Annotated in this window: 51 protein-coding genes, 1 pseudogene and 1 other annotated feature (1 of these 53 running past the window's edge); of the genes and pseudogenes, 26 read left to right on the forward strand and 26 right to left on the reverse strand. The window is 67.0% G+C overall.

What is annotated here, in order from left to right; translation table 11 throughout:
* A pseudogene (locus JAO74_RS18845) lies at nt 1-210 on the reverse strand (IS630 family transposase); the annotation flags it as partial.
* 261 nt (nt 211-471) lie between these two features.
* On the opposite strand from JAO74_RS18845, the gene JAO74_RS15845 reads away from it, so the two are divergent.
* Together JAO74_RS15845 and JAO74_RS15850 are read left to right on the forward strand one after the other, a co-directional pair.
* A complete protein-coding gene (locus JAO74_RS15845) occupies nt 472-7,599 on the forward strand; it encodes an autotransporter outer membrane beta-barrel domain-containing protein (protein WP_199040351.1) in 7,128 nt (2,375 codons plus the stop codon).
* A 291-nt stretch (nt 7,600-7,890) separates the two neighbouring features.
* Nucleotides 7,891-8,121, forward strand: a complete 231-nt coding sequence (locus tag JAO74_RS15850; protein WP_199040355.1) for a hypothetical protein — start codon at nt 7,891-7,893, stop codon at nt 8,119-8,121.
* Nucleotides 8,122-8,261: 140 nt separating this feature from the next.
* Here JAO74_RS15850 and JAO74_RS18850 read toward each other — a convergent pair whose 3' ends face one another.
* On the reverse strand, nt 8,262-8,513 hold the full coding sequence (locus tag JAO74_RS18850) for a hypothetical protein (protein WP_233151093.1): 252 nt from the start codon (nt 8,511-8,513) through the stop codon (nt 8,262-8,264).
* On the opposite strand from JAO74_RS18850, the gene JAO74_RS15855 reads away from it, so the two are divergent.
* On the forward strand, nt 8,514-9,362 hold the full coding sequence (locus JAO74_RS15855) for a hypothetical protein (protein ID WP_233151094.1): 849 nt from the start codon (nt 8,514-8,516) through the stop codon (nt 9,360-9,362). It abuts the gene before it with no gap.
* 72 nt (nt 9,363-9,434) lie between these two features.
* Here JAO74_RS15855 and JAO74_RS15860 read toward each other — a convergent pair whose 3' ends face one another.
* Entirely contained in the window at nt 9,435-9,731 is a 297-nt protein-coding gene (locus tag JAO74_RS15860; protein ID WP_199040360.1) for a hypothetical protein, read from the reverse strand.
* A gap of 286 nt (nt 9,732-10,017) precedes the next feature.
* Between JAO74_RS15860 and JAO74_RS15865 the strand changes: the two genes are divergently transcribed.
* Together JAO74_RS15865 and JAO74_RS15870 are read left to right on the forward strand one after the other, a co-directional pair.
* Nucleotides 10,018-10,449, forward strand: a complete 432-nt coding sequence (locus JAO74_RS15865; RefSeq protein ID WP_199040363.1) for a glycine zipper 2TM domain-containing protein — start codon at nt 10,018-10,020, stop codon at nt 10,447-10,449.
* A 79-nt stretch (nt 10,450-10,528) separates the two neighbouring features.
* Nucleotides 10,529-11,521, forward strand: coding sequence for an SDR family oxidoreductase (locus JAO74_RS15870; RefSeq protein ID WP_199040365.1), 993 nt, complete (start codon nt 10,529-10,531; stop codon nt 11,519-11,521).
* 48 nt (nt 11,522-11,569) lie between these two features.
* On the opposite strand, the gene JAO74_RS19295 is transcribed toward JAO74_RS15870, so the two are convergent.
* Complete coding sequence (locus JAO74_RS19295) at nt 11,570-12,388, reverse strand: PEPxxWA-CTERM sorting domain-containing protein (protein WP_233151095.1); 819 nt, start codon at nt 12,386-12,388, stop codon at nt 11,570-11,572.
* Between the two features lie 211 nt (nt 12,389-12,599).
* On the opposite strand from JAO74_RS19295, the gene JAO74_RS15880 reads away from it, so the two are divergent.
* Entirely contained in the window at nt 12,600-13,076 is a 477-nt protein-coding gene (locus JAO74_RS15880; protein WP_199040368.1) for a hypothetical protein, read from the forward strand.
* 1,032 nt (nt 13,077-14,108) lie between these two features.
* On the opposite strand, the gene JAO74_RS15885 is transcribed toward JAO74_RS15880, so the two are convergent.
* A complete protein-coding gene (locus JAO74_RS15885) occupies nt 14,109-14,330 on the reverse strand; it encodes a hypothetical protein (protein WP_199040371.1) in 222 nt (73 codons plus the stop codon).
* A 114-nt stretch (nt 14,331-14,444) separates the two neighbouring features.
* Between JAO74_RS15885 and JAO74_RS15890 the strand changes: the two genes are divergently transcribed.
* The gene (locus JAO74_RS15890) at nt 14,445-14,588 is read left to right on the forward strand and encodes a hypothetical protein (RefSeq protein WP_199040607.1); all 144 of its coding nucleotides are present in this window, start codon (nt 14,445-14,447) and stop codon (nt 14,586-14,588) included.
* 98 nt (nt 14,589-14,686) lie between these two features.
* Complete coding sequence (locus JAO74_RS15895; protein ID WP_199040373.1) at nt 14,687-14,881, forward strand: hypothetical protein; 195 nt, start codon at nt 14,687-14,689, stop codon at nt 14,879-14,881.
* A 23-nt stretch (nt 14,882-14,904) separates the two neighbouring features.
* Here the strand turns inward: JAO74_RS15895 and JAO74_RS15900 are convergent, their stop codons facing one another.
* The gene (locus tag JAO74_RS15900) at nt 14,905-16,305 is read right to left on the reverse strand and encodes a sensor histidine kinase (RefSeq protein WP_199040376.1); all 1,401 of its coding nucleotides are present in this window, start codon (nt 16,303-16,305) and stop codon (nt 14,905-14,907) included.
* 324 nt (nt 16,306-16,629) lie between these two features.
* On the reverse strand, nt 16,630-17,295 hold the full coding sequence (locus JAO74_RS15905) for a response regulator transcription factor (protein ID WP_199040379.1): 666 nt from the start codon (nt 17,293-17,295) through the stop codon (nt 16,630-16,632).
* A gap of 140 nt (nt 17,296-17,435) precedes the next feature.
* Between JAO74_RS15905 and JAO74_RS15910 the strand changes: the two genes are divergently transcribed.
* From JAO74_RS15910 to JAO74_RS15950, 9 genes are all read left to right on the forward strand, one after another.
* Nucleotides 17,436-18,488, forward strand: coding sequence for an ABC transporter substrate-binding protein (locus JAO74_RS15910; protein WP_416194320.1), 1,053 nt, complete (start codon nt 17,436-17,438; stop codon nt 18,486-18,488).
* Entirely contained in the window at nt 18,485-20,008 is a 1,524-nt protein-coding gene (locus tag JAO74_RS15915) for an OprO/OprP family phosphate-selective porin (protein ID WP_199040382.1), read from the forward strand. The genes JAO74_RS15910 and JAO74_RS15915 overlap by 4 nt, the downstream gene beginning before the upstream one ends.
* Before the next feature lie 182 nt (nt 20,009-20,190).
* Nucleotides 20,191-21,492: a CitMHS family transporter gene (locus JAO74_RS15920; RefSeq protein WP_199040385.1), complete on the forward strand. Its 1,302-nt coding sequence runs from the start codon at nt 20,191-20,193 to the stop codon at nt 21,490-21,492.
* A 116-nt stretch (nt 21,493-21,608) separates the two neighbouring features.
* Nucleotides 21,609-22,673: an AbrB family transcriptional regulator gene (locus tag JAO74_RS15925; protein WP_199040388.1), complete on the forward strand. Its 1,065-nt coding sequence runs from the start codon at nt 21,609-21,611 to the stop codon at nt 22,671-22,673.
* Between the two features lie 15 nt (nt 22,674-22,688).
* Nucleotides 22,689-23,348 carry an alpha/beta fold hydrolase gene (locus JAO74_RS15930; protein ID WP_199040391.1) on the forward strand — a complete coding sequence of 220 codons (660 nt, stop codon included), beginning with the start codon at nt 22,689-22,691 and terminating at the stop codon, nt 23,346-23,348.
* Nucleotides 23,349-23,459: 111 nt separating this feature from the next.
* A complete protein-coding gene (locus JAO74_RS15935; protein WP_199040394.1) occupies nt 23,460-23,771 on the forward strand; it encodes a hypothetical protein in 312 nt (103 codons plus the stop codon).
* 177 nt (nt 23,772-23,948) lie between these two features.
* A complete protein-coding gene (locus JAO74_RS15940) occupies nt 23,949-24,932 on the forward strand; it encodes an aldo/keto reductase (RefSeq protein ID WP_199040397.1) in 984 nt (327 codons plus the stop codon).
* 46 nt (nt 24,933-24,978) lie between these two features.
* Nucleotides 24,979-25,245, forward strand: a complete 267-nt coding sequence (locus JAO74_RS15945; protein WP_199040400.1) for a hypothetical protein — start codon at nt 24,979-24,981, stop codon at nt 25,243-25,245.
* A 48-nt stretch (nt 25,246-25,293) separates the two neighbouring features.
* Complete coding sequence (locus JAO74_RS15950; protein WP_199040403.1) at nt 25,294-25,524, forward strand: hypothetical protein; 231 nt, start codon at nt 25,294-25,296, stop codon at nt 25,522-25,524.
* Nucleotides 25,525-25,533: 9 nt separating this feature from the next.
* Here JAO74_RS15950 and JAO74_RS15955 read toward each other — a convergent pair whose 3' ends face one another.
* Together JAO74_RS15955 and JAO74_RS15960 are read right to left on the reverse strand one after the other, a co-directional pair.
* Nucleotides 25,534-25,701, reverse strand: coding sequence for a hypothetical protein (locus tag JAO74_RS15955; protein WP_199040406.1), 168 nt, complete (start codon nt 25,699-25,701; stop codon nt 25,534-25,536).
* 153 nt (nt 25,702-25,854) lie between these two features.
* A complete protein-coding gene (locus JAO74_RS15960) occupies nt 25,855-27,336 on the reverse strand; it encodes a SulP family inorganic anion transporter (RefSeq protein WP_199040409.1) in 1,482 nt (493 codons plus the stop codon).
* Between the two features lie 76 nt (nt 27,337-27,412).
* Nucleotides 27,413-27,468 (reverse strand) — a sequence feature (sul1 is cis-regulatory element that is thought to sense ions involved in sulfur or methionine metabolism; They are found in Alphaproteobacteria).
* Between the two features lie 291 nt (nt 27,469-27,759).
* Between JAO74_RS15960 and JAO74_RS15965 the strand changes: the two genes are divergently transcribed.
* The 5 genes from JAO74_RS15965 (at nt 27,760) to JAO74_RS15985 (ending at nt 35,059) form a co-directional block, all read left to right on the forward strand.
* On the forward strand, nt 27,760-30,903 hold the full coding sequence (locus JAO74_RS15965) for a helicase-related protein (RefSeq protein WP_199040412.1): 3,144 nt from the start codon (nt 27,760-27,762) through the stop codon (nt 30,901-30,903).
* 526 nt (nt 30,904-31,429) lie between these two features.
* Complete coding sequence (locus tag JAO74_RS15970; protein WP_199040415.1) at nt 31,430-31,879, forward strand: hypothetical protein; 450 nt, start codon at nt 31,430-31,432, stop codon at nt 31,877-31,879.
* Nucleotides 31,880-32,088: 209 nt separating this feature from the next.
* The gene (locus tag JAO74_RS15975) at nt 32,089-33,336 is read left to right on the forward strand and encodes a cation:proton antiporter (protein ID WP_199040417.1); all 1,248 of its coding nucleotides are present in this window, start codon (nt 32,089-32,091) and stop codon (nt 33,334-33,336) included.
* Between the two features lie 88 nt (nt 33,337-33,424).
* A complete protein-coding gene (locus tag JAO74_RS15980; RefSeq protein WP_199040419.1) occupies nt 33,425-34,726 on the forward strand; it encodes a glycoside hydrolase family 130 protein in 1,302 nt (433 codons plus the stop codon).
* Nucleotides 34,727-34,807: 81 nt separating this feature from the next.
* Complete coding sequence (locus tag JAO74_RS15985; RefSeq protein ID WP_199040421.1) at nt 34,808-35,059, forward strand: hypothetical protein; 252 nt, start codon at nt 34,808-34,810, stop codon at nt 35,057-35,059.
* Between the two features lie 56 nt (nt 35,060-35,115).
* Here the strand turns inward: JAO74_RS15985 and JAO74_RS15990 are convergent, their stop codons facing one another.
* The 7 genes from JAO74_RS15990 to JAO74_RS16020 all read right to left on the reverse strand — a co-directional run bounded on the left by JAO74_RS15990 (nt 35,116) and on the right by JAO74_RS16020 (nt 45,886).
* Entirely contained in the window at nt 35,116-37,335 is a 2,220-nt protein-coding gene (locus tag JAO74_RS15990; protein WP_199040423.1) for a glycosyltransferase family 4 protein, read from the reverse strand.
* A 267-nt stretch (nt 37,336-37,602) separates the two neighbouring features.
* Nucleotides 37,603-38,703 carry a zinc-dependent alcohol dehydrogenase gene (locus tag JAO74_RS15995; protein WP_199040425.1) on the reverse strand — a complete coding sequence of 367 codons (1,101 nt, stop codon included), beginning with the start codon at nt 38,701-38,703 and terminating at the stop codon, nt 37,603-37,605.
* Nucleotides 38,700-40,772: a glycosyltransferase gene (locus tag JAO74_RS16000; RefSeq protein WP_199040427.1), complete on the reverse strand. Its 2,073-nt coding sequence runs from the start codon at nt 40,770-40,772 to the stop codon at nt 38,700-38,702. The genes JAO74_RS15995 and JAO74_RS16000 overlap by 4 nt, the downstream gene beginning before the upstream one ends.
* On the reverse strand, nt 40,769-42,976 hold the full coding sequence (gene glf, locus JAO74_RS16005; protein ID WP_199040591.1) for a UDP-galactopyranose mutase: 2,208 nt from the start codon (nt 42,974-42,976) through the stop codon (nt 40,769-40,771). Before glf ends, JAO74_RS16000 begins: the two co-directional genes overlap by 4 nt.
* Nucleotides 42,977-43,146: 170 nt before the next feature.
* Nucleotides 43,147-44,295 carry a glycosyltransferase family 4 protein gene (locus JAO74_RS16010; RefSeq protein WP_233151097.1) on the reverse strand — a complete coding sequence of 383 codons (1,149 nt, stop codon included), beginning with the start codon at nt 44,293-44,295 and terminating at the stop codon, nt 43,147-43,149.
* Nucleotides 44,292-44,786, reverse strand: a complete 495-nt coding sequence (locus tag JAO74_RS16015; protein WP_199040429.1) for a metallophosphoesterase family protein — start codon at nt 44,784-44,786, stop codon at nt 44,292-44,294. The genes JAO74_RS16010 and JAO74_RS16015 overlap by 4 nt, the downstream gene beginning before the upstream one ends.
* Nucleotides 44,783-45,886, reverse strand: coding sequence for an SPL family radical SAM protein (locus tag JAO74_RS16020; RefSeq protein ID WP_199040432.1), 1,104 nt, complete (start codon nt 45,884-45,886; stop codon nt 44,783-44,785). The genes JAO74_RS16015 and JAO74_RS16020 overlap by 4 nt, the downstream gene beginning before the upstream one ends.
* A 311-nt stretch (nt 45,887-46,197) precedes the next feature.
* Here JAO74_RS16020 and JAO74_RS16025 point away from each other — a divergent pair, with 311 nt between their 5' ends.
* Nucleotides 46,198-46,458: a hypothetical protein gene (locus tag JAO74_RS16025; protein ID WP_199040435.1), complete on the forward strand. Its 261-nt coding sequence runs from the start codon at nt 46,198-46,200 to the stop codon at nt 46,456-46,458.
* A gap of 37 nt (nt 46,459-46,495) precedes the next feature.
* Here the strand turns inward: JAO74_RS16025 and JAO74_RS16030 are convergent, their stop codons facing one another.
* Nucleotides 46,496-46,834: an Mpo1-like protein gene (locus JAO74_RS16030; protein WP_199040438.1), complete on the reverse strand. Its 339-nt coding sequence runs from the start codon at nt 46,832-46,834 to the stop codon at nt 46,496-46,498.
* Between the two features lie 174 nt (nt 46,835-47,008).
* Here JAO74_RS16030 and JAO74_RS16035 point away from each other — a divergent pair, with 174 nt between their 5' ends.
* Both JAO74_RS16035 and JAO74_RS16040 read left to right on the forward strand, forming a co-directional pair.
* On the forward strand, nt 47,009-47,305 hold the full coding sequence (locus JAO74_RS16035) for a hypothetical protein (protein WP_199040441.1): 297 nt from the start codon (nt 47,009-47,011) through the stop codon (nt 47,303-47,305).
* A gap of 112 nt (nt 47,306-47,417) precedes the next feature.
* Entirely contained in the window at nt 47,418-49,118 is a 1,701-nt protein-coding gene (locus JAO74_RS16040) for a hypothetical protein (RefSeq protein ID WP_199040444.1), read from the forward strand.
* Nucleotides 49,119-49,358: 240 nt separating this feature from the next.
* On the opposite strand, the gene JAO74_RS16045 is transcribed toward JAO74_RS16040, so the two are convergent.
* A complete protein-coding gene (locus JAO74_RS16045; RefSeq protein WP_199040446.1) occupies nt 49,359-50,975 on the reverse strand; it encodes an alpha-N-arabinofuranosidase in 1,617 nt (538 codons plus the stop codon).
* On the reverse strand, nt 50,972-52,090 hold the full coding sequence (locus JAO74_RS16050) for a glycoside hydrolase family 43 protein (RefSeq protein ID WP_233151098.1): 1,119 nt from the start codon (nt 52,088-52,090) through the stop codon (nt 50,972-50,974). The genes JAO74_RS16045 and JAO74_RS16050 overlap by 4 nt, the downstream gene beginning before the upstream one ends.
* A 210-nt stretch (nt 52,091-52,300) precedes the next feature.
* On the opposite strand from JAO74_RS16050, the gene JAO74_RS16055 reads away from it, so the two are divergent.
* Entirely contained in the window at nt 52,301-52,681 is a 381-nt protein-coding gene (locus JAO74_RS16055) for a hypothetical protein (protein ID WP_233151099.1), read from the forward strand.
* A 95-nt stretch (nt 52,682-52,776) separates the two neighbouring features.
* Here the strand turns inward: JAO74_RS16055 and JAO74_RS16060 are convergent, their stop codons facing one another.
* From JAO74_RS16060 to JAO74_RS16090, 7 genes are all read right to left on the reverse strand, one after another.
* On the reverse strand, nt 52,777-53,145 hold the full coding sequence (locus JAO74_RS16060) for a helix-turn-helix domain-containing protein (RefSeq protein WP_199040449.1): 369 nt from the start codon (nt 53,143-53,145) through the stop codon (nt 52,777-52,779).
* Nucleotides 53,146-53,168: 23 nt separating this feature from the next.
* Nucleotides 53,169-53,471, reverse strand: a complete 303-nt coding sequence (locus JAO74_RS16065; RefSeq protein WP_199040452.1) for a type II toxin-antitoxin system HigB family toxin — start codon at nt 53,469-53,471, stop codon at nt 53,169-53,171.
* A 48-nt stretch (nt 53,472-53,519) separates the two neighbouring features.
* Complete coding sequence (locus JAO74_RS16070; RefSeq protein ID WP_199040455.1) at nt 53,520-53,786, reverse strand: hypothetical protein; 267 nt, start codon at nt 53,784-53,786, stop codon at nt 53,520-53,522.
* Nucleotides 53,787-53,842: 56 nt separating this feature from the next.
* On the reverse strand, nt 53,843-54,358 hold the full coding sequence (locus JAO74_RS16075; RefSeq protein WP_199040457.1) for a YciE/YciF ferroxidase family protein: 516 nt from the start codon (nt 54,356-54,358) through the stop codon (nt 53,843-53,845).
* Between the two features lie 245 nt (nt 54,359-54,603).
* Nucleotides 54,604-55,668, reverse strand: coding sequence for an AI-2E family transporter (locus JAO74_RS16080; protein WP_199040460.1), 1,065 nt, complete (start codon nt 55,666-55,668; stop codon nt 54,604-54,606).
* A 686-nt stretch (nt 55,669-56,354) separates the two neighbouring features.
* Nucleotides 56,355-56,642, reverse strand: a complete 288-nt coding sequence (locus JAO74_RS16085; RefSeq protein WP_199040463.1) for a DUF3325 domain-containing protein — start codon at nt 56,640-56,642, stop codon at nt 56,355-56,357.
* Nucleotides 56,639-57,170, reverse strand: the 3' end of a protein-coding gene (locus JAO74_RS16090; protein ID WP_199040466.1) for a PepSY-associated TM helix domain-containing protein. 1,061 nt of this gene lie beyond the right edge of the window; 532 of the gene's 1,593 nt are visible here — the last part of the coding sequence; the start codon falls outside the window, past its right edge — the gene reads right to left on this strand; its stop codon occupies nt 56,639-56,641. The genes JAO74_RS16085 and JAO74_RS16090 overlap by 4 nt, the downstream gene beginning before the upstream one ends.

The following is a 57,170-nucleotide window of genomic DNA, read 5'->3' on the forward strand; positions in this document are numbered from 1 at the left end:
CAAGGTGATGTCGGGCGTCGCCTTGTAAGCCTCCAGGATCAATCCGGCATGCGCCTCGATCCTCATCGATCGTCGATTTCCGCCCTGCGGCAGCGGTGCTGGCGTCCCGTGCTGGCTCGCAAGCTGCTGCCACCGGACGGCGCTCGCGGCACTGACACCGAACTGTACCGCGGCCTGCCGACGTGACAGACCACCCGCGATCGCCGCCACAACCCTGTCCCGAAGATCTGCCGACAATGACCGCGCCATCCATGCCAGCTTCCTCCACCGGCATGAATCCTGAATCAGAAAATCGCGGCGACGGGAATCCCTTTATGATTCAGCCCGGTGAGAAACCGCTCTAGCCGGGATACATACCGGAGGCCGGCGCTGCGGTTAAATTGCCGGTTCCATGAACATTTCATTGCGTTGGATACTGGACAGTAACCACCCCCGTGGTTAGCCAACAGGCTGAAATCGGGGGGATACGGAATGCTGAAGGGGATGCTGCTGGCGCGGCCGGTTCGGGCGCGGGCGTTGCAGACGAGTGCGATCACGCTGGCGATCATGGCGGCCGGACCCGCCTTCGGCCAATGCTCCCCCGATCCGGCGCCGGTGAACGGCACCACCATCTGCAGCGGCACCGACAGCAACGGCCTGAACGTCACGACATCCGGCACGACGGTGAACGTGCTGGCCGGCGCCACGGTATCGGGCAGTGGCGCACCCGCGATCGCGGTGCAGATCGCGCCGACCGCCAATTTCTATTACGCCTATACGACGCTGTCGGTGGCGGGGCGGGTCGATGGCGGCGCCGGTGCCGGCGCACGATTGCTGTGGCAGCCCGCAGCAAGCGGGTTCGCTTCCTTCGAAAGCCGTCTCACGATGACCGTGACGGCGGGCGGGGTCGTCACCGGCAATAACGGCATCGTCGTGGGCCAGTCGGCGTCGGGCTTCGGCAACGCGTATGTCACGCTGGACAATGCCGGCACGATCACTGGTACGGGCGGTATCGCACTGTTGTCGACCACCCCAGCCTATGCCGGCTTTTCGTCGATCATCAACCGGGCGGGCGGCGTCATCGGCGCGATCAGCGCGCCGATCGGTACAGTCAACAACGCCGGCACGATCGATGGCGGCAGCCGCAGCGCGATCGACTGGGGAACGGTATCCGGCCCGGTCTATGGCGATGTCACCAACAGCGGTACGATCACGGCTGCGAGCAGCGCGGCGACGCTGGTCAACGTGCCGGGCGGCCGGACGATCACCAATAGCGGCAGCATCGCCAACACCGGCACCGGCGCGGCGATCACCGGTGACAACCTGACGCTGACGAATGCGGCGGGCGGCAGTGTCGCCAGCACGGGTACGACGGCGATCCGTGCCAATACATTCATCAACCTGACCAATCGCGGTACGATCGACGGCGATGTCGTTACCGCAGCCGCACCCACCTACACCACCGGCAGCCGGATCGATTCAAGCGCCGGCACGATCAACGGTGGCGTGCTGTTCGGGGCAGGCGACGATACGCTGGTCGCCGATTATGCCGATGGACAGATCGTCACCGGCATCACCGGGACGATCGATGGCGGCGCAGGCACCGACATGCTGCGCATCGGCCTTACCCGCAATGCGACGATCGCGGCCGCGATAGCGCTGCCGACGAATTTCGAACGGTTGACGCTGGCCCCGAACAGCGGCGTGACCGCGACGCTGGCGGACGGGTTCGGCGGACCGATCCGGATCGCGGGCAGCGGCACGATCACCAACCGTACGACGCTGTCGGACGCGACGCAGGTCGTGACCTCCGATTTCGGTTCGAACGGATCGCCGACCTTCATCAATGCCGGGACGTTGCGCACCATCACGGCGGGCATCGCCGGCACCTATGCGCTGAACCTGTCGTCGATCACCCGTTTCGAGAATAGCGGCTCCGTGGACGCGGCCGGCAACGGCGTATCGTTCGGTTCGCAAGGGGCATTCGTCAACAGCGGCACGATCACTGCGGCGGGCACGGCGGTTTCGGTCTTCAGTTCCAGTTTCGCCAATAGCGGGACGATCCTGTCGACCGGCGGGGTCGGGGCCACATTGTCCGGATCATATGGATCGAACTGGACCAACAGCGGCCGGATAGAGGGAGCCGTGGGCGGTGTCCGCCTGTCGAGCGACTTCGCCAACACCGGCACCATCACCTCGGCCGGCACCGGCGTGATCCTCGACGCCTATGGCATCATCAACAACCGCGCGGGCGGCACCATCAGCGGCGGGACGCGGGCGATCGGGCCGCAGTCGTCGAACAGCTATGTCTTCGGTGCCACCGTCGCCAATGCCGGGACGATCAGTGGCGACGTCGCCCTGACGGGGCAATCGTTCGGTTCCACATCCAGCTACAATCGCTATTTCGCGCTGCCGGGCGGGGTATTGAACGGCAACCTGACGCTCGCCAGTAGCGACATGCTGGTGACCGAACTGGTCAACACCGGCACCGGCGCCTTTGCGGGGATCACCGGCACGGTATCCGCGACGAACGCCGCGCTGCTGTACCGCGTCCGCAGCGATGCCAGCGCCACGAACGCCGTACCGGCCGGCTTCAGCAGCATCGGTTACGACCTGTTCGATAAGGCGACACTGACGCTGACCGGGCCGGCATCCACGCGCCCGTTGACCCTGGCCGGACAAGGCACCGTCGACCTGACCGCCGATATCGCCACGACGACCCAGCCGGCGATCGGCACCACCTCCACGCAGGTCGCACCGGGCGAAAGCTATCTGCAGAACGCCCTGACCATCACCAGCCGTGGCACATTGACGCTGACGCGGGCCGACAGGTCGTCCTATCCCTATGCAGTGGTGGCACTGGGCAGCGGCGACAGCTTCGTCAACGCCGGTACGATCGTCGCTCGCGATCAGGCTGCCACGACCTTCAGCCCAATCACCGCGATCGGTGGGGGCGGGGCCGTCACCAACAGCGGGACGATCACGCTGGACGGCACGATCGGCGTGCAGGGGGCGCAGAGCATCACCAATACCGGTACGATCACACAGGTGGTCGGCGGACGGGCGGCGACGGGTATTCGCGCCGGCTACGGCACGACCAGTTTGACCAACAGCGGCACGATCGACGTCGCGGGCAACGCTGTCTTCGGCGACTATTACGGGCTGACGATCACCAATTCGGGCCGTATCTCCAGTTCGACTACGACCGCGATCGCATTGGCCTCCTATGGATCGGGAACGATCAGCAATCTGACGGGCGGCACCATAACGGGCGGCGCCGGGCAAGCGATCCGGATGGCAGGCGGCACGGTGACGAACGCCGGTACGATCACCGGATCGGTGGATCTCGGCTATAGCGACTATGGTCGCTCCTATGCTCAAGCGGTCTATACCGCCAATGGCGGCACGATCGCGGGCGACCTGCGCTTCGGCGACGGCGACGACATCTTCGTCGCGATGGATGACATCGCCGGCGTCAGCGGCACGATCGACGGCGGTGCCGGCAACGACACCTATGTCCATGCCCGCTCCACCACCGGCACGGTCACGCTCGGCGCCCTGACCGCGACCGGGTTCGAACGCGAGGGCGTACGCGCCCTGGGATCGACCACCGTCGCCACGATCAACGCCGCGGCACCGGTCGCGGGCGATCTGTTCGTCTCGGGCGATGGCTCAATCGTCAATGGCGCGACGCTGAACGGCGCGGTGCGTACCGGCTCGGTCTATAACGATCCGACGGTCGGTACGGCGACGCTGGCCGCCTTCACCAACAATGCGACGATCGCGGGCGGCTTCTCCGGCACGGTCGGCAGCTTCACCAACAGCGGCACGATCGGGTCCGCGACGCTGACGGCACCGGCGGTAACACTCTACGACAGCGCATCGTTCACCAACAGCGGCACGATCACCACCACCACGCAGAACGACGCGCTGTACGTGTCGGGACAGCGATCGACCACGATCGCCAATAGCGGAACGATCAAGGGCGGCGGGGTGAGTGCTTTCCTATATGCCTATGCGCCGAACGACGGCGCGGCGCCCGATCCGCTCGTGCTCACGACGACGAACAGCGGTACGATCACGGGTAGCCGTCGGGGGATGTCGCTTCGCGCCAGCACCTTTACGGCCGGCGGGGCGGCAACGGTGACCGTCGCCAACACCGGCACGATCGAGGCGACCGGGCAGGACGGTGTCGGTATCAGCCTGTCGGCCAGCGGGATCGTCGGCAGCACCAGCGGCCAGACGGCGATCACGGTGAACAATGCGGGGACGATCCGCGCCAATGCGGGTGGTTCGCCGATCCCCGCCGATCCCTATGCCGGCGCGTCGGTCATCTTCGGCAGCACCCCGGCCATCGCCGTTTCCTATGGCGCGCGCGCGATCGACAATACGCAGATCGGCAACGCCAGCGGGGGCGTAATCGAGGCGAGCGGCACCCTGTCGGCAGCGATCATGGGTTATGGCGCGCTCGATCTCACCAACGCCGGCACGATCCGGGGCGGGGCCGGCACCACGCTTAGCCGTACCGACTCGCTGGCGACCTATATCGGCTCGACCTACCTTGCCGGCGCCGTCCAGACCATCGGCGCGGCCGACGATCGTATCGTCAACACCGGCACGATCACCGGATCGATCGCGCTGGGTGCGGGCAACGACCGCATCGAGAATTACGGGCGGATCGAGGGCGACGTGTTCCTGGGTCTGGGCGACGACACCTTCCTCCAGCGCGCGGGCGCGACGCTGGTCGGGACGGTCGATGGCGGCGCGGGCACCGATAGCCTCATCGTCGATGCGACGGGCGGCGGGACGGTGAACGGCAGCCAGTTCGTCAATTTCGAACGCTTCAGCCAGATCGGGCAGGGCGTCGTCACCTATGCCGGCAGCTTCGCCTTCGACACGATCGGGGTGAGCGGCGGGACGGTGACGGTCGCGGCGGGCCAGACGCTGGCCAGCACCGGCGAGACCACCGTCACCGGCAGCGATGCGGCCGAGACGCTGGTCAACAACGGTACGATCCTGGGCGCGGTGGCGCTGGGCGGGGGTGACGACAGCTTCGTCGAGGGCGCGGGCAGCCGCGTCGCGGGCGGCGTCGATGGCGGGGCAGGCAGCGACCTGTATACCGTGGCGCTCGTCGGCAACCGCAGCGGCATCGGCCAGCGCAGCGGATTCGAGCGGCTGGCGGTGACGGGTAGCGGCACGTTGTCGCTGACGCTCGACCAGCGGTTCGACACGGTATCGCTGACGAACACCGGCCTGAACCTGGCACTGGCCGGGCAGACGGTGGGGTCGGTGACGGGCTCCGACGGCAACGAGATGCTGGCGGTGGATGGCGACATCGCGGTCGTGTCGCTGGGCGCGGGCGACGACACGCTGGCGCTGGGGACGACACGCGCGACCGGCCGGTATCTGGGCGGCGCGGGCAACGACACGCTGCGCTTCACCGCGACCGGGCCGGTCGTGCTGGGCGGCAGCGCGACGGGGTTCGAGCAGGTCGCGCTGGCGGGCAATGTCCTTGCCGTGACCGGCACGTTGGGCAGCGCGGGGGCGGCCTTGTCGTTCGGCGCGGGCGACCAGCAGCTGACGGTCGCCGATGGCGGGACGCTGGCGGGGGCGATCGATCTGGGCGCGGGTAACGACAGCTTCCGCCTGACCGCGAACGCAACGCTGAACGGCACCGTATCGGGCGGAGCGGGCACTGATATCGCGACGGTCGAGCTGACGGGCAACCGCACGCTGGCCGCCACCACGTTGCGCGATTTCGAGACGCTGGCGACCGAGGGTAGCGGCACCCTGTCGCTCGCCGGCACGCAAAGCTATGGCCAGATCGTCGCCAGCGGCGATCTGGCAGTCGCGGCCGGCAACAGCCTGACGGCCACGCAGGTCCGGTTCGGGGCGGGCAACAACCGGTTCACGGTCGCCGGCCAGTTCGCGGGCGCGGTCGATGGCGGCGCGGGCAGCGACACGATCGCCGTATCGGGCGGCAGCGCAACGGCGCCGGTGGCGTTCTCCACCATCGCCAATGTCGAGGCGTTCGGCATGACCGGCGGGTATGCGACGATCGCCAACAGCGGCACGCTGGGCGCCATCGACCTGACGGGCGGGCGACTGGTCGGGCTGGCCGGATCGACCATCACCGCGCCGCGGATCGCGGTGGGGCAGCGGGCGACCTTCGGTTCGGCCGGCACCGTGATCGGCAACATCGCCGTCGCGGGAACGCTGAGCCCCGGTGCGTCGCCGGGTACGATGACGGTGACGGGCAATGTCGCGCTCGCCGGCACGTCGCTGTCGCTGTTCGAGCTGACCCCGACCGTGTCGGACAAGCTGGTCGTGGCCGGCACCCTGTCGATCGCCACGGGTGCGACGTTGCAGATCGTGTCGACCGGCACGCTGCGCCCCGGCACGTCGTACGACCTGATCACCGCCAGCGGCGGGATCAGCGGCAGCTTCACCACCGTCCAGAAGCCCGACAACGTGTTCGGTTTCATCGTCCAGCGCGCCGATCGCCTGCAACTGATCGGCCAGTTCCTGGGCGATGCGGGCTTCTCGCCACAGGTCGGCCGCAGCATCGCCTATGCCAATGCGACGCTGGCCGTGCAGCCGGCGACGAGCACGCTGTTTGCCGCCCTGCCGGCGCTGCTGACCAGTTCGGGCGCATCGAACGCACAGGCGTTCGCGCGGTTGACGCCCGAGGCCTATGCCTCCGCAAGCCAGCTCGGCATCGACAATGCGCTGACGCTGGCGCAGACCGCGCGCGGGCCGGCGATCGCCACGGATCGCGAGGATGTCGGCCTGTTCACCTTCGCGCAGACGCTGGGCCAATGGCATACGCTGGGCGGCGATCCGGCGACGGGCACCGCGACGGCGCGCAGCCAGGGGTACGGCATGCTCGGCGGGCTGGGCATCGGCGATCGTAGCTGGGCGGTCGGCGCGTTCGCCGGCTATCTCAACAGCCGCCAGCAGATCGCGGCGCTGGGCACGCGGACGCGGACGAACGGCTTCGTCGCCGGCGTGCATGGCCGCTATGCTGCGGACAACGGCTTCGGCTTCAGCGCGTCGATCCTGTACGATGGCGGCGATGCGCGGACCGAGCGGGCGCTACCCGGCACGGCCAGCGCGACCGGCGCGACCGGCCGGTACGACCTGCACAGCTGGGTCAGCGACGTGTCGGTCAGCTATGCGACGGACATGGCCGGCGACTGGACGCTGGAGCCGAAGCTGGGCGTCACCTATGTCCGCACCACCCGTGACGGGCTGGGCGAGGCGGGCGGCAGCCCCTTCGCACTGACGGTCGCGCGCGACCGGCATGCCGCGGGCTTTGCCGATGCGGGCGTGTCGCTGGGGCGCAGCGACGCCTTGGACGCGCCGTTCCGGCCGTTCGTGGCGCTGGGCGCGCGGTACCAGATCGAGGGACGCCGCACCGACGCGTCGGGCGGCTATGCCGGTGGTGGCCTCGGCCTGTCGGCACTGGGCGCCGGTCGCGCGGAACTGGTCGGCACCGCGGCGGGCGGTGTCGCCTATCGCTTCGCCAACGGGATCGACCTGTTCACCGCCGCCTCGGCCCAGACCGGGCGTGACGATCATCAGGAGACGATCACGACCGGCGTGCGGCTGCGGTTCTGATAAAGAAAGGTATAGGTGTAGACATGCCTACATCTTACCTTTTTATAACATCTGGCGTCCATAAAAATTAATTTATTGATGCACTGATATACTACAGTGACACACAAATATGGTTGAGATAGATGGTGATTGGCGGCGTCCGGGGCCTCTGGGCGTGCCGATCCTTTAATGGACTCCTTCGGTTGCGTCCGGCCAGCGCAACCGACTTTTTACTCGCAGTCAGCCATTACACTTTGTCTACGTTTCGCCGGAAGCGGTCCGGCACGCAGTGGAAACCAAGGATGACGGGCAATGATATATTACAGGCTGAATCCACGAGTCCGTCTCTTCATCGAACAGGTCGTCTGGGTTGGTGGTGCCTATCTCGCCGTCACCGGTCTGCTGGCGATCGTACAGGGGCGCGCAACCGGTCCGGATTGGTGGATCATCCCGATCTTTCTTGTCGCTGCGGCAGTCGGCGCCTGTATCCGCGAGATTCCCTACAATATCAGGGCAACGGACCTTTCCAGCGCGGACAAATAGCCGAACGCTGGTTTCAGAACGACCATCATGCGGGCACTCTTTTCTGACCATTGACAGTTGGCGGGAACCGCAAGATCTTCGGATATGATCGGTTTGACGCTCCTGCTGCTGGCCCAAGCCGCATCCACCCCCCCCCGGTTTCACGGGAAGAGATCATCGTTGTCGGTCGCCGTGCCGAACAGGCGTTGGCGGCGTGCCTCGCCCGTCATTGCCCGCCCGCCGAAGAAGTCGAGATGTCGCTTCAGGCTTCGGTCGAACAGTTCGCAGGTGGCCGTTACGTCGATGCGCGGCGCACCTTGCAGAATGCCATCGGGCGTAACCGCGATCATGCGGCCGATCTGCCTGGTCCGGTATCCAGCCTGTACGCCACGCTGGCGACGGTCGCCGAGCATATGGGCGACACCAACCTGTGGCGATGGTCGGCCCTGAACAACGTGCAGGTGTTGCGCCGTTATGCGGGCGAAAACAACATCGCGACGCTGGGACAGGAGCTTTCTCTCGGCGACAATATGGTCGTTTTGGGTGACACGAGCGTAGCGGACAAGACGTACCTCACCGTCCAGCGAAAAGCGGTGGAGGGCGGATTTTCCGAACTGGCGGCGGGCGCGGCATTCCGGCGTGCCTGGTTAGCGCTGTTTCTCGAGCATAATCGGGAAGCGGAGCAATTCGCCGACGAGGCCGTCACACTGGCCGGCGCGAATAATCGACAGATGGTGGAACTGCGTGACATCCTCCGCACGCGGATCGCGATCCGTCGTGGTGACGCCGGAGCGGTGGACACGCTGGCGACACGATTGCGTCAGTCCGCGACCGACGCGCCAACCCTGATATTCGCTCCGCCGGTCGAGGACATCAACCGGATCGATATCAACTTCGTGGCAGATGCTTGGCATGATTCCAAAATCAGGTACGCCGATGTCGGCTACTGGATCCGCCCGGACGGCCGAACGTCGGGTGCCGAGGTGCTGCGCACTTCCGGCCTCGGCCAGTGGGCACCCGGTATTCTTCGTCAGGTCACAGAACGGCGCTACGCTCCGTTCGATGGCGAACCGGGAAGTCCGGGTAACTACCGGATCGATCGGTTCACGGTCCGAAGCACTCTGGGTACGCCAACGGGCACCCGGATTGCCCAGCGGATGGGCAAGCTGACCGTCCATATCGTCGACCTGACAGAAACCGACGCTATGACCGCAGAGCATCGCCAGCAATCGTCGAAGGTACTGGCGAATCCGAACAGTTGAGGCCGCCTAGAAATCGAACGGCCAGTCACGATGGGACCGACCGACATATTTCGGCCGGCCCCACACCTCATATCACTGGCCGTTGACCAGTGCCGCCTTCTGCTCGTTCGACAGGGCGTGGGCGTTCACGTCGGCGTCGTCGATCGCTTCCTCGCGGGCGTCGCCGGCTGCGCGGGTCACGTCGGCGCGGGCCTTCATCGCGTCGCGGTCGGTGCCGGTCAGGTTGCCGGCTGCGGCGTCCATCGCGTCGGCGCGGTTGTCGGCGACCTGTTCGGCCTGATCGCCCAGCTTGTCGTCGCCCTTGCCACCGCAGGCGGTGAGCGAGAGGAGGGCGGCCGCGACCGCAGCGATCTTTGTCGAATGCTTCATGATAGTCCCTTGTATTGAAATCGGTCGTGACGAGACGATCGGGGCGGGCATATGGTTGCGCTGCCGAAACATCGCGGATGCGCGATTACTCGATACCCCGGGCGCGCGACCGGTCCCGGTCAGGTGCCGGCATGGCAATCCGACGATCACCATCCACCACGTCCGATGCCCGTCGATCAACGATCGTTGCTGAACGGCGGGTAACAAGCCCATTCAGCGTCGCAACATGACGGCCGTCTCATAACGTCTTCATGGCAGCGATGGTCTGCCGGGATGGAGATCGATCATGCGCAAGTTTGTTCTGGGTGCGGCGCTGCTGGCTTCTGCTGCTGCGGGCATGATGCCGTCGGTCGCCGGGGCGCAGCGGTATCAGGATCGCTACGAGCAGAGCTATCGGGATGATGACGGCCGCTATGATCGGGCGCCGCGCTACATCGCCCATCGGGGCGATCGGCGGTACGACGATCGCCGGGATTACGACGATCGCCGTCGTTATGACGACCGGCGCGGCTATGACGACCGGGATTACGACCGTCGTCCCCAGCGGTGCAGCAAGGGCACGACCGGGGCGCTGGTCGGCGCGATCGCCGGCGGTCTGCTCGGGCGGACGATCGACAGCCGGGGCGACCGGGCGCTCGGCACGATCCTGGGCGGGGGCGCCGGGGCGCTGGCGGGTCATGCGGTCGAGAAGTCCAACAATCCAGGTTATTGCCGCTAAGGGTTGTCGGGGCAGCGGGGAACGGATCGCCGTCGTCGATGCTTCTGGTGAAAGACATATCGCCGGGAGTTTCAACGACATGACCGATACCGATCGACGTACCTTCGTGACCGGCGCCGCCCTGGCGGCGGGGGCGGCCGTAACCTCCGGCGCGGCAGTGGCCGCGCAGGGTGGCGGGGGCGCGAAAGCGGCGACCACGCCGGCCGCGGCCGCCTATCCCAAGCCACCCTTCGCGGTGCAGCGCCAGCCCTGGCCGGGGCTGGCGTCGAAGATGACGCCGCGGCCGGATCATGGCGAAACCAGCTACAAGGGATCGGGCCGGCTCGCGGGCAAAAAGGCGCTCATCACGGGTGGCGACAGCGGCATCGGCCGGGCCGCGGCGATCGCCTATGCGCGCGAGGGCGCGGATGTCGCGATCAATTATCTGCCCGCCGAGGAGCCGGACGCGCGCGAGGTCGTGGCGCTGATCCGGGCGGAGGGTCGGCGTGCGGTCGCGATCCCCGGCGACCTGCGCGACGAGCGGTTCTGCCGGAAGCTGGTGCAGCAGGCGGCCGAGCAGCTCGGCGGGCTCGACATTCTGGTGAACAACGCGGCGCGGCAGCAGACGCGGCCGGGCATCGCCGATATCTCGTCGCAGGACTTCGACGATACGATGAAGACCAACGTCTATGCGCCGTTCTGGCTGACCAAGGCAGCGGTGGAGCGGATGGGGCCGGGGGCGGTGATCGTGAACACCTCGTCCGAACAGGCGGGCGATCCGTCACCCGACATCGTCGATTACGCGCTGACGCGGGCGGCGGTGCTGAACTTCACCAAGGGCATGGCCAAGCAGCTGGCACCGCGCGGCATCCGCGTGAACGCGGTGGCGCCGGGGCCGTTCTGGACGCCGTTGCAGGTCAGCGGCGGGGCGACACCGGACAAGCAGCGCAGCTTCGGCGAAAGCTCGCCGATGGGTCGCCCCGGCCAGCCGGCGGAGATCGCCGGGCTGTACGTGGCGGCAGCCGATCCGTCGCTCAGCTATTCGACCGGGCAGATCTTCGGGTCGACTGGCGGGAATGGCCAGCCGGCGTGAGGTGAGGGAAAGCCGCCAGCCGGTTGGCCGGCGGCTGTTCTTGTCACGTCAGGCGAAGGTGGCGCGTACCCCGCGACGGCGATAGCGCATCGCGGCGCCGGTCATGCCGAAGCCCACCAGCATCATCGCCCAGGTGGCGGGTTCCGGCACGGCCGCGGCCGCGACCTCGAAATTGAAGGTCGTGATGCCGCTGGTGGTGCGCAACGACACGTTGTCGGCGAAGGCATGATAGCCGGTCCCCGCGGTCGAACCGCTGCCGACGCTGATCGCCGACACGAAGGCGTTCGTACTGTAATTCTGTGCGATCCAGCTCGACAGGCTCTTGTTGACCTGACTGCCGTTCACGAGCGTGACGCCGGGGCCGGTGACAAACTGGTAGAAATTGTCGTCGAAGGTCGACGAGTACCAGGTGTCGCGGGCGGTGTTGCCATAGGTGCCGTTATAGACGCCCTCCCAGATCAGCTCGCTGCGCTGGGTGCCGTCCTGCACCAGCAGGCGAAGGGCGGGGGTGTAATCGGCGTTCCGGATGCTGACGCTGTCGGCCGCGATGCGCCAGTCGAAGGCGAGGCCGGATACGCTGGAAAGCGGCATCAGGTTCGTCGTGAACGGCGCATACTGGATGCCCTCCTGAAAGCGGGTGCGGTCGCCCTTCAGCTCGATCGATCCGTTGCCGGACCGCGGGGCGGTGGAGGTGATGACCGCCGAGGCGCCAGCGCTGTTTTCACTAGGGATCACACCCCAACTGGTGGCGCTCGGGACGCCGGTTCCTCCGGTGACGACGACGGTGGACATGGTAACCGACGCCTGTGCGGTGCCCGCGACGAGAAGCGCCGCGGCCGACACGGCTGCGCGCGATAGAATGTGCATGCTTCAGTATCCCCTCTTGTTTTCGCGTGAAGTCTGTCGCCCCGGAACGGGAAGGGCAAGGACAACATTAGTGTCTTTTTCGCCGATAACGCCCTGTTTAGGGACGGATTATTCGGAACGCTTCATCGATCCGCCCTGGCAAACGATTGTTATGCTCACGTGCATTTTCTGCTTTCGTTCCGGCGCCGAATGAATCAGAATCGTCGGTACGATGCCGATCCGCGCCGATCATCTCTGGCTGTACCCGATCGACTGGACACAGCTGTCGCGGGCGATCCGGTTCGACCGGGCCGGCGGGCGGTGCGAGCATTGCCGGCGACCGCATGGCGAACGCGTGTTCCATCTGGGCGACGGCGTGTGGTGGGACCGCCGCGACGTCCGCTGGCGCGATGGGCGCGGGCGGCGGGTACGGTTGCCGCGCCGCGATCTGCTTAACGACGGGCGCTGGACGCGGGTGGTGCTGGCATGCGCGCATCTGAACCATGATCCGACCGACAGCATGGGGCAGAATCTGGCGGCATTGTGCCAGCGCTGCCACATGCTGCACGACGGCCCCGAACACCGCCGTCGCCGCTGGCTGAACCGCCATTACGCGCGGGCGCTGGGCGACCTGTTCAACGGCCCGTATCCGAAGCTGGGGGCGGAATGGATCGTCCCGATCGGGGGGTTGTCGTTGCTGGCGGCTTGAGGGGGTTTCTGTTCGGCCGAGGGCCGTCATTATCCAGCAATGGAGATCATCAAATGGGTTGGCAGACAGCTGCCACATAGTAGCTTCGTAAGCCTTGCAAAACACCGCGCTCGCGCCGTTCATAGACCGTCGTCTTACCGCAACGGATCGAGAAATCGACATACCAGATCGACAGCGGAACGGTGATGCACGAGGCTATCACAAGGGAGCTGATCAGCCCTTTACGACCTTGCACCAGACGAGGATAATCTCGGGTACGTAGGGCACGTATTGATATAGGTATGGCGCACGCAGTTGTCAGGCAGGCGCAGGTTGTCGCGGTGTATGCGACCACGAAGACACCGAGCCACATGTAGACGGGCATCTTGATGCCCTGCAGCCACATGAGGACCTGGGTGTTGAGTAGCTGGCTGCCACGGGTGAAGTTGCCGAATTGCGAGGCGCATCACCCCGCGCGGAATGATGCTCCTGCGGGATCGGCCGCTTATCGTTGCGAATGTCCTTACGCGGCTTCTTGACCGGCATTTTGGGGTCATCACGCGCCATGATGGAGCTTCATGCGACGGTCGGTTTCGAGGACCAGCGTCTCGCGCATATCCGGGTAATCTTTCCGGATGATCGCGTCGAGCGCGACCTGCATATACTCGGTCACGCGCAGGTGCCGGCGCTTGCTGCCATGTAGCAGCTTCAGTCCATCGAGACGTTGTTCGATAGCTTGCCGAATGAGGTCCGACGGCGTTCAACCTAAAGAGGCCGCTTCAGCATCAAGACGATTACACAGGTCACGGGGTAACCGGACCGTACGGTGAAGAAAGGATTTCAACTTCCAGCTCCCTAGCAGGGGGGCTGGTAGAGGCTTCGGCGAGCCCCTTTGTATAACCTGGGGCTTGTGGCGGAGCAAGGTCCAGAATTGGGTATCCGGGAAAAACGTGCCACAGCGTGCCACACAGAAACGGCGGAAAACCGTGGTTCTGTCAGCGTGGCACAGCGTGCCACGTTTCGTGGCACGCTGTGCCACGCATCATAAATCCTCTAGGCCATTGTAAAATCATGGGAAAAAGCAAGCGCAGCTTGCAAGGGTGTGCTTCTTTGTTGTCCCGATTCCCATGTGTTGCTCTGATCCTTCTGGTTCTTCTGGTTGATGGGAAGGGCCTCCGGTTTTCCGTGGGGCAGGGGTCCGCCATCAGTGCGGAATGATGGATTGATCCTACGCTTCGCGCGGGTGTCTTGGTCCGGTTCGACGATGATCGTCATGGGGGTTTCCTTGGGTGAGTTCGGATCGATTGGCCGTGGTCTTTTCGACCGGTCGATCGCTGGCTATATTGGTCCCGTTCAGAGCCCGATCAGCCTGACCAAAAGGCAAGAACTATGGCGAAGTCACTGGACGCTGAAATGGCTGCGATCGAGGCCGAGGAACGCAAGCTGGCAGAGCATAGAAAGGCGCATCTGAAGACGCTGCGGGAGACGGCGATCGGAACGGTCAATGATCACCGAGACAGCTATATATTCTGACCGAAACGATGAGCTGCGACGTGCAGGATCATATCGATAACGGGAACTGAGCCAGAACCAGTAATAGTGGCTGCAACTTTATCCGACAGGACCAGAAAATGATCGAGGACGAGGAACGCCGTTGGCGGGAATTGGACGCCTCAATCGGCGAAACGCTGGTCGAGATGAACGCAGGCGGCGGGATAGATTTTGGTGAGGCGTACGAAGCGCTTTTGGCTGATCTCGCGACGGTAGATGACCATGCTCGACCCTATGTTCATCCATCGCATCATCGGCTCGTGTCGGGATCGTGACCGCGCCGGGATTGGGATGAACTTTATCCCGTCCCGACCCCCGCAAAGCGCAGGATGATCGTCGTCCCCACTTCCGCGTCGCCGAACGATACGGTGGCGTTCAGGCGGGTGGCGGCGGAGCGGACGATGGCGAGGCCGAGGCCGCTGCCCTCGGGTCCGCCTCCGACCCCCAGCCGCACGAAGCGGTCGAAGGCGGTGTCGCGGTGGGCGAGGGGGATGCCGGGGCCGTCGTCGGCGACGGCGACCGTGGTGGCCGCTGGCGTGGCCGCGATCGTGACCGATACGGTGCCGCCCGGCCGGTTATAGCGGATGCCGTTGTCGATCAGGTTGGACAGGATCTCGAAGATCAGGGTGCGGTGGCCGGGGACAATGGCGGCGACGGTTTCGTCGCCCTCCAGCACCAGATCGATGCCGGCGTCGATCGCCTGACCGAACTGGCGGGTGATGACCGCGGCCGCGACCTCGCGCAGGTCGACCGCCTCCAGCGGCGCGGAGACACCGGCTTCCTCGGCGCGGGCCAGCGCCAGCAACTGCGTCACCAGTCGTTCCAGGCGGGTGGCGGCGTCGGCGATCTCGTCCAGCGCCTCGGTACGCTCGGGGCCGGAGCCGCGCCGCGCCAGCGCGAGTTGCACCTTCAGCACCGACAGCGGCGTGCGCATCTGGTGCGAGGCATCGGCGGTGAAGCGGCGCACGCCGCTGGTCGCGGTGTCGAGCTGGGCCAGCAACCGGTCGAACGCGCGGGCGAGCGGGCGAAGCTCGCTGGGCAGGGGGCCGGCATCGAGCGGGGAGAAATCGGGGCGCGCCTGTTCGTCGCGCGCCTCCACCGCGCCGCGCAGCCGGGCAAGCGGGCGCAGACTCCAGCCGAGCGCGGGGCGGAGCAGCAGCGCCGCGGCGCCGACCAGCACGCATTCGCCAACCAGCAACGCCAGCATCAACCGCCGGTTGAGCGCGCCGCGATTGTCGAGCGTCTCGGCGATCTGGACGATCACAGGGCGGTCGATACGGGGGAGCGCCCGGCGGACCTCGGCGATGCGGACGTCCTGATCGCGGTAGCGGGCGAAGCGATATCGCGGCACGTCGATCGCCAGCGTCGCGGGGTCGGGCGCAGGCAGGTCGGCATAGCCGGTCAGCAGCTCTTCGCCGACCGCGATCCGGTAATAGACATTGTCGCGCTCGCCATTCTCCAGCATCCCGAACGCCGCGGCGGGCAGGTCGAGCGTCACCTCGCCGCGCTCCACCTGCACGGTCTCGGCGATCGCGCCCAGTGCGCCGCCCAGCACGCGGTCGCTCGTCCTGCGCACGACGTCGGCGATCAGCGTGGCGCCTAGCACGCCGATGACGACGGCCGCGAGCAGCAGCGGGCCGACCATCGCGACGAGCAAGCGGGTGCGGAGGGCGGGGGTTTTCGCTTCGGTCGTCAGCATGGTGGGGTGAAGGTTTGAAGAGGGTTCGCGCGGAGGCGCGGAGGCGCGGAGAAGAAGGGGTGACGGGGGTCGTCCGCGATGCGCCGGATCGCGGTTCGGCGATGGTCATGGTGATTGACAGGGCCTGTGGCCGGCACGGGCCGCGCGCAGCGCCTTGATCTCCCTTCTTCTCCGCGTCTCCGCGTCTCCGCGCGAACCCCCTGCTTCTTCGTTTCTCTTCGCCAAAGCAGCGCCTGCGAACTGATACCCTCCCCCTCCGTCATCCCGGCGTTCGCCGGGATGACGGAAGGGGGCGGGCGTTTTGTCTTTTCCCTCAGGAGCAGCTCACCCGCCATCGAGCATGTACCCCACGCCGCGCACGGTGCGGATTTCGGGGCCGTCGGGGGCCAGCTTGCCGCGCAGACGGGTGACGTAGACCTCGATCGCGTTGCTGCCGACCGGTTCGTCGAAGCCGAACACCTCGCCGATCAGCAGGTCGCGCGATACGACGCGGCCGGCGCGGGTGGCGAGCGCCTCCAGCACCGCGCGCTCGCGGCGACGCAGGTCGAGCGGACGGCCGGCGATGTCGGCCCCGCCGGTCGAGCGGTCGAGCGTCAGCGGCCCGACGCACAGCACCGGGTGCGGATCGCCGCCCCGCCGGCGACCCAGCGCCCGGACGCGCGCCTCCAGCTCCTCCGGCTCGAACGGTTTGCGCAGGTAATCGTCGGCACCGAGATCCAGCCCGCGCACCCGGTCGTCGAGGCCGTCGCGCGCGGTCAGCATCAGCACCGGCACCCGGTCACCGCGCGCGCGCAGGCGGGCCAGCACGGTGAAGCCGTCGATATCGGGCAGACCGACATCGAGGATGACCAGCGCATAGGGCTCGCCCGCCACCACCGCCAGCGCGTCCGCGCCGGTCGCGACATGATCGACCGCGTTGCCGCTGGCGCGCAGCAACGCGGCGATGCTGCGCGCCAGCGCCGCATCGTCCTCGATCATCAGGATGCGCATGCACGCGCCCTCACGGCGTGAAAGGCTGCTGACAGGTTGGCGTCGTACTCCACCCGTGCAGTCTATCCGAACAACGAGGCGGAAGGCGAGGAGAGGTGATGATGGCCCCGTTCGTTTCCAGATTGCTGCATCTGACCGCGATGGCGACAGTAACGGTCACGACACCGGCTCTGGCCCAACGCCCCGCCGGCTATCCGCGATCGTACGACCAGTTGATCGCCGATGCGCGCGCCGAGCGTCAGGTGCGCATCTATGCCAATGCCGACCGGGCCGAGATGCTGCCGGTCGTCGCCGCGTTCCGGCGCCGGTATCCGGGGATCACCGTCCTCTATGCCGATCTCGGCTCCACCGAACTCTATCGCCGCTTCGTCACCGAGACGCGCGCGCGCCGCCTGTCGGCCGACCTCATCTGGTCGTCGGCGATGGATCTGCAGGTCAAGCTCATCAACGACGGCTTTGCGCAAAGCTATGCCAGCCCGGAGAAACCCGCGCTGCCGGCGGTATCGGTGTGGAAGAACATGGGTTTCGGCGTGACGGCCGAGCCGATCGGCATCGTGTACAACAAGCGGCTGGTGCCGGCGCAGCGCGTGCCCCGCACCCATGCCGCGCTGGAGACGTTGTTGCGGGAACAGCGCGCCGCCTTTACCGGCCGGGTGACGACGTTCGATCCGGCGCGCTCCAATGTCGGGTATCTGTACCTGTCGGAGGATTTCGCGACGACGCGCGACACCCGCTCGCTGCTGGCGGCGATCGCGGCGACGCGGCCGGTGCTGTCGCTGACCACCGAACCGATGCTGCGTGCGGTGGCCGAGGGGCGGCAGGCGATCGCGTACAACGTCATCGGATCGTACGCGCTGGAACGCGCGCGGACCGATCCGCGCATCGGCGTGGCGTTCCTGCAGGATTACACCATCGTCACCTCGCGCATCGCCTTCGTCGCGCGCGACGCGGCGCATCCCGCCGCAGCCAAGCTGTTCCTCGATTTCCTGCTGTCGCGCGAAGGGCAGACGCTGCTCGCGCAACGCAGCCTGTGGCCGGTCCGCACCGATGTCCGCGCGCGCCGGCTGCCCGCCGGTCAGGCGCGGCCGATCCGCGTCGGCCCCCAGCTTCTCGTCAACCTAGATCGCGTCAAACGCCAGCGTTTCCTGCGCGAATGGAACGCGACCCTCGCCACCGGAGCCTCAATTCGATGACCTTTTTCCGTACCGGTTGCGCCGCGCTGGCGCTGATCGTCGCCACGCCGGCGCTGGCCCAAAGTCCGACTGATGCCGACCTCGCTACGCTGGTCCGCGCGCAGGCAGCGGAGATCGCCGCGCTGAAGGCGCGGCTCGACCGGCTGGAGGGCGCCGCGACGGTCGCGCGCACCGAACCCTATGCGCCGCAGATCGTGCCGCCCGGCCCGGCCGACCGCGACGTCGCGCGTGCCACGCCGACCACCCCCGCACCGCAGGTCGCGCAGAACGAGCCGCGCCGCACGATCCCGTTCGCGCCGCAGCTGGCACCCCCCGGTCCCGCCGATCGCGACGTGACGCAGGCGATCGCCGCGCGCGACAATCCGTCCGGGCTGACCACCGAATGGGGCGCCGGCCTGCCCGTGTTCCACTCGGCGGACGGCGTGTACACGTTCAAGCCGCGCGGCCGCATCCTGACCGATGTCAGCTCCAGCTTCGGGTCGAAGTACGACGGCCGCAACATCACCACGACGGGGATGCGCGCGCTGCGCCTGGGTCTGGAAGGCGGCGTCGGCACGCATTTCTTCTATCAGTTCGAAAGCGACTTTTCGGAGAACGAGGTCGATGTCGTCACCGCCTTTGTCGGCTGGCGCGACCGGATCAAACCCGGCCTCGACTGGGACGTGCGCGCCGGCCATCTGTTCAACGATCGCGGGTTCGAGGGATCGACGGGGTCGGACTCGACGCCGTTCCTCGAACGCACGACCGTCGCCACCGCGATCATCCCGCAGCGGGGTTTCTATGGCATCGGCGTGATGCCGCGCGTGTTCTGGAAGACGGGTCACGCCTCGATCACGCTGACCGGCGACCGGATCGACGGCACGCAGACGGTCGGCGACAGCCGCACATTGCTGGCGCGCGCGCACTGGAACCCGATCAAGACCGATACCGGCGTGCTGCATCTGGGCGCGTGGGGCTTCGATGAATCGCTGTCGTCGGTCGCGGGATCGCTGACCCGCAACACGGTGATCGGCGGGCGCTTCAACGGTGCGCTGCGGGTGTCGAGCGGTACGCTGACGGGCGGCACCGGCACCACCGGCTATGGGCTGGAGGCGGGCGGTTATCGCGGGCCGTTATGGGTGATGGGCGAGGCCGGGCGACGCAACGCGCGACTGGATGCCGGCCGCCCCGATTTCGTCAGCAAGGCGTGGAGCGTATCGGGCGGGCTGTTCCTGACCGGCGACCTGCCGCCCTATAACCCCCGCCTCGGCAGCTTCGGCCAGCCCAAGGTGCTGAAGCCCACCTTCGACGGCGGGATCGGCGCGATCGAGCTGACCGCGCGGTACGAAAGCCTCGATTACACCAGCCTGCTGACCGGGGGCGAGGGCTGGGCCGCGACGCTGGGCGTCAACTGGTATCTGAACAGCTTCACCCGGTTCCAGGTGAATGCGATCCAGTGGGACACCGACAACCGCGCCGGCGCCTTCACCGGTGGCGACAGCGGCCAGACGCTCAGCGCGCGCGTCGGCGTCACCTTCTGATGCGAACATACCCGTTCGCCCTGAGTACCGCTGAGCCCCGTCGAAGCGGCGTATCGAAGGGCCGGTCCGCTTGGGGCGATGTCCTTCGATACGGCGCTTCGACAAGCTCAGCCCCTACTCAGGACGAACGGAGATCGTTCGAACTGCACCCCCTTTCACGCCCTTAACCCAAGGACGATGCGATGAACCTTGCCCTGCTCGGCTTCCTGATGGTGGCCACGTTCATGACGCTCATCATGACGAAAAAGATGACGCCGCTGGTCGCGCTGATCGTCATCCCCTCGCTGTTCGGCGTGATCGCCGGGCAGAGCGCCGGCCTTGGCGATATGATGATCGACGGGATCAAGAACCTGGCGCCGACCGGCGTCATGCTGTTGTTCGCGATCCTGTTCTTTTCGACGATGACCGATACCGGCCTGTTCGATCCGCTGGTCACGCGGCTGATCCGGCTGGTCCATGGCGATCCGATGCGCATCCTGATCGGCACCGTGGCGTTGTGCGCGGTCGTCAGCCTCGATGGCGATGGCTCCACCACCTACATCATCACGATCGCCGCGCTGCTGCCGCTGTACAAGCGGTTCGACATGAACCGGCTGTACCTCGTCTGCCTGTTGATGACGACGAGCGGGATCATGAACCTGACGCCGTGGGGCGGGCCGACCGCGCGTGCGGCGAGCGCACTGAAGCTCGATCCGGCCACGCTGTTCCTGCCGCTGATCCCCGGCATGATCGCCGGCCTCGCCTTCCTGATCGGCCTCGCCATCTGGTTCGGGCGCAAGGAGCGTGCGCGGATGGGCGAGGCGGGCGTGACCGTGACCGACACGTTCGAGGGCATGGCCGTGTCGCAATATCCCGAGGCACGCCGCCCGCACCTGATCTGGTTCAACGCCGCTTTGGTCGTCACGCTGCTGACGCTACTGGTCTGGGGCATATTGCCGCTGTCGGTGCTGATGATGATCGCCTTCGCGATCGCGATGATCGTCAATTATCCGGGCGTCGCCGACCAGAAGGAGCGCATCTCCGCCCATGCCGGCAACGTGCTGGCGGTCGTCTCGCTGATCTTCGCGGCGGGCATCTTCACCGGCATTCTGGGCGGCACCGGCATGGTCGAGGCGATGAGCAAGGCGGTGGTCGGCGTGATCCCGCCGGCGATGGGGCCGTACATGGCGCCGATCACCGCGTTCCTCAGCCTGCCGTTCACCTTCTTCATCTCGAACGACGCGTTCTATTTCGGGATGCTGCCGATCCTGGCGGAGGCGGGCGCGCATTACGGCGTCGCGCCGGAGGCGATCGCGCGCGCGTCGCTGATGGGCCAGCCGGTGCATCTGCTCAGCCCGCTGGTGCCGTCGACCTATCTGCTCGTCAGCCTGGTCGGCATCGATCTGGCCGATCACCAACGCTTCACGCTCGTCCCCGCCATCGCGGTATGCGTGGTGATGACGCTGGTCGGCATGATCGCGCTGGCCTTCCCGTTCGTCGCCTGAAGCCAGATGACAGCAGGCAGATCCGATCCCGTCGTTGCGAGCGTTAGCGAAGCAATCCAGTTTCGCGCGCGGGACACTGGATTGCTTCGCTGCGCTCGCAACGACGGTTCTGCCTTATGCCGTGGCGTGCCGAGGTGATCCGCGCCGACGTCTTTCTCCGCTTCGTCGCGGCGCTCGCTGTCGGCGCGGGCGGCGGGGCGTTGTTCCGGGCGATCGGCGCGCCCCTGCCATGGGTACTGGGATCGATGGCGGCGTGCGCGGTCGCCAGCATCGCCGGCGCACCGGTCGCGGCATCGTCCGCCACGCGGCGACCGATGGCGGCGGTGATCGGCGTGGTGCTGGGCAGCAGTTTCCAGCCCGACCTGTTCGGTCAGGCGCGTGCGTGGATCGTGCCGCTGGCGCTCCTCCCGCTGTTCCTCGCCAGCGCGGCTTTGGTCTGCGTCACCTATTTCCGGCGGGTCGCGAAGTTCGATCCCGCAACCGCCTATTTCGCCGGGATGCCGGGCGGGATCGCCGAGATGGTGGTGATGGGGGCGGAACGCGGCGCCGACGAGCGCACCGTCGGCCTGATCCACGCCGCGCGCATCTTCCTCGTCGTGTTCACACTGCCGTTCCTGATCCGCCTCGTCGCCGCGCCGGTTGCGATACCGCCCGGTGCGCTCGCCGTGGTGAGCGGCGGGATGGCGAACTGGACGCTGGTCGGCTGGGCATCGGGGTGCGTCGTCGTCGGGCTGGTGCTGGGCCGCGCGCTGCGCCTGCCGGCATGGCATCTGGTCGGGCCGCTGGCCGTCTCGGCACTCGTCCATGCGACCGGCATCGCCGATTTCCGCATCCCCGGCTGGGCGCTGGCTGCGGCGCAGGTGGGGCTGGGCGCGACGCTCGGCTGTCGGTTCGGCGGGCTGACGATGCGCGCGCTGGTCCGCACCGTGTTGCTGGCGGCGGGATCGACGGTGATCCTGCTGACGCTCACCATTCTTTGGGCGGTCGGCATCGGCGCGGCGACGGGGATCGATCCGGTGCTGCTGGTGCTCGCCTATTCCCCCGGTGGCCTGGCCGAAATGAGCATGGTCGCGCTCAGCCTCGCGCTCGAACCCGCTTTCGTCATCGTCCACCATCTGACCCGCGTCGTGCTGGTGCTGATCGGGGCGCCGCTCGTCTTTCGTACCCCGAACCCTTCCTGATCGGAGATACTGCTCATGCGTACCCCGCCCCTGCCCATTCCTTTGGTCCTGCTGCCGGCCATGGGCTGCGACGGGCAGCTATGGGCGCGGCAGATCATGGATCTGGCCAAGCTCGCCCAGCCGGAATTCGGCGACCTGTCGCAGGACGACACGCTGTCGGGGATGGCGGCGCGCGTGCTGGCGGATGCGCCACCCCGCTTCGCGGTCGCCGGCGTCAGCCTCGGCGGCTATGTCGCGATGGAGATGGTTCGGCAGGCGCCCGACCGGATCACCCGCATCGCCCTGTTCGGCACGCGCGCCTCGATGGAGGTGCGGCCGCGCACCGTCGTCGGCCAGGGCCTGCTCGCCACCGCGCCACACGCCGACCCGCGCCTGACCGCGATCGTCGCCGGCCCGGCGCAGGCGATGGCCGAACGCGTGGGGCAGGTCGTATTCGAGCGTCAGCAACGCGCGCTGCTCGCCCGCCCCGACATCAACGAGGCGATCGCCGCGATCCACGTACCGACGCTGGTCGCGGTCGGCGACCGCGACCGCATCTGCACCCCCGACGACGCCCGCGCGCTTAGCGCCCGGATCGCCGGCGCCCGCTTCCACCTGCTGCGCTCGTGCGGGCACCTGTCGCCGATGGAGCGGCCGGGCGAGGTGACGACGCTGCTGCGCCAGTGGTTGCAGTGACGGCAAGATGCCGTCCTCGTCCAGCAACCATGCCTCCGCCTCGTCGGGGTTCACGAAATAGCCGGCTGCCCGGCCATCGGCGGCACGCTTGATCTGCATACGGGCCAATGATTGTGCCACGACGAACGCCAGACGTCTGGATGCCTTTTTCGGGTCGGCGAGAAGCCTTTGAAAATCGGCAACGCTTTCCTGGGCCTGGATCTTCATGCCGCGGATATCGACCAGGGTCAGATGCTCGTTCGGCGGACATCGCAACAGTTCGTGCGCGCGGTCGCGGGCGGCCACGAACCGGGCGATCTCGTCGGCGGTGAAAAAACCGGTCATCACGATCCGCACAAGATCGCGCGACACGTCGACGTCCATGGAGAAATCCGCTGTCATGTCGGCATTGCAGGTCCACCGCTTTTTTCGTCCCCTACATGACGGAAAAAACAGAAGCATTGTGGAATGTTAATTTTCGAGGTGGAGCGGGCATAAACCCGCCGCACTATACGGGTAATTCATGATCGAGGGTCATGACCACATGCGATCCGTCCCGCCTAATCGCATGAGTGCCGCACGCCTATCTGCGTGATGACAAGGCAGCGCGAAGGACACGACATGCAGCAGCGACAGCTGGGCCGGAATGGCCCGATGGTATCGGCGATCGGGTTCGGATGCATGGGCCTCAGCTTCGGCTATGGCCCCGCGACCGACCGGCAGGATGCCATCGCGCTGATCCGCGCGGCGCAGGAGCGCGGCGTGACCTTCTTCGACACCGCCGAGGCCTATGGCCCCGGCATCAACGAGGAGGTGGTCGGCGAGGCGCTGGCGCCGGTGCGCGACGAGGTGGTGATCGCCACCAAGTTCGGCTTCCGGAACGGCGTGCCGACCGATGGCCTCGACAGCCGGCCGGAGCGTATCCGGCAGGTCGCCGACGCGGCGCTGACCCGGTTGCGGACCGACCGTATCGACCTTTTCTACCAGCACCGCGTCGATCCGGACGTGCCGATCGAGGACGTCGCCGGCACGGTGAAGGAGCTGATCGCGGCGGGCAAGGTGAAGCATTTCGGCCTGTCGGAAGCCGGCGCCGCATCGATCCGCCGCGCCCATGCCGTGCAGCCCGTCGCCGCGCTGCAAAGCGAATATTCGATGTGGTGGCGCGAACCGGAGGCGGAAATCCTGCCGCTGCTGGACGAACTGGGCATCGGCTTCGTGCCGTTCAGCCCGCTCGGCAAGGGGTTCCTGACCGGCACGATGGATGCCGCGACGACCTTCGGCGATCAGGATTTCCGCCGCACCGTGCCCCGCTTCGCGCCGGCCGCGATGCAGGCGAACCAGGCGCTGGCCGACATCGTCCGCCAGGTCGCCGGCGACAGGGGCGTGACGCCCGCGCAGATCGCGCTCGCCTGGCTATTGGCGCAGCGGCCGTCGATCGTACCGATCCCCGGCACCACGAAGCTGCACCGGCTGGAGGAGAATCTGGGCGGCGCGGCGGTGGCGCTGTCGCCCGACGACCTTGCCCGCATCGACACGGTGCTGGCCACCGTCGCCGTGCAGGGCGACCGCTATGCCGCCACGCAACAGCGGTTCGTCAACCGATAGGGGAATGGCGCCTTGCCGGCCCGCCGCGACCCGTTAGACGGGGGCGATGGACCTGGACGATCAGATGCGCCGCTATTTCGGCACCGCCGATCTGGCGACCGTGCCGGCGACGGCGATGGCGGCGGGGATCGAGCATGCACGGGTCGATCTGGGGCTGGAGCGTGACCGGTCGCGGCGCTTCGCGCTGTGGACACTGCTGTTCATGCTAGATGCCGCGCCCGATCTGGACGTCGCGTTCAAGGACCCGGCCGATCGGGACGCGGCGCGCCAGTTGATGGAATTGTCGGAGCGCCTGACGCCTGACGAGGACTGAACCCCGCGCGCTTGCCAACCGGGGCGGTAGCGGCGAGAGGCGAGGGCGATGACCGCCAGCGAGCTACAGGATCTGATCGTCTCGACCTTGCTACGGGAGCATGGCGGCCTGCGCCGGCGCTGGCGGATCGTGGTCGGTCCGGTGCGCCTGCACGATCTGGCGACCCATGCCCATTGCAACTGGTCGCTGGCCCCGTCGGGCGATTACCGCGAGACCGACCGGGTCGAACGGTTACTCGACCGGATGCGGCTGGACCACCCGATCGTCACGTCCGGCTGACTGCCTGCTTCATTTGCTGCGCGGAAGGGGCAACCGGCTGGCCTTCGCCAGCGCCGCGAAATGCTCGGCCGCGCGCAGATGCATCGCCCGCACGTCCTCGATCGGCGAGGCCACCGCCAGCGCGATCTGTCGGGCGAACTGTTCGCCGGGGTCGTCCAGAAAGGGTGAGGCCGTCATCGTCGTCTTCCCGTCCATAGGCACGAATGCCTCAACGCGGGTGAGGGGGAAATAGAGCCGTGTGCGGTGGGGCGCCGTGCATTTTGCGTGCTGGATACGACAATGCCCGGATTTAGGCGAAATCGCCATCCCGCTTCGCAATTACCATACCCCCTAAATCCCCACCTCCCGCATCAGCGGCGCATGGCGGTCGACCAGTATCGCGCTCGCCTCGTTCAGGCCGACGACCTCGACCGTCATGGCGTGGCGGCGCATTTTGGACACCACGTCCTCCAGCGCGCCGACGGCGGTGATGTCCCACAGGTGCGCGTGGGTCAGGTCGATCCGCGCGCGGCGCGCGGTGTCGCGCAGGTCGAAACGGTCGGCGAAGATGTCGGCGCTGGCAAAGAATATCTGTCCCGACACATGGTACAGACGCGTGTCGGTGGCCGCGTCGTACTCGACCGCCACGTCCATCAGGCGCGTCACCTTGAACGCGAAGAACACGCCGCTCAGCAGCACGCCGACGATGACGCCGGCCGACAGGTCGTGCGTCGCGACCGTCACCGCGACGGTCGCCAGCATGACGATACCCGATACCTTGGGATGCCGGCCCAGATCGCGCAGCGAGCCCCAGGAGAAGGTGCTGATCGACACCATCACCATGATCGCCACCAGCGCCGCGACCGGTACCTGCGCGACCCATGGCCTGAGCGGCACCATCACCACCAGCAGGAACACGCCCGCGACCAATGTCGACAGCCGCCCGCGCCCGCCATAGCGGACGTTGCCGACGGTCTGGCCGATCATGCCGCACCCGGCGATCCCGCCGAACATCCCGGCTGCGATATTGGCGAGGCCCAGGCCGGTGCACTCGCGCGCCTTGGCACTGGTCGTCTCGGTCAGGTCGTCGACGACACTGGCGGTCATCATCGATTCCAGCAGGCCGACCGCCGCCATCGCCAGGGCATAGGGCGCGACGATCGCCAGTGTTTCCCATGCGATCGGCAGATGCGGCAGCGCCAGCGTGGGCAAGCCGTCCGGCAGGCGGCCAAGGTCCGCCACCACGCGCAGCGGCATCGGCACGAAGGCGGCGATCGCGGTCAGCACGACGATGCAAATCAGCGGCGACGGGATCGCCGTCGTGATACGCGGCAACAGATAGATGATGGCGAGGCCCAGCGCGATCATCGCATAGCTGTGCCATGTGACGCCGATCAGTTGCGGCAGTTGCGCCGAGAAGATCAGGATCGCCAGCGCGTTGACGAAACCGGTGCGCACCGACCGCGAGACGAAGCGCATCAGCACATCGAGCTTCAACAGCCCGAACACGATCTGGAACACGCCGGCCAGCACCGTCGCGGCGAGCAGATACGGCAGGCCATGCGCATGGACGAGCGCGGCCGCGACCAGCGCGACCGATCCCGCCGCGCCAGAGATCATCGCGGGACGGCCACCCGCAATGGCGATGACGATGCCGATCACGAACGAGGCGAACAGGCCGACCTCCGGATCGATGCCGGCGACGAAGGAGAAGGCGATGACCTCCGGGATCAGCGCGAAGGTGCCGACCATGCCGGCCAGCACGTCGCGCCGGGCTTGCCCGATGCCGCTGAACCATTCGGTCCGGTAGCGGGAGAGAGACAGGGTATTCATGGATAAACGGTCCGCATCGACCGCGCCGGACTGCACCGCGGCACGCGCGGTGGAAAATGTCGGCAGCGGATTAGAGCGTTGTCCGGCGGATCGGCGGCCGGAATAGCCACCCGGAATTGCACCGGGTCCAGGCGAATGCCGGCCAGCTAACCCGGATCGCGGCGGGGCGCAACCGGGGGAAGGCACGACAGCCACCCGCCATCCCCTTTCACCACCTGTTCCCCGGCGGAGGCCGGGGTCCTGTTGGGAAGGCCGTTATGGATCATCGCAGCCCTTCACCCAACTGGGCCCCGGCCTCCGCCGGGGAACAGAAATGAGTAACCTGCATCGCTGACACGGCAAATGCCGGCCGCGCGCCGGAACGCCGGACGCCGCGCACCGGTTGTCCTGTCAGCCCCGAGAGGCCGAGAGGAACCCGTCCCCATGTTGAAGCGCACCCCCGATACCGTGCTGGCCGGCGAAGCCGCGCCAACGGCCGACGCGATCGCGGCGGTCGCGGCGCGGGTGGCGTTGCGGGACGATCGACGGGTGATGCTGGTCGCGCAGGACGGCCAGCGGGGCGAGGCGATCGCGAAGGCCGTCGCGGCGTTCGCGCCCGATGCGGTGGTCGTCCACCTGATCTCCAGCGACGCGCTGCCGGGCGAGGCGGCACCGCCATCGGCAGGCAATGTCGGCCGGCGGGTAGCGGCGCTGCGCCGGTTGCGGCTGGCCGAGACGGAAGGCGCGGACACGCGGATCGTCGTCATCCTGTCGGCGGATGCCAGCGCGGTGCGCTATCCCGCTCCGGCCGCGTTCGACGAGCAACCGCCCGCCTTCGCGATCGGCGATGCGATCGACATCGACGGCTTTCCCGCCCTCGCGGAGTCGCTCGGCTATACCGGGGACGACCGCGTCGACGAGCCGGGCGAGATCGCCCTTCGCGGCACGGTGATCGACATCTTCCCCGCCGATCGCACGACGCCGGTACGCATCGAATTCGCTGATGGCGTCGTGACGGGCCTGCGCGCTTACGACCCCGTTACGCAGCTGGGGATCGAGGCGATCGACAGCGTCGTCATCGGCCGGGCGAGCGAGCCGGCGCTTGGTAAGGGCGTCGCGATCACCGACCATCTGCCGGATGCCGCGATCCTGATCGAACCCGCCGCGATCGACCGACGCGACCGCTTCCTGGCGCTGGCCGGCGATGGCGCGCCCCGGCGACGGATCGCGGCCGAACTGGTCGACGGCAAGGCATGGGGCAAGGCGGTCGCGGACCGTGTGGTGATACTGGACCGGGAAACGGACGCCGCGCCGCCCCGCTTCGTCGAACGGGCCGATCCGGTGCGTGCGTTCCGGCGCTTCGCGAAGGCGGCACTGGCGGAGGGGCGGCTGGTGCTGGCTGGCTCGCCGCGCGACCTGCGCTTCCTCGGCAGCCGCATCGGCACGCCCGCCACGCCCCCCGCCACGCCCGTCGCCTCGCTGGCGGAGGCGATGGCGGCACCGGTCGGTACGCTGTCCCTGCTCGCCGCGCCGGTCGAACGCGGTTTCGCGAACGATGACGGCGTGGTGGTCGCCGCGGCCGATCTGCTCGGCAGCCGCGCACAGGCAGACGACGCGCCGACCGCGATCGGCGCCGGCTTCGCGCAGGGGACCGAACTGCACATCGGCGATGTCGTGGTGCACGAGGATCACGGCATCGGCAGCGTCGTCGGGCTGGAGACGCAGGAAACCGGCGACCATATCGTGCTGGAATATGCCAAGGGCGCGCGCCGGCTGGTGCCGGTGGAGGAAGCGAACCGCATCTGGCGATACGGCGCCGATCGCGACGCGGTGACGCTCGACACGCTGGACGGCGCGAGCTGGACCAAGCGCCGCGCCACGATCGATGCCGCCATCGCCGACAGCGCCCGCACGCTGGCGTCGCTGGCGGCGGAGCGGGAGGCGCGGACGGTCGATCCGATCGTGCCCGACAATGCGGCCTATGAACGCTTCGCGGCGGGTTTCCCCTTCACCGAAACCGCCGATCAGGCGCGCGCCATCGCGGCGGTGCGCGGCGATCTGGCGAGCGGACGGGCGATGGACCGGCTGGTCGTCGGCGATGTCGGATATGGCAAGACCGAGGTGGCGTTGCGCGCGGCCGCGCTTGTTGCGCTGGCCGGCAGGCAGGTGGCGATCGTCGCGCCGACGACGGTGCTGGTGCGGCAGCATCTCGACACCATCCGCCGGCGCTTCGCCGGGATCGAGGTCGCCGCCCTGTCGCGCCTGTCGACCCCGGCCGAGCGCAAGCGGGTGTGTGCCGGACTGGCCGACGGCACGATCCACGTCGTGGTCGGCACCGCGGCGGTCGCGGCGAAATCGGTGCGCTATGCCGATCTGGCGCTGGTCGTGATCGACGAGGAACAGCGGTTCGGCGCGGCCGCCAAGGCGGCCTTGCGCGATCTGGGCGCGGGCCATGTCCTGACGCTCAGCGCCACGCCGATCCCGCGCACGCTGCAATCCGCGCTGGTGGGGTTGCAGGCGATCTCGGTCATCGCGACGCCGCCCGCGCGCCGCCAGCCGATCCGCACCACCGTCGCGCCCTTCACCGACGACGATGTCCGCAAGGCCCTGCTGCGCGAACGGGCGAGCGGCGGGCAGAGCTTCGTCGTGGTGCCGCGGATCGAGGATATCGAAGGGATGGCCGCGACGTTGCGCCGGCTGGTCCCCGCGCTCGGTCTGGTCGTCGCGCACGGCAGGATGGGCGCGGGCGAACTGGACGAGGCGATGGCGGGCTTCGCGGCCGGCGACGGCGACGTGCTGCTGGCGACCAACATCATCGAGGCGGGGCTGGACGTGCCGCGCGCCAACACGATGATCGTCCACCATGCCGACCGTTTCGGCCTGTCGCAGCTGCACCAGTTGCGCGGCCGGGTGGGGCGCGGCGGACGGCGCGGGCAGATCATGCTGACCACCGATGGCGACGCGACCATCGCGGAGGCAACGCTGAAGCGGCTGCGCACGTTGCAGGCGCTCGACCATCTCGGCGCCGGCTTCGCGATCAGCGCGCGCGATCTCGACATGCGCGGCGCCGGCGACCTGATCGGCGAGGAACAGGCCGGTCATATGAAGCTGATCGGCATCGACCTGTACCAGCATCTGCTCGGCCACGCGTTACAGGCGGCGCGCGGCGAGACGGCGGACCGTTGGCAACCGACGCTGTCGCTGGGCGCGACCGGCCACCTGCCCGACGACTGGATACCCGAAGCCGACCTGCGCCTGTCGCTGTATGGCGAACTGGCGCATCTGGACGGGGTCGGCGCGATCGACCGGTTCCAGGCGGAACTGGAGGACCGGTTCGGGCCGATGCCGGCCCCGGCCGTCCGCCTGCTCGACACCGCCCGCATCGCCGCGCTGGCCGCGTCGGCCGGCGTCCGCCAGATCGACGCCGGCCCCGCCGCCATCGCCCTGACGCTCGCCGATCCAAAGGCGACGCTGCCCGCCCCGTTCGAACAGGTGAAGAACCGCTGGCTGCTGCGCGAACGCATCGACGACCCCGCCGCACGGATCGAACGGCTGCGCGATGTGCTGGACGAGTTGCGGGGGGATTAGGTGTGACGGCTTTCGCTCAATTGCGGACATGCCGTTGGTGAGGCACGGTATGGTAATCCAGCGAACGGGGCCAACCAATGCGACTGCCGATCCGCAACTATCTCTCGACGCCGCTGACGATCTTTATTGAGCCGGTATGCGACTAATACGAGGTTCCAGCCGGAGGTGAAGCCGTTGTGATCCTTGAAGATGGACACCCGCATTCAATCGACATTCACCCTGAAAACTGGGTCTCGGTTTGGAATGAGGGACCGGAGTGGGCAACCGTCGAGATCTTCGACGAGCATCAATTCTCGAAGCCAACGCGGGAAGCGGATTAGCTGTAAGGAACATCCGTCTCTCACCAAGTCGCGCAGTTCGCGATCGGCGCAGTAGATCCCAGAAGCTGCCCGTCGGCACTCGCCCAGATTGCGACATTCGTGCTACTGATCGGCAGCGATCCAAAGGAACCAGTCGACAATCGTCCAAAATGCAGACGAACATAGACATGCTAGCCAGTCCGCTGCTTCATTAAAAGGACGTATCGATGAATAACTTAGCCTCAATCATTACCTTCATAGCATCGTCGATCACGACGGAGCCAGCCGATCTGCGGAGCTGTGCAAAGGCCGTTGGCGCGACAGCAACCGCTATGAATTTGGCCGAACTCCCTTCGACCATTCGAGAGGAACTCATCGGGCGAGTGCAATCATCCGGCGGTAAACTCGCTGACAGCAACGCTAAGCTCATAGAAACAGATGCACCGACTAAAGTAGATTTGCTGTACGCCAGAGAACGATTTGAAGGCGCTATGCTTGTTGGCGACCGATGGTACGCCCAAGTTAAGCAAGGACAGTTTTATGGAGTCCTTACGTACGCATTTTTCCTTGACAGCAGCGGCAGTTTTCATTTTCGACCCGATGCCAATTTCCGCGGACCGCCTTGTGCCTCAATTCAAGCAGCTCTTGCAGGTGTCACATCCGCGCAAGGGCTTTAATGCAACAACCCGCTTCCAGAATCTAAGTTCGAAAGCGGTCAGTCGCTTATCCACCAACATCCAACGTCGTCCCCATAACGCAGGCGATCGTCGCACCCCGTAACACCATCATCGAACGCCGGTAATTCGATCGACTGCGCCCGATCGAGCCACCCGCTCGTTCGGTATCCATGATTCCCGCCGCATGGCTGCCTGACCCTTACATACTGATGCTCACCGGTTTCGGCCTGCTCACCGCGCTGGTGGTGTGGTTGCCGCTGGTGCTGCGCAAGCTGCCGCTGTCGCTGCCGATCGTGTGCATGGCGCTGGGGGCGGCGTTGTTCTCGTTGCCGCAGGTGACGCTGAAGCCGCTGCCGTACCTCTATCCCGAGATCACCGAGCGGTTCGCGGAGTTCGTCGTCATCATCGCGCTGATGGGGGCGGGGTTGAAGATCGACCGGGTGTTCCGATGGCGCGACTGGGCGGTGACGTGGCGGTTGCTGGGCATCACCATGCCGCTGGGCATCGTCGCCATTACCGTCGTCACCGCGTTCGGCATGGGATTGCCGTGGGCGATCGCGCTGCTGCTCGCCGCCAGTCTGGCGCCGACCGATCCGGTGCTGGCCTCTGACATCCAGGTCGGCCCGCCGAAGACCGGCGACGAGGACGAGGTACGCTTCGGCCTGACGTCGGAGGCGGGGCTGAACGACGGGTTCGCCTTTCCCTTCGTCCACCTCGCCGTCGCGCTGGCAACCGTGGCGGGCACGCACCAGGGGTGGTTCGGCGAGTGGCTGACGTACCGCGTGCTTTGGGAAGTCTTCGCCGGCATCGGCGCGGGTTGGGCGATCGGGCGGTTGTTCGGCTGGCTGACGTTCCACGTCTCGGCCGAAAGCAAGCTGGCGCAGACCGGCGACGGCCTGATCGCGCTGGCCGCGACGTGCATCTCGTACGGCTTTACCGAGATCATCCATTGCTACGGCTTCCTCGCCGTGTTCGTCACCGCGCTGACGTTCCGCAACACGCATCGCCAGCATGATTTCCACCACGACATGCACGACGTGACGGAGCAGATCGAACGGCTGGCGATGATGGTCCTGCTGCTGCTGTTCGGCGGGGCGCTGGTCAGCGGGCTGTTCGCGTCGGTGTCGTGGATCGATGCGGGCGTCGCGCTCGTCATCCTGCTGGTCGTGCGGCCGGTGACGGGGCTGATCGGGCTGATCGGGCACCGTGCGGACCGGTCGGAGAAGCTGACGCTCGCGTTCTTCGGCATCCGCGGCGTCGGCACGATCTATTACCTCGCGTACGGCCTGAACCATATCGACGGGTTCGACGGCGAGCGGTTGTGGGGACTGGTCGGGCTGGTGGTGCTGTTCTCGATCGTGCTGCACGGTTTGACGGTGACGCCGATCATGCGCTCGCTCGACCGGCAACAGGGCCGCGACCCCGATCGCGACGATCCGATGATGAGGGCGGGCTAGTGATATATTGGATCGCGAGCAGCCCGACACCGTTACGCACTCCATCGCGCACATCCGTTCGCGACATCACCATCAGGGGCCGATGCCGATGAACGCTGCCGATGTCTTCACGACGCTCGATACCGAGTTGAAACCCGATCCCTCGCGCACCGTGATCCGGCCGTTCAGCTTCGGCTATCCGGCCGCCTTCGCCGGAGACAACCCGCCGCGGCCGGAGGTGGTGGTGGACCGGGTGCAGGCGCTGGACCCCGCGATGCGCGCCCGGATGCGCGAGCTGTTGATGGTGTCGATGGGCGAGCGGCATCACAATGTCGAACGGGTGCTGCGACGCCGGTTCGAGGAGGTGCGCGGTGACATCGGGGACGGCACGTTCGACGACGACGAGCAATTGCTGATCGGCGCCTATTTCAGCCAGGAATACGCCTTCGAATCCGCCGCGCTGTTCAACCCCAGCGTCGTCGCACTGACCGAAGAGGAACCGTCGCAGCCGGGGGCGGTCCGCTTCATCCTGTCGCTGCGCGGGATCGGCGAGGGGCATATCTCGTCGATCACCTTCCGCACCGGCGAATGGGTGCCGGCCAGGGACGGACAGGCCGACCGGCTGGTGATCGATCCGCCGAGCCAGGAGGCGGTGCCGCCCCGGATCGACCGGCAGGACGACGGCTGGGTACGGCTGGTGTGCGAGGACAGCGAGGATGTGTCGGAGACGATCATCTTCCCCATCCTGCCCAGCCAGCGTCAGGGGGTGGAGGATCTGCGCCTCGTCAACTTCACCGATCATGACGGCGTGCGCAGCATCATCGGCACCTACACCGCCTATGACGGCAAGGACGCACGGCAGGAGATGCTGCGCGGCGTCGACCTGCGCACGGTCGAGATGCGGCCGCTGACCGGTGCGATGACCGGGTACAAGGGGATGGCGCTGTTCCCCCGCCGGATCGACGGCCGGTTCGTGATGCTCGGGCGGCAGGACAACGAGAATATCTGGCTGCTGCGGTCCGACGATCTCTACACCTGGGAAACCGGCACGCCGATCATGGCGCCGAAATATTCGTGGGAGTTCGTGCAGCTGGGCAATTGCGGATCGCCGATCGAGATCGACGAGGGCTGGCTGGTCTTCACCCACGGCGTCGGCATGGTGCGCGGGTATTGCGTCGGTGCCTGCCTGCTCGACAGGGACGATCCTTCGAAGGTGCTGATGCGCACACCGTCGCCGCTGCTGTTCCCCAGCGCGGAGCAGCGCGGCGGGTATGTGCCCAACGTCACCTATAGCTGCGGCGGGATGCTGCACGGGCGGCGCATCCTGTTGCCCTATGCGATCGGCGACGAATATTCGGCGTTCGCGGTGGGGGAGGTGGACGACATCCTGTCGGTGATGGTGCCGGCGTGACCGATCCATCGACGTGGTCGGGGATATTCCGGCAGCGTCGATCGCTTTCTCCGCAGACCCGCTCAACAAGGAACACGCCCGATGACTGACGACACCGCCATTCACGCCCGACGCCGCGAAATCGCGGTCGAGCATGTGCTGTTCAAGCTGATCGAATATGTCGAGGGCAAGCATCCCGGCCTGCTCGATACGATCGAGGCCAGCCTCGACCATCTCGGCGACCCGGCACATGACGACAGCAAGGATGACGAGGCGGTGCGCGCCATCGCCCGCAAGATGATCGTCGGCGCGCGTGCCGAGAACGCCAGGAACCAGAACGCAAAAGCCGGTTGAAGACCGTCCGCTCGCGGACGGCCAAGAGGCAGGCTTAGATCGGTTCTGGCCTGACCTCAGCCTGACTTGCCTCGCCGCAGCCCCTCCTGCGCCGCGATCGCCGCGGCATAGGCGGGGTCGGCACGGCGGGTGCCGTCCGCCAGCGTGTGGAGCAGGCCGTTGGGGCAGGGGCGCTCGTCGTCCCAGCCGGGATGGTCGAGGATCGGGTACAGGCAGATGCCCTGCACCGGCACGCCCAACGCTTGCGCCAGCCGCACCTCGCCCGCGACATGCGCCAGCCAGACGGGGCGGGCGTCACCCTCTATCCCCGTTTCCGCCACGAAGATCGGGCGGCCGTAACGGGCATAGGTGTCGGCGAGGATGCGGTGGAACGGCTTCGACAGCGGGTGGTGGCGGTCGATCGGCGGGCCGCCATGAATCCACTGGTTGTTGTGGTAATAATTGACGCCGACGATATCGAGCAGGTCGGGTCGTCCGCCGATCTGCGGCCAGATACGGCCGGCGATCAGGTCCCATCCCTGAAACTGCGCCTGCCGGTGACCCTCGGCATGGGGTGCATCCGCTGGCCGGGCGGGATCGGTGATGACGTTGATGACCGGATCGACATGGACGAAGCGGGCAGCCGGGTCGACCGCGCGAATGGCGTCCATCGCGACGATCGCGGCGCGAGCGAGCTGGACCTTCAACTCATAGCCACGCCCGCGCGCAAAGGGGTTCAGATAGGCCGCATCGCCCCCGCCCCATGACAGGAACGAGATCTCGTTGACCGGGCAATAGAAGCGCGGGCCCGTCGTCCGCGCGGCGATGACGCGGGCGGCCGCGGTCGCGAAGGCGGCGAAGCGGGTGACGAACTCGGGGCTCCACACATCGATATCGTCGGGCCAGCCATAATGGAGCAGGTCCCAGATCACCTCCGTCCCGCTGGTGGTCGCGCCGGCAAGCTGGTGGCCGAGGCTGGACCAGTCGTACACGCCCGGTCGGGGTTCGATCAGATGCCAGCGCAGGCCGTCGCGGACGGTGCGGATGCCGTGCGGGTGGAGGGCGCGATAGTCGTGTTCAGCCGCCACATCATGGCGGGTGGCGGCGATCACGTCGACGCGTTTGTTGTCATGCGCACGGTGATGCGTCGAACACTCGAACCCGCCCTGCCAGAAACTGTGGAACAGCGGTTCGGGCGGGGTCGGGGGCGGGCGGCGAACGGCATCGAACAGGCGTTGCCATTGCGGCACGACCGCCTCGACCGCGTAATCGCGCTCCACTTTGGCATGGAGCGCCGCGCCCAGTCGCCGGCGCAAGGGCGCGTCGCCGATCAGGCGCAGCATCGCCGCAGCGACGGCCCGCGGGTCTTCATGCGGCACGAACAACCCGCTGACGCCGTCCTCGATCTGCTGGAGCGCGCCGTTGTCGGGGGTGGCGATCACCGGCAGCGACGCCGCGCCCGCCTCGGCGATGACGTGCGGCATCCCCTCGCCGCGCGAGAGCCAGACGAAGATGTCGAGCGCGGACAGCAGCGCGGGGATGTCGGCTCGGTCGCCAAGGAAACGGAGCGCCCCGTCCAGCCCCGCCGCATGCGCCTGTTCGCGCAGGCGGAGCGCATAGTCGGGCATGAACGCGTCCGGCCCGCCGATGACGAGGAAGCGCGCATCGGGGCGGACGGCATGGACGAGGGCCGCAGCGGCGATGAAATCCTCGACGCGCTTCTTGGCGTCGAGGCGGCCGACCCAGCCGATCAGCGGCGGATCCGCCGCGATGCCGAGCGACGCGCGCATCGTCGGGCCGTCTTCATGTCGATATGTCGACATATCGACCATCGACGGTATCTCGATCGCGTCCTGCTCCCGCCCCGGCATCCGCAACGCCGCGGCGTCGCGGATCGACGCGCAGACGCCGACATAGCGGGTGGTGAAATGCTTGGGGCCGGCCAGCGCCTCGGACACCAGCCCGCCATGTTCGATCAGCGGCGGGCGCAGGTGCAGACGTTCGAGCGCGGGATAGATGTCCGCCACGTTCTGGCACGACACGACCGCATCGTAGCCGGGCACGATGCTGGCGAGATAGGCGACCGTCGCGTCGAACGACAGGTGATACGGGGTGGTATCGACCTTCACCCCGATCGCGGTCAGTTGCGCTTGGGTCTGGTCGGGCATCCCCGGTTTGTGGAAGCAGGCGACGACGTCGATCATATGGCGCGCGGGGTCGAGTGCTTGCGCGAGGAGCCGCACCTCCGTCTCCTCGCCGCCCACGACCAGCCAGGCGAAGACGAACAGGATGCGCATGGGGGGGGCGGTATCAGGGATCAATCGACGTTTCCTGCCAGCCCGTCATGGCGATTTCGGCCATGAGCGGGGCCTTTGAAAGTTCTTATCGCCACATCACACCGCCTCCCCGGCGGAGGCCGGGGTCCAGTTGGGCGAACGGTTGCGATGACTCATTTCAGCTATCTCAACTGGGCCCCGGCCTCCGCCGGGGAAGCAGTTCTGGCTGGATGATACGTATTGTCGCACAGGTCCGCTCATGGCCGCGCTCGCAATGACGGTGACCGGTCAATCGACGCCCTTGAACACGATCTGGAGAAACTCCGGCCGATCCTTGACGAGGTGGCGGAGGAAGTCCGGCGCTTCCTCGATGGGCACGACATGGGTGATGAGCTGCGCGCGGATCGCGTCACCCCGTTCCGCGAGCAAGGCGACCGTCTCGTTCGCCAGCCGGCGCTTGTCCCACGCGGTCGCCATGCCGCGCGGCACGCGGTTGATCTGCGCGCAGCGGAGGTTGAGGCCGTTGTGGTGGAACTCCTCGCCCAGCCGCAGCCGATCGGCGCCGCCCTGATAGAAGGCGAGGTCGATCACCGTGCCCTGCGGCCGCAACGCCTGCATCGCGGCGTGGAGCGAGGCGGTGTCGGCGCGGGTCTGGAACACGAGGTCGGCACCGCGATCGTCGCCACCATGGTGCCATCGCGATTTGGCGTAGGCCCACGCATCCGCCTCGACCATCGGCACCAGCCCCAGGCACGCGGCGCGGGTGCGGCGGAAGTCGGAGGGGTCGGCGATCACCACCTCGCTAGCGCCCGCGCTTTGCGCGAACAGCGCCACGAACAGCCCGACGGTGCCGGCGCCGATCACCAGCACCGGCCGGTCCTTCACGCCCGCGCCGAAGAACGGCGCGGTCGGCCCCAGCATCTCTGCATCGGCATGGAGGATCCCGTTGGCCGCGATCGGCCCCATCTGACCGACATAGATGCCGAGGATCGGGTCGATGCCCGCCGGTAGCTTCGTCAGCACGTCGTGGAAGGGATCGGCGGTGTGGCCGGTCTTGTGCCCGAACACCGCGCCGATCGTGTCGCCGGGGGCATAGTCCCACGCCCTGGACTCCACGACGCGCGCGGACTCCATGTAACCGAGGAACGGCACCGGATAATGCTGTTGCGGCTCGCCGTGGACGAACACGCCGCGCCCGGCATCCCAGCGTGCGTGGAGATAGGGGTTGGTGTTCTTGACGAAGGTCAGCTCGGTGCCGGCGGAGAAGCCGGTGTAGAGCATGTCGAGCCGGACCTGCCCGTCGCCGGGCGGCCCCTCGTCATAGCCGTGCAGATACGCCTCGCCCGGCCGTTCGACGCCCAGCGAGCGGATGTGGCGCCACTCGCTCATGCGCCCGTTCCCAGTACGATCGCGGTGCCGGTGCGCGCGGATTCGCCGATGGCGAGCGCGACGCGGTGGGTTTCGACCGCGTCGGCATAGGGACAGCGGATGCGGTTCTCCTTGCCCTGCACCGCATCGATGAAGTCGCGATCCTCATGCCAGACGGGATCGCCCTGCGCGCCGCGCACCGGTCGGCCGCGACCGACATCGACCATCAGGTCGCGGTCGGTCAGTTCCACCGCCAGCCGGTCGCCGAACAGGTGCAGGCCGACGCGGTGGTTCCAGCCGAGCAGGCAGGTGGAGGCGAAATTGGCGATCGCGCCGCTGCCGAATTGCAGGCTGGCGGTGCTGACGGTCGGCACGTCGAGGCCGGGGAATTCGGCGCGATCGGTGTGGCCGGCGAGGCCGAACACGCGCGTCACGTCGCCCGCGAGATAGCGCGCCAGATCGATCAGGTGCGTGGTCTGTTCCACCATCTGCCCGCCCGATTGGTCCGCATGCCACCACCACTGCGGCGGGGGTGTGGAATCGAGCCAGTAACCCGACATAAGCCGCGCCGGATTATGCGCGAGCAGCCCGCGCACCTCGTCCACCGTATCGAGGTAACGCCAGTGATAACCGACCGCGGTGACGATGTTCGCCGCGGCGATCTCGGCCGCGATGGCGTCGGCGGTGGCGATGTCGAGCGCGACGGGCTTCTCGACGAAGAACGGCAGGCCGCGTGCGATGGCGGCACGTTCGGGCGCGCCGTGCGCGAAGGGCGGTACGCAGATGTACAGCGCGTCAACCGGCACCGCGTCCAGCATCGCATCGATATCGGTGAAGGCTTGTGCGCCGAACCGCGCGGCCGCCTCGTCGGCGCGGGACTGGTCGACATCGGCGATGGCGACGATCGCCACGTCATCGAACTGTTCGAGGACGCCGAAATGGCGGTGGGCGATGCCGCCCGCGCCGATAAAGCCTATTCTGGTCATGCGTTTCCCGTCAGGTCGCGGTGCGCCGCTGGTTTCTTCGGCATAGATCGCCGCGGTGTCGCGGATCATGCGGTCGGCGTCGTAATGGTCGCGCTGGTGGTCGCTCGCGGCGATGGCAACGGCGCGCAGCCGGTCGCGGTCGGCCAGCGCATCGATCACCGTCGCGGCGAAGGCATCGGCATCGCCGGCGGGAGTGAGCCAGCCGGAGCGGCCATGCTCCAGCATTTCAGCATTGCCCGGCGCGTCGCTGGCGACGATCGGCAGGCCCGCCGCCATCGCCTCCAGCGCGACAAGCGACAGCCCCTCGAACCGCGACGGCAGCACCAGCAGGTCGGCCGCGGCCATCAGATCGGGCATGTCATCGCGCTGGCCCAGCATCCGCACCGATCCGGCAAGGCCGCACCCGGCGATCTCGCGCGCGATCGTCCATTTCAGCGGGCCGTCGCCCGCCAGCAGCAGCGTGGCGTGCGGATGCACCGCGCGGATCGCGGGCATCGCATCGAGGATCAGGCGGTGGCCCTTCTGCTCGGCGAAGCGTGCCGCCATCAGCAGCACCGGGCCGTCGTCCAGCGCCCAGTATCGCCGCAGCGTCGCGCGTGGCCGCGTCGATGCGGGCGGCGGGACGACACCGTTGGGGATCGTCGTCAGCCGGTTGCCCAGTTCCGCCTGTCGGTGACTGTCGGCGACCGCATCGGACACCGCGATCAGGCGGTCGACATGGGTCAGGCCGGCGCGATGCGCGGCGCACTGGTCGGCATCGGTCAGCAGATAGGGCAGGTGCTCGGTGCGGATCACGCGCGCGCCGGCCGCATGGGCTGCCTGCGCGCTGGCATGCCCTTCCCAGCCGATGCCGGCATGGACATGGACGATGTCCGGCTGCGCGCGGGCGAACCAGCGCGACAGGTCGGGGACGTTGCCGGGATCGATCGCCTTCACCGTCAGGCCGCAGGCACGGGCGCGAGCCAGCAAACCGGACGCTGGGGTAGCGGCGACGACGATATCGTGATCGCCGCGCAACCCCTCGGCCAGCGTCAGCATATGTTCGCCCACGCCCGATGGCGCCGGGCTCTCGGTGACGAGGAACAGCCTTGGTCGATCGGTCATGCGGCGACCGTCACCCGGTTCAGCATGGGGACCAGATCAGGCGCGAGGCGGCGATACGTCGCCAGCGCCTGCCCGACCACCTGGTCCATGTTGTAATAGCGATACGTCGCCAGCCGGCCGACGAAACTGACATCCGGCAACGCATCGGCGAGCGCGGCGTACCGCCGGTACAGCGCCTGATTTTCCGCACGCGGGATCGGGTAATAGGGATCGCCCTCGGCCTGCGGAAATTCGTAACTGATGCTGGTGCGCGGCGCCGTCTGGCCGGTCAGGTGCTTGTATTCGGTGATGCGCGTGTACGGCACGTCGGGCGCGGGATAGTTGACGACCGCGACCGGCTGGAACTGCGCCACGTCATGCGTCTCGTGCCGGAATTCGAGACTGCGATAGGGCAACGGGCCGAAGCGATGGCCGAAATATTCGTCGACCGGCCCGGTATAGACCAGATGATCGGCGCGCACGTCGCAATCGGCGAAATCGACCCCGGTCTGGACGGTGATGTTCGGGTGATCGAGCATGTTCTCGAACATCGCGGTATAACCGTTCAGCGGCATCGCCTGATGCCGGTCGCCGAAATAGCGGTCGTCGGTGTTGGTGCGGGTCGGCACGCGCGCCGTCACCGCCTTGTCGAGTTCGGACGGGTCGAGGCCCCATTGCTTGCGCGTGTAGCCACGGAAGAACGTCTCGTAGAGTTCCTGCCCGACCGCCGCGACGACGACATCCTCCGACGTCACGATTTCGCGCGGTTCGGCGCGCGCCGACAGGAACGCAGCGGCTGCGGCATCGTCGTGCAGGTCGAGACCATAGAGCGTGTTGAGCGTGGTGCGGTTGATCGGGATCGGCACCAGCTTGCCGCGCACGCTCGCCAGCACGCGGTGTTCGTACTGGCGCCACTTGGTGAAGCGCGACAGATACGCGAACACGTCGTCGCTGTTGGTGTGGAATATGTGCGGGCCATAGCGGTGGACCATGATGCCCGCCGCATCATGATGGTCGAACGCGTTGCCGGCGATGTGCGGGCGCTTGTCGATCACCAGCACGCGCTTGCCCGATCCCGCCGCCAGCCGCTCGGCCAGCACCGATCCGGCGAAGCCCGCGCCGACCACCAGCGCGTCGTAATGCGCGCGGCGTCCGATGAGAGGGGCGGCGGGGTGGATGGCGGGGGCGACGGGGATCCGCTTCGGGACCATCTTCGCCTTCATGCTCGCGAAGGTCCGGTCCCATGAGGTAGCCGCCAGCAGCGCATCCGCCTCGTCCCGCCATGCGCCATCCGGCGCCAGCGTCAGCGCCGCCTCGCACGCCGCGACGAAGGCGGGGGCGTCCCCCGCGATGGCGACGCCGGACAGGTCGCCATAATGGCGGATCACATCGACGATCGGCGTGGACACCACCGGCTTGCCGGCCGCGAGATATTCGGGCGTCTTGGTCGGGCTGATGAAGCGCGTCGCGGCGTTGATCGCGAACGGCATCAGCGCGACCGACCAGCCGGTCAGGTACGCGGGCAGATCGTTATAATGACGATTGCCCAGCCAGTGGATGTTGGGCGCCTGCGGCAGCGCGGCGGGATCGATCTTCACCACCGGGCCGACCATCACGATTTGCCAGTCGGGGCGGCTCGCCGCGACCGCGTCGATCAGGGTCAGGTCGATGCGTTCGTCGATGACGCCGTAGAAGCCGAGCTTCGGGCCGGTGATGCCCCGCTGGTCCTCCGCTTCCGTAACGCCGGCACGCGCCGCGGCGAAATGCGCGACATCGACCGCGGAGGGGAAGGGCGTGATCGCGTCGTGGCGGTCGCGCTTCGCCTCGTACAGGCTGTACCCGCCGGTGAACATCACGTCGGCCCGCGCGATCAGCGCCGCCTCGCGATCGACCAGCAGCGGGTCGGCAAAGGCGAAGGCCGACAGTTCATCCATGCAATCATACACGGTCAGCGAGGCGCGCAGATGGTCCGCGAACCCCAGCATCATCGGCGTGTAGAACCACAGCACCGGATCGACCGGTACGGAGGTCGCGACCAGCATGTCGAGCAGGTCGCGCAGTCCTTCCTCTACCTGCTCGCGGTTCCACCAATGCGGCACGCGCGGGCGCAGCGCGATGACGTCATCGGCGGGAAACGGGTGATATTCGAGATAGGGGAGCGGATGATCGCAGGCGATCGGCTCTTCCCAAAAGAATACGCGACGCTCGGCCGCGAAACGCTTCATCAGATGTTGCGGCCGCTGCGTGACGAAATCCCAGCGAAGGTGGGAAAAGCAGATCAGCGGGACAGGGAGAGGTTCGGACACCGACATTTCGGAAGAAAAGGGAGCGGGTCCGTGCATCTTATTCTCCCCAGGGGAGAACCTGCTGTTCGACACCCATGGGAAGAAAGCAATTAACCGGCATCAATATTGCCATATTTATTTAACCATATTTTCTTCAGCAATGGTCGCAGCCGTTCGATCGTATGCGGCCATGTCCACCGCGCCAGCACGGTATCGCGCGGCGAGAACGCTACGGCATCCGCGCGCATCGCCATGATCCCGCCCGCCAGATCACCGGGCGCGACGCAGCGGCCGGTATCGGGCAGGATGAATTGCCGCCCGCAGACCAGATCGTCGGTGCACAGCACGGGCAGGCCGGCGAGCATATATTCCGTCAGGATCGCCGGTGCGCCATCGTCGCGCCCGCACACCATGCCGAACCGGGCGCGGTTCATCAGCCGGTTCACCTCGTCGATCGGCACGCCGGGCGGGCCGATGCAGTCGACCGACAGACCGGCATCGGCGATGCGCGCGCGCAACCGATCCGCTTCCTCGCCATAGCCGAACACGAACAGCGCCCGGACATCGCGGGGCAGCGTCTCCAGCGCGTCCAGCAACAGGTCGTGCCGCTTGTATCCTTGCGCGGCCGCGACGTAGATCAGGTCGTAATCCTTGGGGCCACCCAGCGGCCGGTGCTGGTCGACGCCCGCGAATTCGGGGCCGACGGGCATGATCGCGGTCGCCATGCCGGGATGCCGTGCCTCGACCTCGTCGGATTGCCACTCAGCCCCCGTCAGCACCAGATCGAACCGCGCACTGACCTCTGGCGGCACGCGCAGCGCGGGGGCGTCGATCGAATTGTAGATGATGATGCTATCGGCGCACGCCTCCAGCAGCGCCGGCGCGACACCCAGACCATAGACGACCAGGATATGCGGCGCGCCATGGTCGCGCACGAAAGCGAGCATCGCGTGGTTATCGAACGGCGGGGCGGGATCGTCGATCGGAAAGCCGCGATAGCCGAGCCGTGGTCCGGCCGATCGATATGACCCGGTGCCGCCCATCCGGTGGTGCCAGATCTCCGCCCGCGCGACGATGCCGGCCGCGATGCAGGCGAGCGGCAGCCGTTCGAGATAGCTGCCCGTCACCGCGGGCGGATCGCTGGCCGGATCGGCCCACGGGTCTTCATCCGGCCATAACGCGGCGTGGTCGGGATGCCAGTCGACCCGGTCGCTGATGACCACCAGCGACGGCACCCTCGTCAGCGGAACGGCCGTCATGCCGCATCCCGATCGAGCAGTTGCGCCAGCGTCACCGGCGCGAAGCCGCGCGGATCGACGCCGACATCGAACTGGCGCAGCATCGCCTTCAAACGGCCGTGGCTGTGCCCGTGGAGGTTGATCGCGCCGCGATGCTGGCCGTTCCACGAGCGGAAGGGATAATGGCACAGGACCAGCCGGGTGCCGTCCACCTCGATCTCCTGATAATCGCCGGTACTGGCCCAGCCGGGGGCGGCGAGCGTGGCGTCGGGATCGTTGTTACCGCGCAGCAGGTGCTTGCGACCGTTGAGGCGCGCGAGCAGATCACCCACGTCGGCGGGCCGGCGCGCGACGTCGCCCAGATGCCAGACCTCGTCCTCCGGATCGACCACCGCGTTCCAGCCGGCGACCAGCGCCGCGTCCATCACCCCGGTATCGGCGAACGGGCGGCGCTGGATGTTGATCGTGCGGTGATCGCCGAAATGCGTGTCGGCGGTGAAGAAGACCGTCATGTCCAGTACAGCACCCGCGCCGTCGGCAGGGCGCGCTCCAGCGACGCGAGGAAGAACCCGCGCAGCCGCGCCATGGTGTCGGCGTCGTACACCTGTTTCTCAGTGCCGAACTTGGTGCGCTTCGTCACCCGGTTCTGCGCCGTCATGTCGAGCGCGGAGCCGGGATACCAGCTGTCGAGCACCGCCTTCGATCCGGTGGTGAAGCGATGGGTGATGAGTTCGATCGTCAGGTCGAGATCATGCGCATCCGACAACGCGGTCGCGGCCATGTCGATCAGCTCGCCATACGCCTCTTCCCAACCGGGCGCGGCGATGATCGGCGCGATCGTCAGGCCGACGGGATAGCCGGCATCGGCCATCCGGCGCAGCGCGGCGAGGCGCTGCGCGACCGGCGCAGTCCCGCCCTCGAACCGGGCGAAGCGGGCGGGGTTGATCGACGCACGCATCCGGGTGCGGCCGTTATGTTCCAGCCCGAGCAGCGGCTCGACATCCGCGAATTTGGTGGTGAAGCGCAGTTGCGCATCCAGTCCCGCCCGCCCGAACCACGCGATCATCGCCGACAGCGATCCGGTGACGGGCTCGATACCCAGCGGATCGGTATAGCACGACGCCTCGAACGTGGTGCCCTCATGCGCGCGGGCGCGGCTGGACGAGGTGATCGTGCCGCGCCCGACATAGCCGGGCAGCGTGTCCAGTATCTGGTCGAGATTCGCATAGACGCGCGTGATCGGCGCACCCTTCAGCGATCCGGCGAGGTAGCAATAGCTGCAATGCGCCGGGCACCCCGCCGCCAGATCGACGCGCCAGTCGGCACTGGGCGCGATCGGCTCCAGCTTCAGTTTCGATGGCGGCGCGACGACCACCGCCAGCGTCGCCTTCGCCTCGGCATAGGCGCGGCGCGGATCGTCCGGCGTCGCCATGACGATGCGGTCGCCCGGCAGCTCGATCACCTCCGCCCCCATAGCGGCCGCCCGCTCGATGATAACCGCCGCATGCGGCCACGCCCGCGCGGCGCGGGTAACCAGCACGCGGCGCGGCACCCACAGGCGAGATCGCGCCAGAGTAGCGGAGGCCGGGGCGGCGGGGAAAGACGATGCCATACCCCCCGAACGCGCCGGGGGGATGCTCCGTTCAGATCATCGGTTCGGATCGGCGATGCGCGACATGGTGATCCGGTCCGGTTGTGCGAAAGGGCGATCGATGGTGATCGCACAAGGGGCATGACGGAACCGTAGCGTCCGTATCCCGTTGGGTGGCGTGGAAAGGTCCGCTGAAAACCGGCCCGGTGCCGTTTGCCCTCTCATTTCGGAAGGCCTCAGCTCACGGAACGTCGGCCGTGCCGACAAGCGTCCTTTCCCCTGCCATCAACCACGCGGGCCGATCCCCGGCTGCCCAATAAAGAGTACATGACATGAAGAAATTGATCGCCAGCGCCTCCATGCTCTCCCTGATCGCGATGCCGGTCGCGGCGAGCGCCGCCCCCGTCGCCACCAATTCCGCCCGTTCGCTGTCCGTCTCCCCGTCGGTCCGCGCCGGTACGTCGACCGCCAGGTCGAACAAGCTGGCTGGCGGTGGCGCGAGCATCATCCCGCTGTTGATCGGTGCCGGCATCATCGCGGGCGCGACCTATCTGATCATCGATCACGAAGACGATAAGTCGGACAGCAACTAAGCTGGAATGGGCCGGGTAACACCGGCCCATTTTCCTTTTACCGCCCGACCGGCCTGACCCCCGCGCGGGCAAGCTCGCGGCCCATACGGCCGCTCAGCCAGCAACCATACATGACGAAATCGGCCGCCAGACTCCACAAGGGATACTGGAACGTCGCCGGGCGATTCCGCTCGATCAGGAAATGCGCGATCCACGCGAACAGATAGCCGCTGATCGGCATCAGCAGAAACAGCTGCCACCGGCCGGTGACCACACCCGCCATCAGGCAAGCGATGACCAGCGTCGTCCCGGCATAATGCAGCGCACGGGTGGCCGGCCTGCTATGCTCGCGCAGGTAATGGAGCCAGAATTCGTCGAAGGTGGCGATGCGACTCATCCAGGGTCCGTTCGGCTTGGGCGTTCACCGGGGAGCGATCATGCGCTTCACGCCAAACGCCTGCAATCGAAAGAAACGGGTCGATCCCAAGCGGACGTTCCGCCTCCGCCCGAGGGAACTTCCACGGCCATGCCGCGCTCCATCACAGACGCCATACCCGCAAAGGATGCCCCCATGCCCACGACCCTGACCGCCAGCTTCGATACCCGCCGCGAGGCCGAGATGACGGTCGAGCGGCTGGTGCAGGAACAGGGCATCGACCGCGCCGCGATCGTCATCGCCACGGCGGGTGACGACAACAGTGCCGGCGAGGAAGTCGCCGGCGCCGACACCGGCGCCCCCGGCTCCGAAGAGAACCCCGCGCTGAACGGCCGCATCACCGTGACCGTCGATGTCGCCGACGACGCACAGGCCGGCGACATCAAGGCCGCCTTCGCCGAATTCAATGGCGAGAAGGTGTCGGCGGGGTGAGGCCACGGGGCGGCGTCAAGGCATGATCCCGCCACCACCCGCCGCTTCATCAACGCGGCCTTAACCATCTTGGCCCAAGCCCCGAACGGCTGTGCAAGCAGGTGGGGACCGGGTGATCGATCGAGCGATACCGAAGGACGGAGATTACTGGCGGCGGAGCGTCGTCGTTGCGGCGGTATTTCAGCTGGCGGTGACGCTGATGGTCGGCTGGCTGCTCGTCATGAACCGATCGAGCAGCTTGGCGGCCGGTTATTTCTTCGATCACGACGTCTATCTGCTGATCGCCGGTGGGGTGCTGCTGCTGTGTCTGGGCTGGTGGCCATTGCAGGGCGCGCCGGTAAAGGCGCTGACCCCCTATCGCCTGTTGCTTTGGGTGGGGGCGGGCGCCCTGATCGCCTATGCCGGGTGCTTCCTGGTCTTCCACCATTATCCGGTTTCGCGCGACGAGCAGTCGGCGACCTTCGCCGCTACCTATTTCGCGGCGGGCAAGATGGGATGGCCAATTCCCGCTCATCTGCACGATCTCGCCCAGGCGATGATGCCGATGCACACCACCCTGCGACCGGAGGCGTGGCTGTCCAATTATCTCCCGGTCAATGCGGCGATCCGGGCCGTGACGGCGCGACTGGGGGACCAGTGGCTCGCCGGCCCGCTGCTGATGCTGGCGGGCGTGCTGGCGCTTGCATCGGCCGCGCGGCGGATCTGGCCCGATCGTGCGCACGCAGCGACCGTTGCGGTCGTCATGGCGCTGACCTCGACGCAGGTCGTCGTGAACGCGGCGACGCCCTTCGCGACCACCGGGCAATTTGCCCTCAACGCATTGTGGCTGGCATGCTTCACGCGCGGCGACCGGCGCGGCCACGCAATGGCGATGACCGTCGGCCTCTTCGCCTCTGGCTTGCATCAGGTGCATTTCCATATCGGCTTCGTCCTCGCCTTCGTCGTCTGGCTGGCGACCGAGCGGCGGTTCCGGCTGGCGGGTGGCTATGCGCTGGCGTGCCTGTGCTACTGGCTCCTTTGGCGCCATGCCTGGCCGGGACTGCTGGACACGATGATGGGCATGCCACTCTTGGTAAGCGGCACGCCCCCACCGCCCGGTGCTAACGGCCTTCTGTGGCGGCTGAGCCAGTTGCAGATCGGCGAAAGCCTGACGCGATTCATCGCTTGGCAGAACGTTCTGCTATTGCCGCTAGTGCTCGCGGGGGCGGGGGCGGGGGCGGGGGCGCGCGCCACAGGACAGGCGCGAATCCTAACAAGCTGCGCCCTAGCCTGTGGATTAGGTCTGATGTTGCTGGTGCTACAGGATCATGGCTATGGCTATCGCTATCTCCACCAACTGATCCCGTGCTTCTGCCTGCTGGCAGCAGGTGGATGGCTGGCGATAGAGGAGCGACTGGGCCAGCGGCTGCCGGCCTCCATCCTCGTGGTCAGCGCCATGTTCGCCATGGGCTTCACATTGCCGGTCGCCACGTGGCGGATCATGGTCGCGAACGCCCCCTATGAGCGCGCGTACCGGGCGGCACGGTCGGCCGGGGCGGATTACGTGTTCGTCGACACGCGGGCGGGAGCCTACCTGCAGGATATCGTCCGGGTGGCGGGGGCAGGCCCGGTCCTGCTCGACCTGGGTTATGTTCCGGCTACCGCGGTGACGCGGCTCTGCGCCACGTCGCGGGTGATGGTGTTCGGCGAAGAGCAGGCGCGGCATTTCGGCATCCCGGTCGATCCTGACCGGGTTGCCAACGAGCAGCAGGCGACAGCCCGCACAGCGCAACTGAAGCGACTGGGTTGCGGGCAGCCCATGCCGGTGGGGTGAGATCGTCGCATGGGAAGCGTAGTTGGGCTGATGGCTGAAGGGGTTCGCGCGGAGACGCGGAGACGCGGAGAAGAAGGGGATTATAGCGCTGCGCGCGGTTGACCGAGGCGCGCAGCGCCTCCCGACGATACCACCCCACCGGATCGCGATGCCGTACAAGGCAGCCCGACCTCGCCACCCCTTCTTCTCCGCGTCTCCGCGTCTCCGCGCGAACCCTCTTCTCCCTCCTCGAACCGCGCCCTACCGAACCGTCACCATCGTCACCGACCGCGCCGGCACGGTCAGCGACAGCTGCCGGTCCGCCAGCCGCACGTCATCGAGCCGGACGGGCACGAACGGGTCCGCCTTGCCGAACTCGATCCGCGTGTCGATGCGGCCGGCGGTCAGGGTTTCGGCGGTGGCGGTGCGGCCCGTCGTGCCGGCCAGTATCGCGGTGACGGGCGCGGGCTGGTCGGGGTGCAGGTTCACGATCGACAGGTGCAGCACGCCGCCAGCATCCCGGCTGGCCGATACGCTGACCTGCGGCATCCGGCTGGCGCCCTCGACATAATCGGGGGTGCCGACATCGACGGGGATCTGCGTCGCGCCCTGATGCACCTTGTACAGGTCGAACACATGCCACGTCGGCGTCACCACCATCTCGGCCCCGCGCGTCAGGACCAGCGACTGGATGACGTTCACCATCTGCGCCAGATTGGCCATCCGCACCCGGTCGGCATGGCGGTTGAAGATATTGAGGCTGAGGCCGGCGATCACCGCGTCGCGCAATGTGCTTTCCAGATACAGCGCCGACGCGCCCTTCTCGCTGGCGAACCATGCGCCCCATTCATCGACCGCCAGCGCGACCTTCTTGTCCGGATCGTAGCGGTCCATGATCGCCGAGTGCCGCGCGATCAGCTCGTCGGTCAGCGTGGCGCGCCCCAGCGCCTTGGCCCAACCGGTGCGGTCGAAGCCGACATTGCGGCCCTTGTCGTGCCAGTCATTGCCCGCGAAGGTGTAGAAGTGGAGCGACAGGCCCCACATCAGCGGCGCGTCCGACACCAGCGCCAGCGGCGACGGATCGGGCCGCCACTTCATCGCCTTGGCCATCATCGTCTCGGTCCAGGCGTAGTCGTCGGTATCCGCGCCCACCGCGACCAGATTGGCACGCGGGCCGGAATAACTGCGCAGGAACGCGGCATAATGGCGGAACGACGCGGCATAGGTGTCGGCGGTCATGTTGCCGCCACAGCCCCATGTCTCGTTACCGACGCCGACGAAGGGCACCGCCCAGGGGGCGGCATGACCGTTGGCGGCGCGGGCGCGGCCGGGATCGCTGTCGGCGGGCGCGGTCATGTACCGCATCCAGTCGTCCGCCTCCTGCACGCTGCCCGACCCGACATTGACCGACACGAACGGCGAGGCGCCGATCTGGCCCAGGAAATCCATGAATTCGTGGGTGCCGAACGCGTTGGTATCGGGCTTGCCGCCCCATGACGCATTGATCTCCTGCGCGCGCTTGGCCGCAGGACCGATGCCGTTGCGCCAGTGATAGGAATCCGCGAAGCACCCGCCCGGCCAGCGGATGACCGGCACCTTCACCTGTTTCAGCGCCGCCACCACATCGCGGCGGATGCCGCGCGTGTTGGGGATGGCGGAATCCTCGCCCACCCAGATGCCCTCGTACACGCCGCGGCCGAGATGCTCGACGAACTGGCCGTATATCTCCGGCGCGATGCGCGGGCCGGGGCGGTCGGCATGGACCAGCAGCGTGGTCGGCGCCGGCTGGGTAGCAGCCTGGGTCGATGTCTGGGCGATGGCCGACGTGGCCATGGCGGCGACGCCCAGCGCGATCAGCGAGCGGAGACCCGCCCTCATCGCGCGAAATATCCGCGCAGGCGGTCGGCCTCGTCCGGGGTGATCGCCATCACCGCGCCGTGTTTGGGGCCGCTGAAGTTGGTCGCCTTCATCCGCGAACCGGCATCGTTGAAGCGGCCGATGTTGCGGAACGTCTGGAAATCGGTCGTCTCGGCAAAGCCCATATTGTTGGGCTTCGCGCCGAACACGTCGTACATCAGCACATATGTGTTCGTGCCGTGGCGGCGCCACAGCGTGGGCGCCTCGGCCGCGACATTCTCGGGATCGACCTTGCGCGGATCGTACACGTACCCGCCGTCGATCCGGCTCGACACCGCCTGACGGATGCTGCCGGGCTTTTCATGCGCGACGTAGAACATGTGGTATTTGTCGCCGACCTTTGTGATGTCGGCGTCGATCACGTTCACCTCGGGCCGGGGATATTCCAGAATCTTTTTCGGCTCGGTCATCAGCGTCGTGAAGGCGGGGTTCGCATAGGAATAGACCATGAAGTTCGGCCCGTTGCCGATCCGGGTCGTGAAATAGACCATCATGCGTTTCTTCGCCGGATCCCAGATCGTCTCCGGCGCCCAGGCATTGCCGGCCTTCGCATAGGCCGGGAACAGGCTGGCCATATCGACCTTCGCCAGCGTCCAGTGGAGCAGGTCGTGGCTCTTCATCAGCAACAGGTTGCGGTTGTTGCCCCAGCCGAACTCCTTTTCGGGCCGCTCCCACTGGGTGGTCCGCAATCCCTCCTGCTGCGCATAGATGTGCAGGTCGGTCATCGACAGATAGAACGCGCCGTCCGGCCCGCGCATGATGTGCGGATCGCGCAGGCCCTTCTGGTCGGCGACCGCACGCCCGGCCAGCACCGGCTCGCCGCCATTCACATCGGTGAAGCTGTAGCCGTCGGGCGAGGTCGCGAAATACAGCGAGTGGGTCTCGTCCTTGAAATAGGCGAGCAGATAGGCGGATCGCGCCTCCGCCTTCGTCGCCTTCGGGCGGGATGCGGCGATGGTGGGGACGATCGCGAGCTGCCGGGTGGCGTTCGCTTCTGCCTGCGGGGCCGGGCGGGCGGACAGGCCGACGGTACCGAAACCCAGCGTCATGGTCGCCAGTGCGAGGATCGCCTTCATGTCTTCTCCCAAAGCTCGTCCGCGTCGCGTTGGACCGGATGTTCGCTCCCCATCCTAATTACTCAGACAAATGATGCAATCCAGTTTAGCGCGGTCGCGCCGTTCGGCGTTCCGGTAAACATACCGCAACAAACCCGCGGTTTCCGGCCGGGCGTTTGCCGATCCGCGTCGTTGACCTGCGCCAGCGAGTGGCATGCGGAGAGACTGACGATGGCCGTGAAATTTGCAGGAACGATGAACGCGATCAATCGCGGGCTGGACGCGACGAAGCCGGCCAAGGGCGCCGACATCGTCGAGGATTGGGAAGCCGCGCTGGCCGACAGCGACGTATCGGGCGCCAAAGGCATCCTCCGCGACCTGGGATCGCTGCGCAAGCAACTGGAAAAGGACGAGCCGGACGCCGACCGCGTCCACGCGCTGCTCCACCGCCTCGGCACCGCCACGACGAAGATCGCCGACAAGGCGGACAAGTCGCAGGACAAGCTGAAGGCGCTGGGCGAGGCGCTGACCGAAGCCGGCGAGGATGCACCCGACGAAGAGGAAGACACCGAAGCCGCAGCCGCCCCCAAGCGCGCACGCAAGAAGAGCTGAGGAGGGGGAACGGGTCGGCCGTTGGGGCCGGCCCGCTTGCCAGTGACGATCCTCAATACGCTAATGCGCGAGCAGCGCTTCTTGCGTTGTCCGGCTTACGCCTTCGCCAGTGCATAGTCCTGAACCAGCACCTTTTCCGGCACATGCCATGCCCCGGCGATCTTGCGGATCATCGGGAGGGTAAGCGCGCGGCGACGATTCAATATCTCGGTCGCCCGTGATTGTCCGATCAACACGGCCAGTTCCGCACGGGTATAGCCGTTCATCTCCATGGCTGCTTCGATCGCGCGCACGGGGTCCAGCGGCTCGATCGGCCAGCGACGGCTTTCATACGTTTCGACCAGTGTCGTCAGCACATCGAGCCGATCGCCGGCATTGGTGCCTTCCTCCGCTCCCCATAGCGCCTCGATCTCCCGCAATGCGGTGTCATGGTCCTCGTCGGTCCGGATAGGACGAATATGCATCGCACCGTCTCCATTGGTCATCGTCAAAACAGGCTCACCGTCAGGGCATCGATCTTGTTATACTCGGCATGCGTGCCGATAAATTTGATGAAGGCGATCGACCGTTTCCAGTCGAACGCCACCACCATGCGATAATCGCCACCCGCTACCTCGAACCGTACGCGCTCACCATTGAGCGACTTTGCTTTCGAGAAGTCGGCAACGACATCCAGTGGACTCTGCCAGACAGCCGCTCCGGCAACCTCGTGCCAGTGCCGTAAGGACGCTTCCGTCTTCGGATGACTTTCCCAGAAAGCGATCAGCTTGTTCCGGGCGATTATCCTCATGCCTGACGATCTAACATTTCCCGCTATGGGAAACAAGATTGGGCCGTCTCAGCCCTCATGCCCATGCCGTTCGTCGGCGGGCGTATAGTAACGGGCCAGATCGTCCGGCGACAACTCGTGGCCGCTGGCCTGTTCGATCAGGGCGGCGATCTCGGCATCGGAGCGGCCGGTGTCGCGGAGTTGTTCGATCTCATCGGAGATCATGTTGACGAAGGCGGGGACGGGGAAGCGTTCCTCGCCCAACCCCAGGGTTTCGCGCAGATGCTGCTGGGCGCGCAACGCTTCCGGCAGGGTGAACGAAGGAACGTCGGCCATGTCGGTTTCCTGTCGGCAGAATATCGCCCCGGGGGAAGCCCCCCGGGGCACATGGTTCACGCGGTGACGGCGTCCGCCTTTGCGTTGATCTTCGACGTGGCCATCGCGGTCAGCTTGTCGTCGGTGGCATATTCCTCGTCGAGGGTTTCCTTCAGGATCGCGGCGATCTCGCTGCGGCCGAGCTGGGTCGCCCAGGCGATCAGCGTGCCGTAGCGCGTGATCTCGTAATGCTCGACGGCCTGGGCCGAGGCGATCAGCGCGGCGTCGAGTACCGCCTTGTCCTCGATCTCGCCGGCGACCTCGTTGGCTTCCTTGATGATGCCGTCGATCGCCGGGCAGGTGACGGCCTTGGCCTTTTCACCCAGCAGGTCGAAGATGCGCTCCAGCCGGGCGATCTGCCCTTCGGTCTCGCGCAGATGCGTCTCGAAACCCTGCTTCAGCGCCGGCGCGGTCGCCTTATCGACCATCTTGGGCAGCGCCTTGGTGATCTGGTTCTCGGCGTAATAGACGTCCTGCAACTGGTGCAGGAACAGGTCTTCGAACGTGACGATGTCCTTGGAAAACAGGCCCATGATCCGTGTCCTTTGATAGTGGAAAGCTGCCGCCTCAACGTCCCGGCAGCCGCGTAAGTTGCGCTTTTTCGCGGTACCGGCCCGCTCCCCCTCCCGGCCACCCATCAGGATACCGTGTGGGTGGCCGGGAGTGGGAGCGGGCGTAGCTTGGCGAGAGGCTACGGCAATGCGAAGCATTGATGGAGGCCAAGCGGAGGGCGGCACCGCCTGCGAAACTCGCTCTACCGCGAGTTTTCAAACGATCTTCAAACCGCGGTATCCAGCCGCTGCTCGGTCAGGATCTGCCAGCCGGTGATGAACAACGCCGCAACCAGCGGGCCGACGACGATACCGCTCAGGCCGACCAGCTCGATGCCGCCAAGCGTCGTCACCAGCACCAGCCAGTCGGGGATGCCGGTGTCGCGGCCGACTAGGATCGGGCGCAGGATGTTGTCGGCCAGACCGATCACGAACACGCCCGAGGCGATCACGACCGCCGCCTGCCAGATCGCGCCGATCGCCAGCAGATAGATCGCGACCGGCACCCAGATCAGCGCCGGGCCGACCGCCGGCAGCAACGCCGCGATCGCCATCAACAGGCCCCACAGCAATCCGGCGGGCAAACCGACTATCCAGAACGTGATGGCGCCCAGCGCACCCTGCACGAGCGCGACGACGCCCGACCCCTTGATCGTGGCACGCACGACCGCCACGAACTTGTCGGCGAGGCGATCGGCGACGCCGCGATCCAGCGGCAGCGCGCGGACGATCGCCGGCCCGATCCGCTCGCCGTCGCGCACCAGGAAGAACGTCACGTACAGCCCGACGCCGAACGCCAGCAGGAACGCGGCCGCGTTGCGCCCGATCGACAGCGCCTGGCTGGCGAGCACGCTGACGCTGCCCTCCAATGCGGCGGTGATGCGCGACTGTGCCGCCTCGAAACTGTCGAGGCCGGACCGGTCGAGCAATTGCTGCAACCGCATCGGCAGCGCGTCGTGGACCTGCTGGAAATAGGCGGCGAAGTTGATCTGGCCGCTGCGCATCTGGGTGTACACGCCCGCCGCCTGATCGACGACGAGGCTGGCGACGATCAGCGCCGGGATGACGACCGCGAAGGTGATAATAAGCATCGTGACCAGCGCGGCGGTGTTGCTGCGCCCCGGCCAGCGCCGCAGCAATCGCTGATAGAGCGGCTGGAACAGCAACGCGGCCAGCCCCGCCCACAGCAGCGCGCCCGCGAAACTGGACACGATTGACCCCAGCGCCACGGTGATGATGACGAGGAACAGGATCAGCCCCCCATTGTCCACGCGTTGATTGTCGACCGCCATTGAGGATGTGTGCCTTGCCAGAGAAAAGACGCGGCGAGAGCAATGCCGCATCGCGGGTGGTCCCGATGGGAAACCCGTTACGGGAGTGAAACACCGCAGAGGCGGCTTTGCTCCCGGTCCGGTCGTTTGCCGTGTGGGTGTCGGGGTGTCGATAATCATACAGGCCGATGGGAGGGTGTTCACGCGAAGGCGCGAAGCCGCAAAGAAGATGGTTCGCGCAGAGGCGCGGCGACGCGGAGAAGAAGAATAAGAAGGCGGCGCAGCCATCATCTTCATCGCAGCAACATTCATGATGACAGCCTGCGACCAGCCCGACGCGCGACACCTCCGCGTCTCCGCGCCTCCGCGCCTCCGAGCGAAACCACCTTCTTCTTTTTCGCTTCGTGGCTTTGCTCCCGCTCGGTCGCTTGCGATGCGGGTGTCGGATTGTCGACAATTATACAGGTCGATGAAAGGGATGTTCACGCGAAGCCGCGAAGCGGAAAGAAGATGGTTCGCGCAGAGGCGCAGAGACGCGGAGAAGAAGAAATCGCGTAGCCATCATCTTCATCGCAGCTTCATCGCAACGGCGCTCGTGATGACAGCCTGCGATCGGCCCGGCGCGCAACACCTCCGCGACCTCCGCGCCTCTGCGCGAAACCACCTTCCTTCTTTTTCGCTTCGCGTCTTCGCGGCTTCGCGTGAACCTATCGCCGCCTTCGGTCCCGCGGTGGCACCGTCAGGTTCAGCCACAGGAAGCTCACTGCCGCGCCGGCCATCACGAGTCCGGTCCACAGCACCGGCCCGAACACCCACCCCCGCGCCACGATCGCCGCAACGAAACCAGCCGCCAGCAGCGCCCAGCCGGCGAGGCGCCAGCGGCGGGCGTCCGGGGCGGGCAGGCGCCGGCCGAAACGGGGTTCGTGGTGACGGTCGCTGGCGAGGCCGAACGACAGGAACGCGGCCAGCGCCATCAGCGTGGCGAGGATAGTCATTCCGCCGCGACCGCTTCGGGCAGGCGCACCGTGTCGGCCGGCGTCCGGATCGCGCGCGGCTTGCGGACGCGGGGCCGGTGGCGGGCGACGCGGCGCGCGGTCCAGCCGAAACCGAGGCTGAGCACCAGCAGCACCGCATCGACCGTCGCCATCAACCAGTCCGATGCCGCGATCCACTGGACCAGCCCCGGTCGCAGGACCAGCAGGTCGCACGCGATCACGCCGATCAGCCCGATCGCGGTCGCCGCCAGCAGCATCGTCCAGCCCCGCACCGGCCGCAGGACCAGCGCCGCCAGCGCGGCGATGCCCCAGGTGACGAACAGAACCGTGATCTCCCGCTCCGCCCGGTCGGGGGTGGCGAGCGGCAACAGCCGGTTGGCGAGGAACAAGCCGGTGCAGCCGAGCGGAAAGCCGGCGATGACCGCGATGTTCAGCCGCTCGACGACGCGGAATCCGAACGGCGGGCGCAGCGGATCGGCCAGCTTCTCGCGCCGCTTCACTGTCCACAGGACGAGGCCACTGGCCACC

Origin of the sequence: Sphingomonas mollis, from assembly GCF_016427505.1 — a bacterium.
Lineage (GTDB): Bacteria > Pseudomonadota > Alphaproteobacteria > Sphingomonadales > Sphingomonadaceae > Sphingomonas > Sphingomonas mollis.

Excerpts from the sequence above, each read along its gene's own strand:
- JAO74_RS15845 (WP_199040351.1), top strand. The coding sequence starts at position 472 with ATGCTGAAGGGGATGCTGCTGGCGCGGCCGGTTCGGGCGCGGGCGTTG.
- JAO74_RS15850 (WP_199040355.1), top strand. The coding sequence starts at position 7,891 with ATGATATATTACAGGCTGAATCCACGAGTCCGTCTCTTCATCGAACAG.
- JAO74_RS18850 (WP_233151093.1), bottom strand. The coding sequence starts at position 8,513 with ATGCTCGGCGACCGTCGCCAGCGTGGCGTACAGGCTGGATACCGGACC.
- JAO74_RS15855 (WP_233151094.1), top strand. The coding sequence starts at position 8,514 with ATGGGCGACACCAACCTGTGGCGATGGTCGGCCCTGAACAACGTGCAG.
- JAO74_RS15860 (WP_199040360.1), bottom strand. The coding sequence starts at position 9,731 with ATGAAGCATTCGACAAAGATCGCTGCGGTCGCGGCCGCCCTCCTCTCG.
- JAO74_RS15865 (WP_199040363.1), top strand. The coding sequence starts at position 10,018 with ATGCGCAAGTTTGTTCTGGGTGCGGCGCTGCTGGCTTCTGCTGCTGCG.
- JAO74_RS15870 (WP_199040365.1), top strand. The coding sequence starts at position 10,529 with ATGACCGATACCGATCGACGTACCTTCGTGACCGGCGCCGCCCTGGCG.
- JAO74_RS19295 (WP_233151095.1), bottom strand. The coding sequence starts at position 12,388 with ATGCACATTCTATCGCGCGCAGCCGTGTCGGCCGCGGCGCTTCTCGTC.
- JAO74_RS15880 (WP_199040368.1), top strand. The coding sequence starts at position 12,600 with ATGCCGATCCGCGCCGATCATCTCTGGCTGTACCCGATCGACTGGACA.
- JAO74_RS15885 (WP_199040371.1), bottom strand. The coding sequence starts at position 14,330 with ATGACGATCATCGTCGAACCGGACCAAGACACCCGCGCGAAGCGTAGG.
- JAO74_RS15890 (WP_199040607.1), top strand. The coding sequence starts at position 14,445 with ATGGCGAAGTCACTGGACGCTGAAATGGCTGCGATCGAGGCCGAGGAA.
- JAO74_RS15895 (WP_199040373.1), top strand. The coding sequence starts at position 14,687 with ATGATCGAGGACGAGGAACGCCGTTGGCGGGAATTGGACGCCTCAATC.
- JAO74_RS15900 (WP_199040376.1), bottom strand. The coding sequence starts at position 16,305 with ATGCTGACGACCGAAGCGAAAACCCCCGCCCTCCGCACCCGCTTGCTC.
- JAO74_RS15905 (WP_199040379.1), bottom strand. The coding sequence starts at position 17,295 with ATGCGCATCCTGATGATCGAGGACGATGCGGCGCTGGCGCGCAGCATC.
- JAO74_RS15910 (WP_416194320.1), top strand. The coding sequence starts at position 17,436 with ATGGCGACAGTAACGGTCACGACACCGGCTCTGGCCCAACGCCCCGCC.
- JAO74_RS15915 (WP_199040382.1), top strand. The coding sequence starts at position 18,485 with ATGACCTTTTTCCGTACCGGTTGCGCCGCGCTGGCGCTGATCGTCGCC.
- JAO74_RS15920 (WP_199040385.1), top strand. The coding sequence starts at position 20,191 with ATGAACCTTGCCCTGCTCGGCTTCCTGATGGTGGCCACGTTCATGACG.
- JAO74_RS15925 (WP_199040388.1), top strand. The coding sequence starts at position 21,609 with ATGCCGTGGCGTGCCGAGGTGATCCGCGCCGACGTCTTTCTCCGCTTC.
- JAO74_RS15930 (WP_199040391.1), top strand. The coding sequence starts at position 22,689 with ATGCGTACCCCGCCCCTGCCCATTCCTTTGGTCCTGCTGCCGGCCATG.
- JAO74_RS15940 (WP_199040397.1), top strand. The coding sequence starts at position 23,949 with ATGCAGCAGCGACAGCTGGGCCGGAATGGCCCGATGGTATCGGCGATC.
- JAO74_RS15945 (WP_199040400.1), top strand. The coding sequence starts at position 24,979 with ATGGACCTGGACGATCAGATGCGCCGCTATTTCGGCACCGCCGATCTG.
- JAO74_RS15950 (WP_199040403.1), top strand. The coding sequence starts at position 25,294 with ATGACCGCCAGCGAGCTACAGGATCTGATCGTCTCGACCTTGCTACGG.
- JAO74_RS15955 (WP_199040406.1), bottom strand. The coding sequence starts at position 25,701 with ATGACGGCCTCACCCTTTCTGGACGACCCCGGCGAACAGTTCGCCCGA.
- JAO74_RS15960 (WP_199040409.1), bottom strand. The coding sequence starts at position 27,336 with ATGAATACCCTGTCTCTCTCCCGCTACCGGACCGAATGGTTCAGCGGC.
- JAO74_RS15965 (WP_199040412.1), top strand. The coding sequence starts at position 27,760 with ATGTTGAAGCGCACCCCCGATACCGTGCTGGCCGGCGAAGCCGCGCCA.
- JAO74_RS15970 (WP_199040415.1), top strand. The coding sequence starts at position 31,430 with ATGAATAACTTAGCCTCAATCATTACCTTCATAGCATCGTCGATCACG.
- JAO74_RS15975 (WP_199040417.1), top strand. The coding sequence starts at position 32,089 with ATGCTCACCGGTTTCGGCCTGCTCACCGCGCTGGTGGTGTGGTTGCCG.
- JAO74_RS15980 (WP_199040419.1), top strand. The coding sequence starts at position 33,425 with ATGAACGCTGCCGATGTCTTCACGACGCTCGATACCGAGTTGAAACCC.
- JAO74_RS15985 (WP_199040421.1), top strand. The coding sequence starts at position 34,808 with ATGACTGACGACACCGCCATTCACGCCCGACGCCGCGAAATCGCGGTC.
- JAO74_RS15990 (WP_199040423.1), bottom strand. The coding sequence starts at position 37,335 with ATGCGCATCCTGTTCGTCTTCGCCTGGCTGGTCGTGGGCGGCGAGGAG.
- JAO74_RS15995 (WP_199040425.1), bottom strand. The coding sequence starts at position 38,703 with ATGAGCGAGTGGCGCCACATCCGCTCGCTGGGCGTCGAACGGCCGGGC.
- JAO74_RS16000 (WP_199040427.1), bottom strand. The coding sequence starts at position 40,772 with ATGACCGATCGACCAAGGCTGTTCCTCGTCACCGAGAGCCCGGCGCCA.
- glf (WP_199040591.1), bottom strand. The coding sequence starts at position 42,976 with ATGAAGCGTTTCGCGGCCGAGCGTCGCGTATTCTTTTGGGAAGAGCCG.
- JAO74_RS16010 (WP_233151097.1), bottom strand. The coding sequence starts at position 44,295 with ATGACGGCCGTTCCGCTGACGAGGGTGCCGTCGCTGGTGGTCATCAGC.
- JAO74_RS16015 (WP_199040429.1), bottom strand. The coding sequence starts at position 44,786 with ATGACGGTCTTCTTCACCGCCGACACGCATTTCGGCGATCACCGCACG.
- JAO74_RS16020 (WP_199040432.1), bottom strand. The coding sequence starts at position 45,886 with ATGGCATCGTCTTTCCCCGCCGCCCCGGCCTCCGCTACTCTGGCGCGA.
- JAO74_RS16025 (WP_199040435.1), top strand. The coding sequence starts at position 46,198 with ATGAAGAAATTGATCGCCAGCGCCTCCATGCTCTCCCTGATCGCGATG.
- JAO74_RS16030 (WP_199040438.1), bottom strand. The coding sequence starts at position 46,834 with ATGAGTCGCATCGCCACCTTCGACGAATTCTGGCTCCATTACCTGCGC.
- JAO74_RS16035 (WP_199040441.1), top strand. The coding sequence starts at position 47,009 with ATGCCCACGACCCTGACCGCCAGCTTCGATACCCGCCGCGAGGCCGAG.
- JAO74_RS16045 (WP_199040446.1), bottom strand. The coding sequence starts at position 50,975 with ATGAGGGCGGGTCTCCGCTCGCTGATCGCGCTGGGCGTCGCCGCCATG.
- JAO74_RS16050 (WP_233151098.1), bottom strand. The coding sequence starts at position 52,090 with ATGAAGGCGATCCTCGCACTGGCGACCATGACGCTGGGTTTCGGTACC.
- JAO74_RS16055 (WP_233151099.1), top strand. The coding sequence starts at position 52,301 with ATGGCCGTGAAATTTGCAGGAACGATGAACGCGATCAATCGCGGGCTG.
- JAO74_RS16060 (WP_199040449.1), bottom strand. The coding sequence starts at position 53,145 with ATGCATATTCGTCCTATCCGGACCGACGAGGACCATGACACCGCATTG.
- JAO74_RS16065 (WP_199040452.1), bottom strand. The coding sequence starts at position 53,471 with ATGAGGATAATCGCCCGGAACAAGCTGATCGCTTTCTGGGAAAGTCAT.
- JAO74_RS16070 (WP_199040455.1), bottom strand. The coding sequence starts at position 53,786 with ATGGCCGACGTTCCTTCGTTCACCCTGCCGGAAGCGTTGCGCGCCCAG.
- JAO74_RS16075 (WP_199040457.1), bottom strand. The coding sequence starts at position 54,358 with ATGGGCCTGTTTTCCAAGGACATCGTCACGTTCGAAGACCTGTTCCTG.
- JAO74_RS16080 (WP_199040460.1), bottom strand. The coding sequence starts at position 55,668 with ATGGCGGTCGACAATCAACGCGTGGACAATGGGGGGCTGATCCTGTTC.
- JAO74_RS16085 (WP_199040463.1), bottom strand. The coding sequence starts at position 56,642 with ATGACTATCCTCGCCACGCTGATGGCGCTGGCCGCGTTCCTGTCGTTC.